Origin of the sequence: Saccharicrinis aurantiacus (genome assembly GCF_001660705.2) — a bacterium.
Lineage (GTDB): Bacteria > Bacteroidota > Bacteroidia > Bacteroidales > Marinilabiliaceae > Saccharicrinis > Saccharicrinis aurantiacus.
On record NZ_LYBV02000003.1, the window covers coordinates 1 to 55,359 of the forward strand.

Here is a 55,359-nt window from a genome sequence, read left to right on the forward strand (position 1 = left end):
GAAGTGGTGAGTGGTAAAATAAAAAGGCTATCATAGCTTTAAATGATAGCCTTAATGGTTTTATTTATTGATGTATTTTTTGATTTTTTTATCACCAATCCAAACGATCTCATTTGTTTCCAAATCAGATAGCTCTAGATTTGTCTGGTAAAAATTAACGCGTTCTTTTTTGTAAGTATCTACAATTGAATTGATATCGCCATTAAGCATAAAATCAGCTCCTAACTCTTTACCCCATTTTTTTGCTGTTGCTGATGAAGCAAATTCTTGTTGTGCAGCGCGTTCGCTTCTTAATTGCTCTCTTTTGTCGGCAGCTTGCACCAAACGAACTCTACCACTGTTAATAAATGATCGTTCAACATCTTTAATGAATGTTGCAGAGTTGATGTGCTCGTGTGACTTGTTTGAAACTAGCCCAACCACAACAACGGGTTTGGCTCCATCATTTGCCTTAGCAAAGTTATCTATCCAACCACCGGATAAAATTTGATCAACCATAGCTTCAGCCACCATTTTTGAGTCAGCATCATTCCATCGTCCACTTAAATCAATAGTTTCATCTGGTGATACGCGTTCTACTTTATGTGAGCATGAGCTCGCAACTAAAGCAATGAATAAGAGAAATGATAATAATTTAGTGTTCATACTTTATTGTTTTATTTTTTTGATTAATGGGATTTAAATGTAGCCCCAAGTTATTTGTTCAAAAAAGGTTAAAAATATAATCGGTTGAAGTTACGAATTTATTATAGTAATATAATGCTGCATTTGTTCTGTAATAAAAAGTGGGTCTTTTTGCGTTTCTTTGATATTTAATAAAAGATCGTGTGTGTCAGCCTCAAAACTTGAGCAGCCTACTTTAAATTTAGCATTAGATAGTTTAACAACGCTTTCTATTTGATAGGAGTGTTCTTCGTATAAATTCACCAATACATCATGCGATTTATTAAGAACGGTTTTTACCTCAACTAACTTTGGGATGTAAAAATAGCTAAAGTTATCATTTGTAAGATAGTGGTGTTTTGTATCACTAATTAGATTAGAAGCGTTTTTTTTGTTCGAATATCCAATTACTTCACAGTTTAAGTTTCGCTCTGCAAAAAATGCCTTCATTTTTTGAATGGCTTTAATGCCTTCCTCATTTGATATATTACCTACTATTAGTGCATTTTGTGCTTTATGAATATTGCAGACTTCAATTTGTCGATTTAACTTTTTCTGCTGTTTTTTAATTAGGTACTTAGATATACCAACTCTTGTTTTTGTTATAATATTCATTGGTATTATTTATTTAGTAAGGCTATAAATTCAGATTCGTTTATTATTTGGATACCTAGTTTTTCTGCTTTACTGAGTTTACTAGGGCCTGTTTTTTCGCCAGCAACAAGATAAGTAGTTTTAGAAGATACACCACTCAAGTTTTTGCCTCCATTTTCTTCAATTATTTTCTTTACTTCATCGCGGCTGTAATTGGTAAAGGTTCCACTTACCACAAATGATTGGTTGGTAAAATTCCCTTCTAAAATTTCTACCTTTTCAGATTCTAATTGAATACCATTTTCTTTAAGTCGATTAATTATGTCCGTATTTTCCTCATCAGAAAAGAAATTTGTGATGCTTTCTGCAACTTTTGGTCCAATATCATCTGTTTCGATTAATTCTTCTTTAGTTGCCTTAGATAGAAGCTCAATATTGTTGAACTTTTGCGTTAGCGTTTTTGCAACTGTTGCTCCAACATGCTTTATGCCTATACCAAACAAAACGGAAGAGAAGGGAATGGTTTTGGATTTTTCAATGCCATCCAATAGTTTTTGGGTTGACTTCTCTTTAAAGGAGTAAACTTTCTTTCCGTCTTTTGATACAGATTTAGATAGTCCAATTAATTTCTCATAATTCAGATCGTAAATATCTGCAATGTTTTTAACAAGCCCTTCTTCAAATAGTAGATCTACAACTTGCTCACCAAGAGAATCGATGTTTAGTGCTTTTCGGCTTACAAAATGCTCAATCTTTCCTTTTTGTTGTGGTTTACATCCTTTATCGTTGGGGCAAAAGTGAGATGCTTCGCCTTCGGGTCTGATCAATTGAGTTCCGCATTCAGGGCATTGAGTAATGTATTCCACTTTTACTGCCGAGTTGTCTCTATCCTTAATTTCAACTCGTGTAATTTTTGGAATAATTTCGCCTCCTTTTTCAACCCAAACATTATCGTTTTGATGTAAATCTAATTCGTTAATAATATCGGCATTGTGTAACGATGCTCTTTGCACTGTTGTTCCGGCAAGTTGAATGGGAGAAAGGTTGGCTACAGGCGTAATTCTTCCAGTTCGGCCTACTTGGTAACTTACTGAAAGTAATTTTGCTTTTGCTTCTTCAGCTTGGAACTTGTAAGATATTGCCCATCGTGGTGATTTTGCAGTATAACCCAATTCATTTTGTATATTGATATCGTTTACCTTAATAACTATGCCATCAATTTCAAAGGGCAAACTGTGTCGTTTCTCATCCCAATCGGATATAAATGTATTTATTTCATCAAGAGAATTACACTTTTTGTAATCAGTAGGTATCTTAAAGCCCCACGATCGTGCTATTTCTAAATTTTCTGTGTGTAGGGTTGATGGAAGATTGTCTCCTAGTATATAGTATAAGTAGCAATCTAGTCCTCGCTTGGCTACCTCACTACTCTTTTTCATTTTTAAGGAACCTGAAGCTGCATTTCTGGGATTAGCGAATGGAAGCTCTTCATTTTTAATACGCTCTTGGTTTATTTTTTCGAATTGTGAATGTGGCAAAACAATTTCACCCCTTATCTCAAATTTATCTGGATAATTACCACTTAATTGTAGGGGGATGCTTTTTATGGTTTTAACATTTTCGGTAACATCATCGCCTTTTTCGCCATCGCCTCTAGTTACAGCATGTTTTAGCAAACCGTTTTCGTAATTGAGGCTAATCGATGTTCCGTCGTATTTTAATTCACAAACGTATTCAACATCACCAATGCTCTTATGGACCCTGTCGTGAAAATCAGATATTTCATTTTCATTATAAGTATTCCCCAATGATAGCATCGGATATTGGTGCGTAATTTGGGTGAAGTCGTTTGAAATATCGCTGCCTACTCTTTGAGTAGGGCTATTGGGGTCGTTAAATTGTGGATTCTGCTTTTCGAGTTCAATCAGTTTGTTCATAAGTTGATCAAAGTCGAAGTCGCTTATTTCGGGTGTGTTGTTTACGTAATAATTGTGGTTGTGCTTATTTAATTCAGCCCTTAAGGCTACTATTTGATTTTGTATGTCGCTCATATTCTATTTGCAAATTCTGTAATGCAGTAAAAATACAATTTTGATTGGAGAGCTTAATATAAAAGACAAAAAAAAGCATGTTCTACACATAGGTAAAACATGCTTTATTGCATTATCCTTAAATAAAGATTATTTTGTCACATCAACTATCCATCCGGGTGAAATACCTGTCGCATATTCTTCAATAATATTTCCCTCTGTATCATAGGTTTTTAGAAGACCATTTGTTGTGGTGCTTTGTGATATCATAACATATATTAAATTAGAAGTGATATTGTAGTACACGCCATTTATGCCACTAATATTATCAACAAAAGGAGTTTCGTCAAATGTTTTGCTGTTAGTGTTAAAAGAATAAATACCACCACTATAGCCATTGGCACCATAGCTTCCTCCAACAACATAAAGTTTTGATTTGTCGGTATTGAAAGCTAATACAGAGCTGTAGAGGCCGCTTATTCCTTCAAACTTGTAATTGGCTTCAAGTTCGTTTGTGGAGGTGTTGATATAACCTAAACCTGGTTCTTTTATTAACTCAATAACTCCATCAGTGTAACTTGATACAAGAGATACGTATAAGTTATTGCTATTATCTTTAATAAAATAGGTAGAGACAGCTGGTAAATCTTCGATGTAGGTAATTTTTTCTGTGTTTAAATTTACCATTGCGATTTTGTTGGTGTAATTTAAAGTGCAATAAAGAGTGTTATCTACTATTGCTAGTCCTTCTGGACCATCTGGTAACATTATTTTTTTTTCAACGGTATTTGTGTTGATGTTATACTTTGCAATGTAACTTTTTTCTCTGTTCTCAGGAGCCCAGATATCACCGCCCCAACATGAGATGTATAAATAATCTCCGTTACCTACGCAAAAACGTGGCTTAATGATATCTTCAGCAACACCATTTTGAGTTTGTGTTAAATCATCAGCACTTACATGGAATATTTCATCTTTAGCATTTCCCATAAAGTAAATGTTTCCTTTATATTCATAGGCATATTGTGGTTTTCCAGACATGCTCACGCCATTGGCACTCTCATAAGCTCCGTTTTGTACTGTGTTGTTTTCTAAATCAATGTATGATAATGAACCAACTGTAGCACTATAGCTACCGTAATTTAAAACGTAATGTCCTGTTATTTTTAAAGATGGTTTGTTGTCATCATCATTGGAGCAAGAAGCGAATAAAAAAGGTAGTGCTAAAAGTAGTAATCGTAATTTGTTCATGGTTTATGTATTAAAATGTATAATTAATTCCTATTCTATAATTTATTTCGGGCATCGCATAGTTATACTGATTTTGATATTCTTCACTCAGTAGATTGTTTATGTTAGCCGAAATGGTGAGTTTGTTTTTATTAATATTCATGTTATAGGCACATGATAGATTGATGAGTTTGAATGCATCTAATTTTCCTCCTACCTGATTGTATTTTCGTTCGCCTACATATGAGCCATCAATACCGACATCCCATTTTTTATACTGATGCTGCATGTATAGGTTGCCATTGTATATAGGAACATACTCAATTTGTTCATTTAGTTTGTCTGTTTCTAGTTCTGATTTTTTTCTCTCTGCAGAGTTGTATGAGAAGTTACCACCAAGAGTGGTTTTATGTTGGCCATAATTGCGAGTAAGCGAACCACTAAACTCAACTCCATTGCTAATTACGTGGGCAATATTTTCGGCATACCAACCATTGGTACCTTGAATCCACATTAACCAATTGTCAACATCCATATAGAATGCATTTATTTTTGCATTGGCTACCCACTTATCATCAAGAGCATATAAGTAATTAAAACCTAGTTCGTAGCTAGTGGCATCTTCCGGACTAATGTTTTTATTTCCTGTATACCCATCCTGACCCCAAAACCTATCATTCAGAGTGGGGATTCTATATGCTCTTTGTAAACTTCCTAAAACAGATATTATACTCTGAGAATTGTACCAAAGGCGGGCATCAAACCCTAATGAAGGAGTGAATGGTGCACTAAACTCAGTAACAACTTGCTGCCTTAGGTTTAAGGTAGTTTTTAACCAAGGGCTTGGCTTATAAAGCAGGGATGCAAATACTGAAAACCTGTTCTCATCTATATTATCATCATAAGCATATACATCAGGTTTAATATAAACATTGCGCATTCCGGCTTTAACGCTTATTTTATTGTACTCTTTAGATGCACCTGTTTCGGCAATAATTCGTTGAGTTGCTATTTTTTGAGCTTTATTATTGTAGTCAATGGCATTATCAAAAACGTATCCAGCCCCTATGTAATAGTTTATGCCATTTGTTATGTTGTCAAATTGCACCCATGTTCGTATGTTTTCATCCTCAAGGTATCTGGTGTTCGGGTTTTGATTTTCATTCATGTTAGGTTGACCTTCGTGTCTGTTTTTAGCCAACCAAATTACGGACGAAATGCTCTTGTCTTTATTCCACCTATAGTTAAGTTGTTGTATGAAATTGAGGTTTTCTATGCGTGCATTTTTTTGTGTGTCTCTTGTAAATTCTTGTTTTTCAAAGTCGTAGCTTGATGTATTGGTAAATGGGAAGTTATTCTCTTTTTCGTAATAAGCTAACCTTGATATTGATTCGAATTTGCCATTGCTTGCAAATACTTTAGCACCGGCCATGTATTCACCAAAACTGCCTGCGCTTAATTTTACCTCAGAGTTAACTCCTGCGTTATATTTGTTTTCTAAGCCTAGGTTTACGTTTCCTCCTATTGAGCCAGATCCTTTTGTAGCTGTTGAACTACCATAGGTTAACTCTACTTGATCAAATAAAAATACAGGAGCATTACTTGAATTATAACTTCCTAGGGTTTGAGAATTTATTTCTAATCCTCTAAGTTTAACAGAGGTGTGATTGTCTGAAGTACCCCTTACTCGAATGGAAGAAAGTCCGCCAGCATCAGATTTAACGTATATGGGCTGGTATCTTGATATTAAGTCACTTAAATTACCTGCCTCTGTTGTTTGTTTTTGCATTGGCGTAAATGTTTCCTTTTTACCACCAACCTCATATAGGTTTATTTTTTTACTTACTACATCTACATTATCTATATATACGGTATCTAGGCCTGCTAAAAAGAGCGACTCTTCTTCAGAAAATGTGTCCTGTCCGAATAATTGAAATGAATAAAGTCCAATAATAACTAAGCAAATGCCTAATTTTATATACATCTGAAAAAATCATAAACGCAAGGGGAGAAATAGAAAAGACCTTCAATTAAGAATATCCTTAACAGCCTAGCTCCCGAAGCTTTTGTTAAACAATATTTGGTAGGTCTTCTGGCTCGTTTCTTATTATTGCTACCTTCCCATTAATTGTATTAACAGTGGTGTGAGATGCAATAATTGTTTAGAAACTTACAGCTGCGGGTACAGCTCCGGAATTTCACTAAAGTGATCACCGGATTCCCTTTTAATCCATAAAATTTATGGAACCAAAATTTTGCGCAAATATAATTGATGTTTTTATTCCGTGCTAATGTTTAGGTATAAAAGATGAAAATATCTTCTATATAAATATTCTCTTCTCGATGGGCTATTAATTTAAACTTAATTGGTGATGTTTAATAATTTCATAGATATTACACATTAATTAATAGGTAATCTTATATTTGCACTTTGAAAATTATATTGTTAGTACGTTTTAAAAAATCAGAATAATCAGAATGAAGAATTTTTTTCCAAGCATATTATTGGTTTTTTGTGTAATATCTGTTTCATGCAGTATCAACAACTCCAACTATGGTAAAGAAACCTCTATTGTAGGAACCTTTGTAATGAACCAAGGTAGTGGTAGTGCAAACGGAAGTGTTACGCATTATCATGCAGATACTTTAACCAACGAGCTTTTTAACGAAATAAATGATAGACCATTAACAGGAGAAATGTTGGCGGCCTCTTTCGGATCGGAAAAAGGGTATTTTTTAATGTCGGAGGGGAATAGTTCTGTTATCGAAAAAGTGAACCTTGATGATTTTAAATCAGAAATGACATCAGCGTCAGTGGCTAATGCCACAGATGTGGTTTGTGTTTCTGATACCTTTGTTTATGCTACAATAGCAGGAGCAGATGAAATGACTTCAGGAGAACTTTTAAAAATAGATGCGACAACTCTTTCAATTAAAGAAACCATTAAAGTTGGAATTAATCCTACAAAAATAGCTTACGATAAAGGTAAGTTAGTTTATGTTGCTAATACAAGTGATCTTGAAAATGGTATTATGATTGTTGATTTAGTGAGAAATCAGACTATCGATACTGTTAAGATTGAAACATTAGTTAATCCTGTTGATATGGTTATTGATGTACATAGTAACTTGTGGGTATTGTGCGAAGGTGAAGGTGAAAGTCCAAAATCAAACGCGGGTTTAGTGCGTATTAGTTATACAGCTAATGATGAAGGTGAGCGTGATGTGACAAACTTACCTTTTGACGGTGGTTATTATGGTAAAGGTAGACGAGGAATATCAACTTCTTTAGGAGGAGGAACTGTTTATTATATAAATAAAGGTGCTTATTCGTTTAACGTTAATGATTTTGATAAGTTAGATGCCGATAATGATTATGGATTAAACTTTAAAAAAGTGTTTGGACAAGATTATGCAGATGTAGTTTTCGATGCAGTAGATGTTAGCTCAAGAAATGGAATGTTTTATAGTACTTTATCAGAAGAATCAAAGGTGATTGTATTTGATAGCTTTGGTATTATGGAAGAAGAGATTGAAGTGGGTACTAAGCCAAGAAATTGTTTGTTCAGATAGAATCTTCTCAAAACGATTTTGAAAATATAAAAAATCCCAATGAAGTTAACTTCACTGGGATTTTTGTTTTATGATCGTTGATCAATAATATTTTGTAATGGTTTAATAATTTCTTCAGAAATACCAAGCTTCCCATTTATTAAGCTAGTGGTTGTCACAATACCTTTTAAGCAAATTTTATTATCGCTGAGGCGATATATGTCTTGATGAAAGATATACTTAACTCCTTTAAGTTCAACCCTTGTTTTTACAACAAACTTGTCGTTACTTTTTAGTGGAGTTTTATAGGCTAAATCGATACGAGCAACAACAGCTACTATACCATCATCAAACAATTTGGAAAAGTTAAGCCCAATGGAGTCTAAAAACTCATGGCGTGTATGCTCTAAGTAATTTTGATATACTGAGTTATTTACAATGCCTTGTAGGTCGCACTCGTAATCCCTTACCTTAAATTCAAGTTCGAAGTCGTATTGCATAATTTGATTTATAGAGCTTTTAAACTTAAATCTAAACTTTTAATATGGTGTGTTAATGCACCAACCGAGATATAATCAACTCCGCACTCCGCATAAGCTCTAATAGTTTCAAAAGTAATACCACCCGATGACTCAGTCTCAAGTCTTCCGTTTATTAGTTCTACTGCTTTTTTAGTATTGGCAGGAGTGAAGTTATCAAGCATAACTCTCTGCACTCCCTCAATGGCGAGTACTTGATTTAATTCATCAAAATCTCGCACTTCAACTTCAATCTTGAGATTCTTATTTTTCTCTATTAAGTATTGCTTAACTTTTGCTACAGCTTTTTCAATGCCGCCAGCAAAATCAATATGGTTGTCCTTAAGCATCACCATATCGTATAGTCCTATTCTATGGTTTACACCACCGCCAATTTTTACAGCAAGTTTTTCAATTTCTCTTAGGCCAGGAGTCGTTTTTCTAGTATCAAGTATTCTTGTGTGCAAGCCTTCTAGTTCAGTTACATATTTGCGCGTGTTGGTAGCAATACCACTCATGCGCTGCATCATATTAAGAACAAGTCTTTCTGCTTTTAGTAAATCAAGCACTTTACCCTCAACTGTTAAAACAACATCTCCAGGTTTTATAACTGCACCGTCTTTAATAAATGTTTCAATTTTAATGTTAGGATCAAATCTTCTGAAAATGTGTTCGCCAATTTTTACACCTGCTAAAACTCCATCTTCTTTGGCTAAAAGTTGCATCTTACCAATTGCGGTATCCGGAATGCATGATTGAGATGAGTGATCACCATCTCCAATATCTTCTTTAATTGCGTTGTCAACAATTGTATTTAAAACTGACTCATTAATCATCTTCTTGTTCTATTCTTAATTGATGTATAAAGGTTTTATCTTCAGTTGTTTTTGTTAGAAAATAAAATCTAAAAATATTATTTTGTGTTTTGTATTTCCCAATAGCAAATGAAGAGCTTTGTCTGTTGCTTTGGTGTATTATTTTAAAGCTTTGGGCTGGGTTGTTTTTAAAAAAGCTGCTCATTACTAGTTGAGCTTGTTCTTTGCTGAAAACACCTGATTTCTCAGGCAGAACTAATTCTATTTTAGAATTGAAGTATTCTGATAACTCAGGCGAGTTTGCACTCTGTGTTGCCTTGGTAATTTCCGCAGGAAATTGAGCAGAACTCTCTATAGTAATTCCCATTAAAAGAAGAATTACAAGCAATGGTGTGTGTATTCTAAAATTTAGGTTTGTCATATTTTTATGTTTTGGTCAAACAAAAATAACCGATCCAAATATTAATCCACTATATCTTTACTTATTTTTGTTTATTTGTGATGCATTTTTTACTTAAATGGTATAATATTAGTTATGTATTTAGTATAATATGGCAATGCGTATATTATTTTAATACGTTTTACGTAACATTAGTTTTTTTGTTAGAATGAAAGTAGTTTTGGTTGTAATTGGTAAAACCGATGAGCAATATCTTGAAAAAGGGATTTCTAAATTTATAGATAGACTTAAGCATTATGTGCCTTTTGAAATGAAGGTAATTCCTGATATTAAGAATACAAAGAATATGAAAGCTCTTCAGCAAAAGCAAAAAGAAGGGGAGCTTATATTGGCTCAATTACAATCGGGCGATGAGTTGATATTATTAGATGAAGGAGGTAAGAGCTTTTCTTCTCGTGGTTTTTCTAATTTTATGGAGCAAAAAATGCTAAGAGGATTAAAGAGACTGGTGTTTGTAATCGGTGGACCTTATGGTTTCTCCGATGAAGTTTATAAAAAAAGCAATGGAAAAGTATCTTTATCAGCAATGACATTCTCGCACCAAATGGTACGCCTTATTTTTGTTGAGCAAATTTATCGTGCTTTTACAATATTAAAGAATCAACCATATCATCACGATTAATTTCTATTGAAAACTAGTTTATGAGTCTATCTTCAATGATTGATAAAATAAAATCCATTCATGTTCTGTTTGTAGTATCTGTATTATTGTCAATAATATTTGCCTCAATATACAAGCATAATACTGATGGTGCTTTTAATCTGCGTAGCTTTAGAACTACCTTGATAGAAAAAAAACATGAAGCTCAGGAATATTCCACTGGTGTGCTTAAAGCATTAGATAAGGAAACTCCATGGAAACTTGTAGAAAAATCTTTAAACGATAAACCCGAGGGGTATGATTTTTTAATTTACGAGAACGATTCGTTAGTGGCATGGAGTGATCAAATGCTCTCTTATAAAAACGAAGGTATTCAGCAGTTCGACCAGCAAGTAGTTAAGCTTGAAAATGAGTGGGCATGGGTTCATGTATACAAGCATCATAAGCAAAAAGTAATATCCATTATAAGTTTAAGAAAAGAGTATCCTTATAATAATGCATTTTTACATGATGCCTATACAATTGCTAGTCCGTTTAATGATGATTGTAAGTTAATTACCAAGCAAATTGAAGGTCAGCTTCAGGTTACTGACGAAGATGGTACTTTCTTATTTTCAATTGAGAATTGCCAAAAAGAGAATGTAATTTATGCTTATATAAGCATAATGTTTTTTATAATTTGCCTGTTAATTTACTTTAGCGTTATTATTAATGAACTGAAAAAAGCCAAATCGAATAAAGTTAAGTGGATTATTTTTTATGGCAGTACATTATTTATATTTATACTTTACGCAGCACATAGTTATTTAAATTGGCCAGGTATTCTATTTGAAACGGCCTTATTCTCACCAATACATTTTGGCGTAAATAGGTTTTTATCCAATCTTGGTAGTCTGTTATTTTTTGCAATTCTAGTGTATATGCATGCACTATTGTTTTATAGGTATATAGATTTAGGTAGCTCTTCTTTCGGAGGCGAAATACTTTGGCGCAAATACCTGATGTTAGTTTTCAATATTGTGATAGGGGTTGCAATTTGGTTTGTAGCTAATCATATTATAATTGAAATGTTCGATCATTCTCCGGTAGCAACGCTTGTATTTAAGGTTACCGATATTCAAGTATACGGAGTGGTTCGAATCTTTATAACTGCCCTTCTTTGGTTGTCTTCGGTTCTTGTGTTAGAAAAAATGTTGAGGAGTTTTTACTTGCATTTTACTAAGCGACTACAATTAATTGTATTGTGTGTTGTAGTAGCCATTTCTTTATTGTTTTGTCATAATCTTCTGCATTATATTATTCAGGTTGGTGTTATACTGTTGTATATGCTGTTATTATGGATCAAACAAAATCCGAACAGACACGCTTATACTTCTTTTATTTGGTTTATATTTTTCTTTGCAGCTTATGCAGTAGTTGTATTTTTAATTCATTATGTAGATAAAGAAAATGAGGAAAGGCGTTTACTGATTGATAATCTTTCTTTTCGATTAATATTAGAAGAGGATCCTCTATCAGAGCTACTACTAAAAGAAAAAGAACAACTTATAAATAAGGATACCTTTTTATTGCAGGAGCTTACAAAACCTAATATGGATGTAAGGCAAATTCAGCGACATTTATCAAAAGTCTATTTTGATGGGTATTTGTCGAGGTATGATTTACAATTGATTCCATGTTGGCCTGGGGGCGAGGTTAGATTAACACAAACCGATAGCCTATATGATTGCTATAGTTATTTTAAAGGAATTTTAAAAAATCATGGTACCAAAGTTTTAGGTAGTAATAACTATTACTTTATGAGTTCGCCGGTTGATGTAATTACCTACTTTGGGGTGTTTACCTTTTACGCAAATTCAGATCAAGAAGTAACTTTATTTTTAGAGTTGGTTGCAAAGCCGTTTTTTGAAGGGGCTGGATATCCAGAGTTGTTGCTTACGGAACGTGAGCGAAAGTTAAAGGAGCCTTTTACGCATTATTCATATGGTAAATACGTAAATCAGGAATTGGTAAAACAAACCGGAGATTTTTCGTACTCAAAAGAAGTTTTTTCAAAGGGTTCAGAACTTGAAAACTATGGAACCTTTAGGTATAAAGGTTTTGATCATATGGTGTATCATCCTGAAGATGATGTAACTATTATTTTGTCTTTGCCAGTGATTGACTTTAATATGTTGTTGGTTGCCTTTTCTAGTTTCTTTATTTTTTATTTTGTATTTGGTTCAATACTCGTATCCATCATCAAAGTAAAAAAAGGGCAATTATTTAGGAATTTCTCTATTCATGAGCGGATACAGGTATCCATCATAAGTTTAATGTTTTTATTACTTATAGCTATTGCAGGGGGGTCTGTTTGGCAAAGTTTAAATAGGTTTGAGGAGAAAAATCATCAAATATTATCAGAAAAAACCAAGTCTATTTTGATGGAGCTTGAACATAAAATAGGCTCAAAAGTAGACATCACAGAAGAGGATGAAGCTTATTTAACTTCTTTACTTACTAAATTCTCAAATGTATTTTATACAGATATAAATATGTATAGTCTGGGAGGACGGTTAATGGCCACTTCTCGACCAGAGTTGTACGAAAAAGGATTACAGAGTCACTTAATGAATAGCGCTGGCTTTTTGGCAATGAGAAATAATCTCGAAAACGAATTTATCCAATATGAGAAGATTGGTGACCTAGAGTTTTTGTCGGCATACGTTCCTTTCTTTAATAATAAAAATGAAATAATGGCTTACATCAATATGCCTTATTTTATTGGTACATCAGAAATTAGAGAAGAAGTATCTTCTTTGGTAATGGGGATTTTGAATTTTTATTTGATCTTTTTAATTATCGTTTTTGCATTAACAGTTGTCATATCTCGACGAATTACCTATCCACTTTTAGTGGTACAAGATAAAATGAGTCGTTTGCAATTGGGTGTAAGAAACGAGAAAATAGAATATAAATGGAACGATGAGATAGGTAAGCTTGTTACTGAGTATAACCGAATGGTTGATGAGTTGGCAAGTAGCGCTGAGAATTTGGCAAAATCGCAACGAGAATTAGCTTGGCGCGAAATGGCACAGCAGATAGCGCATGAAATTAAAAATCCGCTTACGCCGATGAAGTTGAGTATTCAATATTTGGAGTTGGCAAGGCAGGATGATGCGGATGATTTTGATATGAAATTGAAGCGTGTATCATCAACTTTAATTGATCAAATAGATAAGTTGTCATCCATTGCTTCAGAGTTCTCTAATTTTGCTAAAATGCCCGCTGCACAGCGCGAGCAAATCAATATAATTGAATCGTTGTTACAATGTGTTCATTTGTTCGATAAAGAAGAGAAGGTAGTGTTTAGGGTGATAAATAGGGTAGGAGGAGAGTATCTGGTTTATGCTGACCCTAAACAGCTCATAAGTGTATTTAACAATCTTATTAAAAATGCAATGCAAGCCATCCCTGACAAACAAGATGGATTAATTGAAGTGCATATTGAAGATGTTGACGATAATATTGTTATTAGAGTAAAAGATAACGGAAGAGGTATTCCGGATGAGATTAAGGATAAGTTGTTTATGCCAAACTTTACTACCAAATCATCAGGTATGGGCTTAGGTTTAGCAATTGTAAAGAATATGGTAAATATTAATAAAGGTGAGATTTGGTTTGAGACGGAATTAAACGTAGGTTCTACTTTCTCAGTTAAGTTTCCTAAGAATGACCTTTTAAGTTAGACAATTGAAATTTAATTAAGATATATCCTCAACTGAAATTATTTGGTTCAATATTGAATAAACAGTTAAACCCGAAACGGTTTTAATACCTAACTTTCGCGTAATGTTTTTTCTATGAGAAATAACCGTGTGTGTGCTAATGTATAGATTGGTTGCTATTTCTTTGTTGGTTTTTCCTAATGCAATTTCGCGCAATACATCCTTTTCTCTATCGCTTAATTCTTCAGAAGCAGTTTCCTGTTCGTTATGAATGTCAATGCTCTTAATAATTTCTCCTAACTTATTAAGAAGCGTGGATTTTGAATCGAAAATTGAAATTTGAGTATTGCTACTATCTAAATTTAATGGCGAATTAAAAACAGAAACTACTTCAATCTCATCATTAGAATCTTTTAATAATTGCTCCATATTTAAAATAGAGCTTATCGAGGTGTTAATTATAAAAATGTTCGGAGCAGTGTCTCCAATTGTTTCTATAATATCATCCGTTGATGCGGTTTCCTTAATATCAATTCCACCCTTTAATTCGTTTAAAACGCTAATCAGTCCTTTTCTAACAAGGTACGAAGGCTCACATATAAGTACTTTGATCATAATTACAAGAGATTAAAAGTTTTTAATTTCCTGTTCCATTTGTCTCACTTTTGGGATGAGGATTTTCTCTTCAATTTTAGAGTGAATTTGAAGATCAGTTTCTAGTCTGAATATCTCATACAGAAGAGAATTGTACTTGCAATTATCAGTAGGAGGTGCTAAATACTTGATGAGAATATTCTTTAAATCGAATAACTTTTCTTCGATATCACTATGCTCATCCAAATAAATATCAATGCCATATTCTTCAAAGTTTTGGATAAAATCATCCGTCTTTTTTCCTTGATTGATGCATTCTGATAAAGCACTAATATAGGGGAATACAGTTTTTTCTTCGAGACCAATATGTACGCTTAACTCACGCATATAGTCGGTGAAGAAGTTTTTAATAAGCTCGTAGTTGGCACTGGAATCTTTTATTTCATCCACTAAGGATACAATCTTTTCATTAATCTCAGGTATCTTGTGATCAAGATAACATTGATGTGTTCTGCGCAAGAAACCGATAAACCACTCTGCCTTAAAAACTAAAAATTTCTCTTTCGGAAAATAGTCTGCATCATGAAATACATTGGCTAGTTGTAGAAAAAAATCAGTGTTCACATTATTTTCAATGCAAACCTCATCAATCGATTTTTCTCTAAACCCCAAAGGAATACCAATTCGTTGAATAACAGCAAGCAGTTGAAAATCCATATGGATTAAATCTGCCATTTTCATTTCTGCAGTAATAAGCATAATTATAAATTTTGCCTAAAAATACTGTCTATTTTTATTTTGTCCAAATAAAGAGAAGCTTTTGCGTGAAGATTATTTTAATTGAGATGTGTTCATATAAGATTCTAGAGATTTATTCAATCAATATCTTATAAGGCATCTGGTAATTATTCATTGTAAAACATTACCAGATGCCATGTATTTAATTATCTAGTTTGTTTTTTTTATATAAACATAAAAGGCCGAAAATTTGATAGCATCTTCTCCTATGAAATTAGCCTCTAGGCGTTGACGGCCTTCGCACAGATATGCTTTAAAGCTTACATTGTTTGCATTCATATCAACGTTTTCTTCCATGTGAATTCCTTCAATATCTAATATGGCTTTATTTATGTTTAGCTTTACCCCTGCAGGGCGTGTTTCGTACCAGGGTAATTTTGTGCCCAATACCGGAACGGTATCTGTAAAAGCTAAATCAGATTCTTTAGGCCATCTGCGTAATTCAATTTCGTATTCACCTTCTTGCTGTATATCAACCATCCAATATCCTGTACCTAATGCAGGTTTCTTTCCTTCGTATGGGTTTCTGATATATGTTTGACTCCAAGTTACAGGAGAAAATGTATGTAAATCGTGGGCTGTTAATGTATAATCTGTTTGATGAGGAGCTCCAATTTTATAGGCTTCAAAGCGTCCAAATTCTCGAGAAGTATATGACCACCATTGTTCGTATGCTGCACGCATTTCTTTCACCTTTGAGGGATACTTTTTAGCAATGTCAGTTTTCTGAGCAGGATCTTTACTTAAATCGTATAGTTTCTTTCCGTTAATCAAACGCCAGTTATCATCCATTACTGCACATTGACGCCATTTTTCGGGTTGCTGAATACGATTGTTATCTACCACACAATAACGATGTGACCAATCTTTTATTTCTTGGCGCATCAGTGGAGCTAAGTCTCGTCCATCACGCCCTGTGTTTGGGTGGTTGTTTAATCCGCATAAGCTAACAAGGGTTGGTAATATGTCAAAATTCATGGCCAATTGGTTTACATCGTACCCACCTTTTATTTTTCCATCTTCCCATCTGATAAAGAAAGGAACTCTGTGTCCGCCCTCGTATGGTGAGCCCTTATAACCATTCATACCAGCATTATATATATACTTGCTTTTACCATCCTTAATTGTATGATATGCTGCACCATTATCTGTTGTGAAAATCAGGATTGTATTGTCTTTTATTCCTAGTTTATCAAGCTTTTTCTCTAATAAGCCTATGTTATCATCAATGTTTGTAATCATCCCATAATAAGCTTTTTGAGTTTCGTTTAAAAGTTTCTCTTTTTTATACTTGTTGAAGTATTCTTCAGGAACATTATAAGGGCCATGAGGTGCATTTGGCGAGATGTAAACAAAGAATGGTTCATCTTTTTTATTCTCAATAAATTCAATGGCTTCAGAAAAGAACACATCAGTACAATAGCCTTCGTATTTCTGAGGGGTTCCGTTATGCCAATAGGTATCGTCAAAGTAGTCGTTGTTCCAATAGTCAGGAGTTTGCCCAACACCACCAGCACCATGTGCTACCGTTTCATCAAACCCTCTATCTTCGGGTCTGTAAGGATATTCATCACCCAAGTGCCATTTTCCAAACATGGCAGTATTATATCCATTCTGTTTAAACACTTGGGGCATAATGGTGAATTTTTCGCGCATTAAACTGCATCCACCAATGGTATGCCATACCCCAGCTCTGTTACCTTCGGCACCAGTCATTAAACCAGAACGACTGGGTGCACACGTGGTTCCTGCATGGAAGTTGGTTAAGCGAACGCCCTCGTTGTGGAGTTTATCCATGTTTGGCGTTTTAATAATTTTATTACCTAATGCTGCCACATCGCCATAGCCTTGGTCGTCGGTGATTATTAAAATTACATTAGGTTTTTTATTCTCAGCAGCGTGAGAAAAGCTGACTATTGCAAACAATAATAAGACTAGTAAAAAAGTAATATGTTTCATTTGAAGTATAGTTTTAAATCGATTTTATTTTTAGTTATTTTTCACTTTGCTCTACCCAAAAAAGTTTGTCAACACTTACACCCATATCAGGGTATACAACGCTTGAGATGTACCATTGACCATCTTCGCCTTGGAATATTTCTGGTGCATGTGCTTTTAATATGGTTATTTCCTTTTCGTTATCAGTTCCAAAGTTGTTGATATTATCTGAAGCATAAACATGAGCATTATGGGTGTAGGCACCCATTAAACTTACACGATCCCATTGTCCTTTTTGCCAAGAACATACAAAAAGATAAAAGGTATTGTTATAAAAGATTACTGAAGGAGATTCTGGATCAAAATCATTGGTAGTTAAAATGGTTTTTGCCTCACTCCACTGTATTAAGTCTTTAGAACTTCGCATGCGTACGCACTTTTCTGAACAATAAGTTATATAATAAATACCTTTGTATAGAATTAGGTTAGGATCACGAGCACCTAATTCTTCTTCGAATAAAGTACCTCGTGGTGTCCAGTTAAACAGATCAGGAGAAGTGGCTAAGCGTATGGGGCTATGGCCATAAACCATATAATAAAGCTCTTCTTTTTTTACAATGTAAGGGGCATGATTAGCGTTGATCTCACCTGGTCGTTCTTTGGGAGGAAGTATTTTGGCCTTATCAGCATAGTGATCTATCTCAACAGATTTTTTAAAGTCTGTTACTTTAGAAACTGCATGAAAGGAAGCATATTCTCCTTGGTGAATATTGCCTAACTTAGGGTCGGTATATGGATGGGTAATTCCAAATATGTGCCACAAGCCATCGTTATGTTTTACAAAACAATGATCATTAGGAATCCATCTTTCATACCATTCGCCTTCTTTTAATTCTTTGGTATCGGGACCAAAAAAGTAGTCGCCCTTCGGTTGATAAATTTTAATATAATTATTGGCTTGTTTAGGTACCAAAATTCTATTTGTTTGCGCAGGGACTAGCTGTGTGCACAGTACAAGCCCCATAGTAAACAATATTTTATATCGAACAGTTCTCATTTAAATTGATTTTATAAGCTATATATCAATATTATTTTTTAGAGTGGTCAAATTGATAACGATACTGTGCTTTTATTTTACTTTCCGAGGCAATGGGCCAATTATCGGTTCTGAAACAAGCTACGGGTAAACTATTTCGGTCGTAAAGGTTGCTCTGTGGCATATCAGACCAAGCGTAGCGAACCGCTACCGGATTCTTGATTTTATCAGAAGATATCTCTACTTGATTTTTGTTGATAATTTTAGCGTCGGCCCAAACGAACTTCTGATCGGAGCTAGCAATTGCAAAACCTTTGATAGTATTCGAATTAAAAGCATATAAACCTTTATCTACATTTTTAAAGGTGATGATGATTTTATTATTTTTAATTTCCATAGATTGATAACGAGGGCTTTTACCTACAATATCATATCCGTAAGTTTCATCTAAAGCCAAGCGCGCTAAGCGCTTACCCATTTCTTGTTTGTTGCGGTAGTGGATGTCGTTGCTTTCACCTACATCCATAGATACTACTTCACCAGTGTTCGGTAATGAAAGGGTTTTAGACATTCCCTCACGCAGTTCAGCCCATGAACTATTTTTTGGCTCTATATCGGGTTCTTTCATGCTCGCAATTTGAATCCAATAAAAAGGAAAATTACCCAGCTGCCATCGTTCACGCCACGTGTTAATCAGTATTGGAAATAAATCGCTGTATTGGTCGCCTCGGCCAAGGTTACTTTCACCCTGACACCATATTGAACCTTTCATTCCATAACCCACAACAGGGTGAATTACTCCGTTGTAACCATTGGCTGGTCTATTTTGTGCTGTGCGAATGTCGCGAGGTGGAAATATTTTCTTACCCGGTTTTCCCGCCTCTTCCCAGGCTTTGTATTTTTTCTTGGAATCGACGATCATTTGGTCGGAGAATTGAGAAATTCTCCAATCCCAATCTTCCAAAAACTCCTTATGCTCATAGTTTTCTTCAATGGCATCACGAGGAATCCATGTTTCTAGAGAAGATGCTCCCCACGAAGCATTAATTAAGCCAACAGGGACATCTAGTATTTGGTGTAATTGTTTACCAAAGAAATACCCTGCTGCCGAGAACTTAGGTAATGATTCAGGTGTACATGCATACCATGAAGAATCTCTAATTTCGGTTTGTAGTTCAGGGCTTCCTACCAAAGGAATAGAGAATAATCTGATTTCAGGAAAGTCTGCTGCAAGTAGTTCTAGGTCGGAATGGTTTGAGTTTTCAACGCTCCACTGCATATTTGACTGACCTGTACAAATCCAGACTTCACCAACCAGAATATCCTCAAAAGTGATTTTGTTCTTTTTGCCCTCGATGGTCATGATAAAAGGGCCGCTAGCTTTCATCGGATCAAGCTTAATCTTCCATTTGCCATTTTTGTCAGTTGTTGCAGTATGCACTTGGCCGGCAATTGTTACTTTGACGGTTTCTTTTTTATCGGCAGTACCCCAAATTGAGTTTTGCTGATTGCGTTGCAGTACCATTTTGTTGCCAAATATATTGGCTACTTTTACTTCTGCCTGAGCACCAATGCTAATTAATAAAAATAGTACGATGTGTAAAAAAGAGTTCTTCATTTTTTAAGTGTGTATATTCGATTTAAAATTTAACCTTATCTAAAAATATAACGGTCTATAGAAATAGTTTAGACCCTTCTATTCTGCATTTTCCATATAAATAAGCTCCTTTTGATACTCGCTTTCAAAGAAGGGCTGGTATTTATATTGAATGCCTGGAGTTTTGCTATTGCGGTTTTTATACTCTAAGTTGAAGTACTTAAGATCTTTTACGTGTGCTATATAATTTTCTAATACCTCCTCAATTCTATATGTTAAAGCAGTTTCATCCCAGCGATACCAATCTTTGAATTTGCCAGAGCCACTTTGTTCTATTTTTGTTTCAATTGAATTGGCTTTTCTGGCATGTTCCAAAGCTGCATATGCAGCCAATTGACTTTTATGATATTCTTTATTGAGGTAGTAATTCAAGGATTCCGTAAAATCACCAGCCATTGAGGTTAAGTGAAACATTTTCTCAGTAGGTAATGCCATGTCAACATTATAAAAGTTTAATTTTCCACCAGTCAATGTGCTTTGAGCATTAAAAGTATGCTGTACTGACACTGCCCATTTAGATTCGGCAGAAAGGTAAACTTCCTTATAAGCTTCAAGAATAAAGTTCATCTTCGAATGAAAATCTTTAAGTTTTAGAAACTCCTTTCGGCCATTGCCCGGAAATTCCTTCTTCACAAACTTGTCGTTGAATTCTTTCTGGTAGGCCATGTTTAATAGTTGCTCCACGTAAAAGAAGAACCACTCATCACCTGGTTTACGCTCAGGATCTCCTAAATCGAATTGATTCGAAAAGAAGTCTTTATAGCTTTGAATAATGGCAGGCGAACTGGTGTCAAACTTATTGTTAACATACCAATCGAAATAATAATCTCCGGATGCGTATTCCTTATAGCTATCGAAATTATTCATGTAATTTACCATTTGCTGCACGCCAAATATTTTCTCTTTAAAATTACCCACATTCAGCACAATCATATCAGTAAAGCCATGGCTGATTGCTTTATCCATTTCACGATGCAGAACATTGGGGTGAATTGTGTTAATACGTAAATGTGTTTTACGGTTGTGATAGGAAACGTGCTGATAAATACCCTTTCCTAAGTTTTTGTTTTTTATAGATTCCCACGTGCCCTTAGGGAATGCTCCGTATCCTTGGTCGGAATAGAGAATCATTGTTTGTGTAGGGTAGTTTAATAAACCCTTGCGATACATTCCTCCTAATTCACCCCATAAATAGCCACATACTAAAGGTGTTTCGTTACCAGTTATTTCTTTAATTAAATTGTATTGGGTTTGTATTACTTCATTAACCACTTTTGCTTTATCAGCTAATGGACTATCATGCGAAACTGTTGGGTCGTCATTCCAAAAAGGACCATCGAGATATCCTCTGAAATTAAGGGTCCAAATTACATTTTTACCTTTTTGTCTTTCAATGGCATCTCGCCAGAATTTCACAAAATGTTCTTTGTGAGTAGACCATGAGTAAGGAATATTCTTTGGCCAATATAATGGTACACTTCCAACTGGTTCTGCATGATGCTGTGCTATATATAAGCCCATATCAGAGGCCAGTTTAAGGTGAGATTCATCGGCTAAAACTAATGTTGAAGGAATAACTCCTGTCATTTTAAGGCGCAGCATAGTTTCAAAAAAATGCTCCATAAATTCCAGGTTAAAACCATATTCTTGTTTTTCCATCTGAAACCCAACAATTAAATCTTCATCGTTAACAAAAAATACTCGATGTTTAAATGTGTATGGTTGAGAAGTAATAGTGCCTGCCTTAACTGCTATAGAGGCTACGGGTTCAGGAACGATATCTGTGAAATAAACAAATGGATCGATGCCTAAATAATCTTCAGAAAAAGTATATATACCATGAAGTAAGCCCAATTCATCAGAACCAGTAAAGGTAACTTTACCATTGTCGATTTCAATTTTAAATTTGTCAAACACATTCCAATCCTTATCGATATTTAAAATAATATCAATTGTAGTTCTTTGGGATTCTGTAGTTCCAAATCTTCTTTGAAAATCTTGTTGTAATGCTTTTTGTGCAAAGGTAACAGCTACAGATTCGGTATTATTATGGATGCGAATATTGTTATATAACTTAACATTTTTTGCATCTACCAAAATGGTGATTAATAATAGGATGCCTAAGAGTGCTCTTTTCATAATTATATAATTAAAATTATTCAGCAACCACTAAAAACTGACCAATTTGAAATTCCTTTCCAGGAGCTAGTTTTACTAACTTAATGGTAGTAGTATGTGAGCCAGCTTTTATTTCGTTTAAGAATATGTATTTAGATTGAGGTTTTCCACTTCGTGACTTTATATCAACTAATCTAGGCGTATCACCATCGGTTGTTACTTCTACCTGAATATCACCCTTGGCTTCTAATTGAGCAGTAAGACCTAGCATAAAACCATCCCATTTAAAGGTGAAGCTCTCACCAATGATTGTGGTTTTCATTGCTTTGTCAAATAGCGTTCTTTTTCCTCCATTTTTGTCTGTTAAATCATCATTGATATCGATATCGTTACTTAAATCAACCTTTTCCCAGTTAGAGGAAAACTTGGCTTTGCTGACAGAAACCATTGAAGCGCCCGAGAATATGTTTTTTTGCGATGGTGCTGGTATTACATTTTTTCCAGGCGTACCATAGTTTTCTATTTTCTTTAACGAACGTACTAAAACATCTCGATAGATATCATGTCCGGCTTCAAGAGGGTGGGTTCCATCTTTGGTGAAAATAATTTTACCATTTGCAGGGCCATCTCCTTTTTTAAAAACGAGTTTATCTTCATTGAGTAGTTTTACTACTTCCACACCAAAATCGATAGATGTAATACCGTAATGGTTCGCCACCGGTTCCATATTTTTACCCGCATTGGTCTGATTTCCTTTTTGAATATCGGCAATCATACCTTTAGATATGGTATATACTATGCATATTTCGGTATTCGGATTTTCTTTCCATATTTGGGGAATAAGGCCTTCTAATGCTCGTCCTTTATATGCTCCGCCATTGTTTACGCGGTACTCAATAAAAACCATATCTGGTTTATGTATTAGCAAGTGGTTATTAATTCTACATGCGCCATACTCAGGGCCAGTTCCTCCAATAGCAGCATTTATTTGGGTGATGTTGGCTTTAGGATATTCATTTTTTAACCACTTTAAAGATTTGCTACGCCACAATCCGCCATTGGTAATACTTCCACCAATGTATCCAACTTTAACATCTTCGCCAGCTTTTAGCTTTTGAAAGAAATTAGGTAAGCCATTTCTAATTCTTAGCTCTTCGGTTTTTGTAGGATCAAAATTATGAGGAGTGGTTGTTTTAGATACTTGAGCGTGTATTGAATTTATACTAAAAAGTGCTAGGATAAATGTTGCTATAATGGTATTCTTCATAGGTGTATTTTTACCGAATTAAAATATTTTACTTAACTATTTGAATTAACTTTTTTATTGCATCAATTGCACGCTTTAGCATTTGTAGTTGGTGCGAGTGATATGTTTCAAAACTGTTCTTCTGTCCATAATTATTTCTAATACTTAATAATTAACTTTTCAGTAGTTTGTTCTCCGCTTTCTAGCAGTATATTGACCATATATGTTCCAGGTTTTAAATCTTTAATTTTCAAGAAATTACTACTGAGTTCACTCTTAGTGTAAAATTTCAGTTTATTACCAGACAAATCGATAATTTGAACTGATTTAATGTTTATCGTATTTTTAAAAGATAATGAACCAGAAGATGGATTGGGATAAAATGAGCACTCTTCCTGATTTACTTTTGTGACTGATACGTCGGATTTTGTTTCGACTACAATAGGCTTTTGCAGTCTGATAGCAGGTAAATCGAAATACACATCTTTAATTTCAACATTGCTTGGTACAACGTTTTGACCTGCTTTAATTAACACATCACCCGTACCTTCATCGTTCCCTCCCAAATGAATTTTAGCAGAGTTTTCATCTCCTCCTAAGAATTTGTTAAGGGATACTGTACCATCTTTTTTAATTCCAATCTGAATGTTTTCACCTTCGTTAGCACTAAAGTAGTTACTTACTTTGGTTGATTCATTAAAGGTGTTTCCTGCTACATAAATATTTCTAGGGCCATAGGCATGTACATCTCGTTTACAATCTTTGTTAATATGCCCTTCTTTGGCACATGAAGTATCTGCTCTGCGCTCATTACTTCCATACACATTGTAGGTCCATGTGGGATAAGTATTACTAGGCTGTTGTTGAGTAACACGTTTATGCCCTTCGGTACCATTTATATGGATATACATGTACTTTTGCTCCACAGTGTTATCCATGTAAAAGGTATTGTCGTATATTTCCATATTATGGGTGAATTGCTCCATATGGATAGGCTGACAACCACCTCCTGCATCATCAGTCATACCATAAAAGGTATTATTTTGAATAAGTACATCTTTACTCTGTACCATGGCAATATGAAACTGTTTACTCTTATCAAAAATACAATTGGTAATTTCGGTACCACTCAAACTTGTACTTTCAGTATATCTTCTTCCTGTTCCATCGCCACTATCTTCGCGGTCGTTTCCATTATCTGATGATATACCTGTTTCGTAACCTTCATGAAAGATACATTCATCAATGATCACTTTATCTACCGATACAATTACTTCTCCTCCTCGTTTGATGGTATTGCGATTAAAGATTTGCAAACACATTAAATCAATGTTGCTAAATTCACACCTAATCAGCTTTAAACCATCAGTGGGATAGGCGTTAATTCCAGCAATACCCATCCATTTAGAATTGGTAAATAGCACATCTTCAAAATAGTGCCCTTTACTTTTATTAAATCTGAAAATTGGATTTCCCCAGCTCTTCTGGTTATGGCCTCCATCTAAGGTGAGTTTGCTTATATGTGCGTTGTTGCCTTTAGCATCAATAAGAGAGTTCTTCACAGCAGCCAGTTTAATAATTGTTTCATCCATTCCACTCCCTTCTAAAATAAGGTCATCATTTTCGAGGCTTATGGTTGAGGTAAAGTTATAAGTGCCAGCTGGAAAAATAATTTTTGTAGTTACACCATCCTTCATCCAGTTAATAATTTGGCTAATATTATTTACATCAGCTGTTTGTATTTGTGCTTTTGTGCTAAAACAGACCGCAAAAGCAATAAATATGAACCATGCATTTTTTGTTTTCATAGATGTTATTTTTAGATTGGTGTAATTGTAGTTTTTAGAATTAACGAGGTGTTAATTGATCACTACTTCTTTGATTGTAGAGTCAGAACCGCTTGTTTCTACTATAATTGGTTTTTTAATACGTACAGCCGGTAAATCAAAGCATACATCTTTAACACTAACATTGGAAGGAAGTATATTTTGACCAGCTTTGATGAGTACATTACCAGTGCCTTCATCGTTTCCTCCCAAATGTATTTTGCGAGTGTTGGCATTACCTCCCTTAAAATCATTGAGTGATATGGTACCGTCTTTTTTAGTTCCAATTTGGATATTTTCACCTTCGTTAACGCTGAAATAATTTTTAATTTTGCTTGATGCATTAAAGGTATTCCCAGCAATATAGATATTACGAGCACCGTATGCATGCACATCACGTTTGCAGTCTTTGTTTATGTGACCTTCTTTGGCACATTTAGTTGAAGCACGTCTTTTGTTACCTCCATGCACATTGTATGTCCATGTTGGGTAAGTACTACTTGCACGTTCTTGTGTAACACGTTTATGCCCCTCGGTACCATTTATATGAATATACATATAAGGTTGTGATACTGAATTAGACATGGAAAATGTGTTGTCGTATATCTCAATGTTATGGGTGAATTGCTCCATATGAATAGGTTGGCAACCGCCTCCAGCATCATCCGTCATCCCTTCAAATACATTGTTTCGTATAATTACATCTTTGGTTTGTACCATTCCAATTTGGAATTGGGTGCTTTTTTCGAATCGGCAGTTTTTTATTTCAGTTCCACTGAGGCTTGTGCTTTCAGTATACCTTCTGCCAGTACCATCTCCGCTATCTTCACGGTCGTTACCATTGTCAGATGCAATTGCATTATGGTAGCCCTCATGAAAGGTGCAGCCATCAATAACGATTTTATCTACCTTAACAATTACTTGTCCGTTTCTATTGTTGGTATTTCTGTTGAAAATATGAATAGCATGCAAACTAATATTTTTAAAATGGCAATTTTTAAGCATTAAACCGTGAGTAGGGTAACCCGAAATAGGGCAGATAGCATTCCATTTAGAATTAATAAAATGAACGTTGGTAAATTGATGACCTCTGCTTTTATTAAATCGGAATATTGGATTACCCCAAGTTTTTTGATTGTTAGCTCCATCTAATGTTAGATTACTTATTTGCGCATTATTTCCCTTGGCATCAATAAGTGAATTTTTTATAGATGTTAATTTCAAGATGGTTTTATCTGCTCCGCTTCCTTTAAGAACAAGGTTGTTATTTTCGAGACTTATGGTAGATTTAAAGTTATAAGTTCCTGCCGGAAATATGATTTTAGTTGTTTTGCCATCCTTCATCCAATTAACTATTTGGTTTGTATTTTTAGGGTTGGCCGTTTTGGTTTCTGCCTCTGCTTGCGTAAATTGAGTAAAGGCAATGAGTAGTATTAGCAATAATCTTGTGTAAAACATATTCATTTTTTTAATTTTCGTCGCCAACAAAGTCATTAATACTTGGCAACCATGTGCGGTTATATTTTTTTACAGTTCTATAGTTGAAATATTCAGCTTTTGAGTTTTTATCTAACTTTTTGGCGAGTTTGTTCATGTCTTTGGGTGCAGTGCTTGGCCATTTACCTGATTCTAGTCGTTTCACCATTGTTTCAATGGCTGCTAACCATTCTCCCGTAGTAAAAGTGCAATGCCCCCATCGTTTTACATAGGCAGTTCTTAGTAATTCAGAATAACCTTTTTCGGCAACTAAATCTTCGTAGCCTTTTACCATGGCAGGATACACCAAGCCATCGCCACTTGTACTCATGCGTAGAAATGGAATTTTTGGCTCGCCAATATGCGTGCGCCCAGGTTTACTCCACCATTGTTTTGCAGAAGCATCGGCTTTAATACGGGGTGAGGTATTTATCGTATTAAGATCATCTTTAAGTTTAACCCCTGCATTTTTATATAATTGCTTAACTGCGTTTTTGTAAAGCTCGTCACCATTATCGAAAAACGCTGCGTAATCAACTCCTGTGTTAGATTTTATTTGGCCTGGTGCCGCCAATTCAATCATGTTTGTACCAAAAGTACCTCGACTTGGAAGTAAGCCAAGCAGACTATAATACATGCTTAATTGTAACTCTTCCGTATTGTTAGGGTCGGGGTTTTGAACTGGAGCATTGCCTTTTCCACCCCAAGCAGGCCACTGACCTATCGTTATGGCCAAAGCAATTCTTGCTCGCCCTTCAGGTGTTTGTTGGGCTTCCTCAACCACTTTCTTCCAAGCTAAGGTTATCCGTTCTGTTTCTTTTCCTCTTAGTGGAATATCAACAATTGGAAGTTCGGGAGCTAACAGAGCCTTTAAAACAAACATCGCATCTAAATGGGTATTCGCCATCCAAGGGCTTGTAGCACCGCATAAAGCAATAGCTCCATCTATCCTGTCGGGATGAATTTCGGCCATGGCAATAGTTACCGTTCCTCCGCCTGAGCAGCCTAACTGAATTGTATAGGCTGGTTTACCAAAGCTAACTTCAAAAATATCTAGCACCGAAATTAAGTCATGTATTTCATGGGCAGGATCATAAGCTTTCATTCGACCAGGACGGCGTTTAGTTCCGGATAAGGCATAGCCCATTTTTAATAGCTTAAGGTTACGCGGAGAATTAGCCGATTTGTAATAATCTAAATCATTCAGTAATGTTCCGTTCCAATTTTCGGGTACACGAATACGGTATAATGTACCACGTATAGGAATTGAATCTTCCAATTCTATAAATGTTCCTTCTGCACAGGTTTCAAAATCTGTTGATAAATCGGGCATATGCCAATTTTGTTCTTTTTCTTGCCCCAATAATACAAGGGGAGTAAAAAAAAGAAGAAGTATGTAGATAATTATTTTCATTCAGATAACTTATTTATGCTGTTTGTACAAAGGTTTTAGTAATTGATTAAAAACATGGAGAATAACAGGTTTTAATGTAGGGTGCTAAAGTTGGGGCTTTTTGTTTTTTGCAGTCAAACCGCGAATTATATCTTTTGAGATAACTATTCGTTTACTATTCAATTTGAAATTTGACCTTAATTCCACATAAATATTATACATCAACTTTATCAGGATAATGAAATTTTTAAACTAGTGTTAACTTAAGCTCCCTCTTAAAGTGTTAATTCTCTTACCCAAACATTCCTATAACTAACCGGTTTTCCATGGTTTTGAAGTATGATAGAGCCTTTGTCATGTTTTTTGATTTGATATTCAGGAATTCCTACAAATACACATGGCCCACGTAATTTCACAGCATGTTGCACCAATACGCCATTATGCAAAACCGTAAATACCGGAGGAACCAAATAATTGCCATCTTCCTTAAAATGAGGTGCCTTAAAAATGATATCATAGGTTTGCCATTCACCCGGGCCTTTGCAAGCATTAACTAAGGGTGCATATTGCTTGTAAATGCTGGCAGCCTGGCCGTTTTTGTAGGTGCGATTATTGTAACTATCTAATATTTGAACCTCGTATTGGCCATCACAAAATATAACGCCGCTATTTCCTCTCTTCTGACTATCACCATTTACTTTTGCAGGAGTTCGCCACTCTATATGCAGTTGAACTGAACCAAATTTACGTTTGGTTTTTATTAGAGCAGGCCCTTTAATACCTTTCCCTCTTTTTACAACTGTTACCGCTCCCTTTTTCACAGGCCATTGTGGGAGACTGTCATTTTCATTAACCCACTCATCCAGGTTAGTTCCATCAAACAAAATAATGGCATCCGAAGGCGCATCACCGTATTTATCTCCTGGAGTAATGACTTTTACCTCTGGTTCCCAAACTTCAGTCATTTCGTGTTCCATCTCCATTAGTTTGGGAATCTCTTGTGCTTTGCTTGATAGCACAAAAAAGAAGAACAGTGCTTGTAATATTATAATTTTATTCAGCATATTATCAGATTAAAGTTTCCAAGGTTCTCTGTATTTACGATCGGTTAAGGCCAATGCTTCGGCACTTGGGTTAATGAGCTCTTCTTTTGTAGGATTCCAATGCAAGGTTTCTCCAGTCATATAAGCTATCTCACCCAATAAACCTGCGGTAATTGCACGATTTCCTGCTTCTACAGGAGCTACAGGTTCTTTTCTTGACCTTACACACTCAATAAAATTCCCAGCATGCCCTTTTGATTCATATAAATGAATACCATTTTCAGGGATAAGCTCCTTTAAAAAATTAGGATTACTGGCCTTTAACCCTTCTTTGCGATTGGCATGAATCCAACCATTTTCACCATACCAACAAATACCATGTTTATGAGGTGTTTTTGATTCACTGCACATTCGTACTGGAATGCCATTGGCCATTTTCATTTGAATATCGAAAGAATAGGCAACGTCGTAAATCGTATTATCCCGGAAAGTTGCTTCTCCTGAAATCTCAACAGGACCCGCATTGTTATGCTCCATCGACCATAGGGCAATATCCAGATGATGACCTACCCAATCGGTTAACTGTCCGCCAGAATAGTTTCTTAACCAACGCCAGTGACCATGCAATATGCCACGGTATTCTTGAAATTTGGCTGGTCCCACCCAGAAATTATAGTCTACCTCAGCTGGAGGCTGTTGAATTTCTGGTATGCCAATCTCCTCTTTCATATCAGGAATACCAACTTCTATGTGTTTAATTTTTCCAAGCACACCATTAGCAACCAATTCGCAAGCATGTCTAAAGTGTTTCATACTTCGTTGCTGGCTACCTGTTTGAAAAATAATATTATTGTCTCGTACCGCCTTAACAACTTGTTTACCTTCTTCTATTTTTCTAACCAAAGGTTTTTCTCCATAAATATCAATTTTATTTTCTGCGAAACTTTTATATAGAAGTGCGTGCCAATGATCAGGAACAGCAATGCATACCGCATCAATTGATTCCTTGGCTAATAACTCTCTATAATCAGTATATGCTCTGGCATCTTTATTTTTAGTATACTCCCACATAGCTTCTTGAGAGCGTTTTAGCTTACCCTTATCCAAATCGCATAAAGCTACAAACTGAACACCTTTCTGCTTGAGTAGCGCTTTTATGTTGCCGTTACCTTTTCCATTAAGACCAATTCCCGCCATCACAATCCTATCACTTGGAGCGGTATGTCCATTTTTTCCACGTGCACATGCAGGAATTATTGTTGGAACTGCTATTGCTCCAGCTGCAACAATTCCTGTGTTTTTTAAAAACTTTCTTCTGTCAATTTTATTCATTACTGTAGATATGTTTTAAATAGATCTGACTATTTTTATTCTGTGATAATTAGTGACTTCCTAAATAAACCTGACTCTTTATAGTTTTCTTATACTTGCGTAATAAAGCGTCTACTTTATTTTTATATTCAGGATTGTTGATGAAATTTCCACTTTCTTCTTCAGTAATATTATTGTTTATATTGAAGAGGCCGATGGGTTGAACATCTAAATAATCCTTTGTTTTTTTATTGACTTGCATGATGAGTTTCCAACCTTTATCGTTGATGATATATTCTTTGTCGGCTCCACCCTGAATCATTAGGAAATCATGTGTTTTTGCCCCTTTCTCGTTTTTAAGTACCGGCATTAAATTATGAGAATCTTGCGCTACTGTTTTTTCAATATTCTGCTGGGTTATAGCTGCTAACGTAGCCATTATATCCATTCCTATTATTGGCTTGTCGCACGATTGTTTCTTTTTTATTTCTTTAGGCCACGAAACAATAAAAGGTACGCGATGACCACCTTCGTATGGCAAGTTTTTTGCTCCGCGATAGATATCGCTAGGTTGATGCCCTGCCTTATAAGAATCAGGAACGATATCTGGCCCTAAGCCACCATTGTCGGAAGTAAAAACAATAACCGTATTATTAAGAATGCCTTGCTTTTTTAATTCCCTAATCAGCAAACCAACCTGTTCATCTAATTCCTTTACCATATCGAGGTGCTTTGATGGGGTTGATCCTTTAATTTTCACACCATTAATTTCAGCAGGAGGAGCATGAGGAGTATGTACAGCCTGCGAGCAGTAATACATAAAAAATGGTTTTTCCTGCTTTGCATGCTTAGCTATATACTCAACCCCTTTTTTAGCGAGTAATGGCCCCATTTCACTAGGATCCCAATTAGAATCGCCCCAACCTGGTTTATTGAAATGATCCACACCTAATTTTGTATAATAATCTTGGTCAATTACTTTTATTTCTGAGTTTTCTCTAAGCTTCAACCACTCGTGGTTTTCGTAAATGGCATAAGGCACATTCTGAATTCCTGCAGGAAGCGAAAGACTGTAATCAAAACCCAACTGCTTTGGGCCAATCTTAATTTTTGTAATATCCACAGGTACACGAGGGTTCCTTTTTTCTTGTCGGTTTGAAATAAACAAATGCTCTGGATTATCCTTTTGTGGGAAACCCGTGCCAATATGCCATTTACCTATAAAAGCGGTGTTATAGTTGGCTTGTTTCATTAGTCTACCTAAGGTAAGTTGGTTTTCTCGAATAACAGGTTTTGAATAGCCACCCCAAACGCCCCAGCCTGCAGTACTTCTGTAGCAACTATTTCCGGTCATTATAGCATAACGCGATGTTGCACATAAGGCAGCAGGTGAGTGGGCATTTGTAAATACCATCCCTTGGTTTGCTAACAGATCGATATTTGGAGTTTCTAATATTATAGTATCGCTATGCATTTTTCGATAGTGCGATATATCTCCCGTACCCAAATCATCTGCTAAAATAACAATGACATTAGGTTGTTTGTTTTTTTGAGCAAAACTTCCAAAAGCTATTGAAAATAGTGCGATGATAATTGATAGTGTTTTCATATAATTTCATTTACTGTAATAATTCAACGGTTTTATATTGATAGGATAGCAAGGAGATATCAAGTCTAAAAGAGGGTGATAAATAATCTACCTAAAGCATTGTTTATAAACCGTTGATTACTTCTATTTTAATATTTCGTTCATCTCTAAAAAGAAAAATAGTGCCCAATCCTGATCATTGGCAAATTCGTCGTAGAACTCAGCTTCCACACCATTTACCTTTTCAGGATAGAGGTAGGCACATGCTCCTGTGCCATTATTACGGATGTTACATAAGTTATTCTCGAGGCATATTTTACCTCTGCGCAGATAGTCTTCATTTCCTGTGGCTACATAGTACTGGATGTAAGCTCTTCCGGTAAGTGCTGACCAATAATGTGGCATTGTATCGCCCCACGATTGGCGTTTGCCAAACCAAAAACCATCCCAATGGCGGATGCCTACTTCGTTTAAATGATAATCGGGTTGCTGCCCATTGAAAGCTTCAAGTAGTGCAAGATGTTTTTCCCCTTCCTTTAAATAATGCTTGTCTTTTGTGATATGATATAACTCGAGGTAAAAGTTCACGGCTGGCGACACAATTGATTGTTCGTAATTCACCTCATGACGTGGGTAGTTTATTCCATTTTTGTCGTATTCTTTTGCCACCATTTTAAAGTCATATAACAGGGTGTCAGCTTCTGCAGTAAAGCCAGCTTCGCGCAAGTAATCAACACTTTTTTTGATTGGTACACAAATGGCGTAAAAATCGTACCCAAATTCTGCATACCATTTTCGCATGGTATAATAACAATCTTTTATGTAAAGCGGATTTTTGGTTTGTTGATACAACTCGGCGTAAAATGCTGCTACCCAAGGATAATTATAACCTCTGTGTCTTTTATTCTGTTCTACAGTAGAGTAAACCTTATAATCAGGTGTTTGTAGTTTGTATCGAACAAACTGATAATATTCTTCGAGTGATTTTTGATACTTCTTGCTTTTTTGCGGGTTCATCTGTAACCAACTGGCAATAGCAACGCCCATACCTAAACGTTCCGCTCCCTCATCGTGGTCAACCTTAAAAGGGATATTCTGATAAATTTCGTTCGTTTCGTTATCATAAACCATGTATGCACCAAATCTTCTATCAGATTTATCCTTCATTTGCTGTTTATCAATGATAAAGTCAACGCGCTTTTGTAATAGTTCATCAGTAGGTAGAGAAAAATACAAGTTGATAACCGTTTTCTTCTCACCGTAATTCAGGGTAACAATTTTATTTCCAATTTTTTTTGCTTTGTAATCTGCCGTAATAAGATTGCCTGTTTGTTTTAGTTTTAGAGGCTTTCCATCCACACTGCAACTTACATTCTCTAATTTAGTTGCTGATTTGAAACGTAATTTTGCAGTTTCTCTTAGTGGGATAAAATACTTGTCAGCTTCGGCAATGACTGTTCCACTTTGCAAAGCTTTTAAGTAAAAGTCTTCATAACCTTCGTGCCAAAACACTTTCCAAGTTAATCCGTAAGAATCTGCAGCTTTAATGATTGTTGGTTCTACCTTTAATGTGATACCACCGCGAAGGTTTGACCCTGCTACTTTACGAGGCATAGTTGCAGTGTTTACCAATTCATAATGGCGAATACTACCTTCGGTAACAACAAGCCCAAGGTGTGGAGCCTCAGTTCCCATGCGGATGGCATTAACATATGATGAGTTATATCCTCCGGCCCAAACGTGCGCATTACAACGTTCAGTCATACATTTTTCAGCACCACCTTCATACCAGTCTTTCAATGGGGTATAAATACCCATATCAAGTACTTTTAAATCAAACTTACTGGTATTATTTATTTCAAATTTTTCGATTAACTCTCCTTCACTTGTAAATGAACGAGAAATATTCATTGTAAAATCAGGAAAATTGTAAGTGTAAATGGTTTTACCTTTATCAAAAGAAACCTCCGAGATCGAATTCCATTTATAGACCTTTTGTTTCCCTTCCTTCTCGATTTTTACAAATCCAAGTCCCCAAGCAAATTCTGGTGTAAACCAGCCTAGCTCACTACCGTCACAATTAAATATCCAATTCATTTTATGCTTATCGTTTTTGTGCATAATTTTCTGGATACCGCCTGTATTCATGTCGGTATGTATAATGAAATTGTTGGTCTGTGCAGTTGAAGTAACACTACAAACTGCTATTGTTAGCAGCAAAATAAAATTGTGTATCGGATTTTTCATGTGTAGTATTAAATTTTAGATTTTATATTGGTGTAAATATCAATCTTTGGATTTCCCTTGCCTCGGGCTTTAGTTATCTCATCTTTCCAAGCATTTCTTAATTCATCGGCAATAGCCTGATAGGATGTATTATTAATAAGATTATCACATTCGCTAGGATCATTTTTTAGGTTGTACAATTCTTCGTAGACAGGTGATTCACCTTGGATCGGACCTTCAATAAAGCTGCGATAAACGGCAAACTGACTTGGGTGAACCTCATACAACATCTCTCTTAAATGTATACCATATTGCTTGGCGAGTTTGATTTTAGCTTGAGCTGAAATATTATTGTTTTTATAGTATCGAATATATTTCCATTCTTTGGTTTGTACCGATTCGCATCTTGGATTACCAAAAGTGGTTGACCATAAATTCTCTGTAAATAGATACTTGCGAACTGAAGTGTTTTTGTTTTCGATAAACCCCGAAATATCTTTGCCTTGCATGGCTTCTGATTTATCAAGACCACCTAAGGATAGTATGGTTGGAGCGATATCTATAGTTTGTACTAGGGCGTCACTTTTGTACCCTTTTTTTAGTTTTGGATGGTAGATAAACATAGGCACATGTGTGGTTTTTTCGTAGCACAAAGCTTTACCTCCAAGCCCATGTTCGCCCATAAATAAACCATGGTCGGAGGTGAAGATGATGATGGTGTTTTTATCAATTTTTAGCTCTTTTAGCTTTTTTCGGAGTTTGCCAACGAGTCTATCAACCCCTGTAATACATTGCATCTGACGAATGTATCTTTCTCGAAAATCTTCAGGTGTATTAACGTAATCATAGCCTGTTTGGCGGTCGTTGGCATGATGGATATCTGCAGGTAGTTTAGGGTTTTTTATATCCGCTTTAGCGATGTAATTATCGGGTAGGGGAATCTCCATATCTCGGTATAAGCTTCGGTATATTTCATCATCAGTAGGCTTTTGTCGCATAGCTCCGGTAGAAGCACCATGCGGAATATTGAAATTTAAATTTAGTAAGAAGGGTTTATCTTGCGGGCGGTTATCTAAAAAGCTAATTGCTCCTTTTAATCGTCTTGCATTAGGATCTAAAAATTGATCTACGCCTTCCTCTAATATTTCTACTTGCGTATCAGCAATGGCATCTTTGTATATTTCTCTTTTTTCTTTTGGATAAAAATATACGCCCCCATGACTGGCATACCAATAATCGAAACTTTTTTCGGCGATACCACTCTCATAACCTAATTTGCCTATTGGGGTATGGTTTTTTCCTATGTAAGCGGTATAATATCCAGCCTTTCGCATTAGTACTGGGTACGAATTTTCCCATGCTTCCTCAGAAATGCTAGTAGCTGAATTAAAGTTCACACTATGTTTTCTTTCGAATTGGCCTAGCAACATACAAACTCTACTAGGTGTACATATAGGGCTGCTAACATGAGCATTTGTAAATAGTACACTTTGGTTTACTAACTTATCTAAGTTAGGGGTTTGAATAATGCTATTACCTGTACATCCCATCATTCCATAGGATTGATCGTCTGTTAGGATAAAAATAATATTAGGGCGATCTTGGGCTTTACCTATTAGGGTAAATAAAATAATTGATGTTATTACTAATACTTGTTTCATATAAATGTTATTTATGTACAATTATTATTGTATTGGTTTTGCAAATCCTCAGGTTTACTTATTGTAATATCTAGTTACTGAGCCTTTCCACCTGTAATTGTGGGATTGGAGAGCTGTGCCTTACGTATATTTTTTTCAGCTGTTAGGCGCTTGTTTAGCGCTTTTTTACGGCCACTTTCTTTGTTTTTTTGCGAGGCATTATCTCTAATATTTTCAGAATCTCCCATTATGTTGCCATTATGATAGCGTTCTATTAGGTCTTTACCCTCAGGAGTATGTGCATAAATTGGGAGCTCGGCATTTGCGCTTACCAAGTAATTTTGAAGCATTTTATCCAATTCTTTTACTTTCTCAGGCAAGTCTGAATATTTGTCGTTCTGTTCCTCAGGATCGTCATTAAGGTTGAATAACGCATAACGCCCTTTGGCATCATTATAGAATAAGGTTAATTTCCATCCATCATATATTACACTTGAGTGTGGAGATGTATTTTTTGAATAGTGCGGAAAGTGAAAATATATGGGACGCTTAGCAAGTTTACTTGTTTGTGTAATTTCTCCTACAAGGCTTACTCCATCAATAATGTAATCGGAATTTATGGGCGCATTGGCGACCTCTAAAAAGGTAGGATACAAATCCATTGAAATGGTTCGTGTTTGGTTTAGTGCTCCACCTTTTATTTTATCGGGCCAATGCATAATAAGTGGCACACGGTATCCTCCTTCGTAAGAAAACGTTTTGCCACCCATTAGCGGGTAGTTCGATGTTGCACCACATCCGCCATTGTCGCTTGAAAAAACAATTAAGGTGTTATTTAACAACTTTAAGTGTTTAAGATAAGCCACAATTTTACCTACACTTTCATCCAGGGCTTCCACCATTGAAGCATACTTTGGATTATTCTGGTCGGTTTTAAGTTTTTTATCATATTTGCCTATCAATTCTTTTTTGCCTACAAACGGTCCGTGTGTTAAATAACTGTGGTAACTCAAAAAGAAAGGTTTACTTTTGTTATCCTCAATAAAAGAACAAGCTGCTTCTACATAGCAATCCTCGCGCCAATCGCCTGGTTTTGCATTGGGCAGATTAACCAAGTCTGTAGTATTCGTGATATAGTGATCTTCAAAAAGAACATCTATTTTATTATAATACCCCGCTGCCCAATCGTATCCCCTTTGCTCAGGTCTGTAGCCATCTAAAATTCCAATGTGCCATTTACCAATAAACCCTGTAGTATATCCCGCATTTTTAAGTTGTTCTGCAATTAGTATTGCTTCACTGCCAAGGGTATGTCTGTGTTTAGCTTCTAATGTTTGGTTGTTTAAACCAATTTCTTTGCTTACGTCATAAAGGCTATCATTGGGAGCACTTTTTGATTTATATATATTGGTATATTTATTTCTGGCAGGTGACCTTCCGCTGAGTAAAGCTCCTCTTGAAGGTGCACATACCGGAGCTGCAGCATACGCTCGGGTAAAGCGCATTCCGTTTTTTGCCAACAGATCCAGGTTAGGGGTTTCGTAATATTCGCTGCCGGTGCAACTGAGATCTTTCCAACCTAAGTCATCCGCATAAATCATTATTATATTTGGTTGCGTTTGAGACTGAAGCATTGTTGTAAATAGGAATAGACTAATAGTTATAAGGTATTTGTATCTGTTCATTTTTTCATTTTTTGAAATGACACTTTCTAAACTAGAATTAATTGCATACTTCATAGAAATTCGTTTTTCGGTTTCATCGATAGAGATTAAATAAATTACCCGTGCAAATTCGGGTACGATCCAACTTAGAATACATCCGCAGGCTTGGAGATATTCAAGTCATATTATATTTATAGTTTCTGAGAATAATTCTTTAGATTACTCTGGAATTTATATTAATATCAATAATAAAGATTGCTGTATGTCACTTCATGTTTTTTGAGTATACAAAGCTCATAAAAACAGTATTGCGTTAAAAAAAGATCATTAATGTACCTCATTTAATTATTTGTGTACCACTTTTACTCGTTTTGCCCACTCGTACCAACGGTCAATCATTTCTATATGTTTTTCGGGATATTTGGACGCTAAATTATTTAACTCTGTGGGATCTTCTTTTAGGTTAAAGAGCTCCCACTCTTGTCCATCCTTTTGGCGTGACCAGGCTATTTTCCAATCGCCTTTTCGGTAAGCTTTGTTTCTGCCATGTTCCATGAACCATTCGTCACGTAATAATTTTTTTCCATTTAACACGGACATTATACTGATACCTTCAGTAGCTTGTATCTTATTCCCCTTATATGAATTAGGGTAATTGGTTTCAGTGACATCTAATATGGTTGGCATAACATCAATAATGCTAGCCACTTCATTAGCTAGGGCATTTTTGTCTTTAATTTGCATTGGCCAATGCATAATGAAAGGGCTAATAACGCCACCTTCGTGACCCGATTTTTTGAATCTACGATAGGGAGTATTGCTAAGGTTTGCCCATGCTGGTCCGTAACTCATATAACTGGTTGCAGGGCCTGGCAATACATTTATATCATTACCTGGATATACTCTCTTGCCATCTATAGTTACAGAAACTTCACGGCTCGACACCCACTGTTCAACGCCTTCTAAGGTTTCTGCACATCCTCCATTATCAGAAAGAAACATGATCAATGTATTGTCAAACTCGCCTTCTTTTTTAAGTTTTGAGATGATGCGACCAATGCCTTGATCCATATTATCAACCATGGCTGCATAGGTCATCATGCGCTGTAATTCCCACTTTTTATTTTCTGTAGCGCTCCATGCTTTCGCACGAGGATTTCGAGGACTTAGTTTTACGTTTTCGGGAACAATACCTAGGTTTTTCATGCGCTCAAGTCTTTCTTCCCTTAAAACATCCCATCCCTTATTAAACACGCCTTCATATTTTTCGATGTCTTTTGGCAAAGCATGCAATGGCCAGTGTGGAGCAGTATAGGCTACATAAAAGAAGAAAGGTGATTGCTTGTTATTCTGAAAATGGTTATCAATAAATGAAACCGTAGAATCTGAAATAGCATCGGTATAATAGAAGCTGTCTTCTGGCTTTAGCTTAACGGCTTCGTTGTTGTAGTTTAATGAATATGGATCGAAATAACTTCCTACACCTTTTATGGTACCAAAAAATTTATCAAAACCGCGTTGGATAGGCCAATTGTGTTTGTCTTCGCCGTTATCAGAATCAGCTACATGCCATTTCCCAGTCATGTAAGTAGCATAACCGTTGGTTTTCATAATCTCGGCAATGGTAACAGCATTTATGCTAAGGTCGCCATGACCATGACCAACCATTCCGCCAACACCTGCCTGATGTGGGTATAATCCAGTTAAAAGTGCTGCTCGTGTTGGGCAGCATCTTGCATTGTTATAAAATTGAGTAAAACGAATACCACCCTCTGCGAGCTCATCCAAGTTGGGTGTATTTATTTCGCCACCATAACATCCAATATCGGAATAGCCCATATCATCGGCCATTATCAGAATGATATTAGGGCGTTTTTGAGCTACAATTTGAATCCCCAATGTTAGAAAGAATAGCAGAATTGTGGTATGTTTTTTATTCATTTTGAATTGCTAATTAGTTGTAATCTTATTTAGAAATATCTTTATCTATATCAGCATCAAATTGATTCATTTGCTTAATGAGTTCTTCTGCTTTCTCTGGATGCTGACTGATTACATTCTTCGATTCTGAGATGTCGTTTTTTAGATTGAAAAGCTTAGGTTTTAAATCTTCTTCTGATAGTTTTCTCCATGATGTTTTTCTGTACCCATTGATTACGTATTTCCAATCACCCATTCGTATTCCGTCAACTTTTGTAGAGTTTGAACCGTAAAAATACATCTCCTGGCGAGGTGATTTTTTCGATTTGCCTTCAATAAACTTAGAAATGTTATAACCATCGTATGTTCTATCTTTTGGCAATGGTATTTTGGCATAATGTGCAAATGTTGGGAGTAAGTCGAGTGAGGAAACAATCTCATCACTAACAATACCTGACTTTATTTTGCTTGGTGCCCATACAACGGCAGGTACCCTCTGTCCGCCTTCGTAAGTATCAAACTTACGGCCCTTTAAAGGTTTTGCTGAACCATGACTATTGGGGCCATTATCAGAAGTAAATACCACTATTGTATTTTCATCTAAACCTAATTTTTTAAGCGTATTAAGCACTTCGCCAACACTCCAATCAATTTCTTGCACGGCATCATAGAAGGGAGAGGTGCCGCTTGAATCCTTAAACTTTTCGCCTGCATATATGGGTACATGTGGAAAAGAATGTGCAAAATATAAGAAGAAGGGTTGATCTTTATTCTCGGTAATAAATGAGATGGCTTCGTTTGTGTAGCGTTCAGTTAAGGTACCTTGATTACAAGGGTATTCAATAATTTCGTTACCTCTCATAAGTGGAGGTTTATTTTTTAAGTGTGCTTTTTGTTCTGCGCTTTGTTTTATATCAACAAGGGCTCTATCTGCCTCCATCGCTTCGAGGTTATAGTTTTCGGTAAAAACAATATCTGGAGAGATATCAATATTTGCTGCCACTGACATATTGTTACTATATGGAATGCCAAAATATGAATCGAACCCTTGATTGAGGGGGAGATACTTTTTTTTGTGACCCAAATGCCATTTGCCGACTAATGCAGTGGCATAATCTTTTTCTTTTAATAGTTCAGCTATGGTTATTTCATCTGGCGAAAGCCCTTTTTCATTTTTACGAGGGAATAAGACACCCGGAACACCAACTCGTTTAGGCATTCTGCCAGTAAGCAATGCTGCTCGTGATGGAGAACAAACAGATGAGGCTACGTAAAAGCTAGTTAGTTTAAGCCCCTCTTTAGCCATATTATCAATGTTAGGAGTTTTAACCTTATTAGAGCCAAAACAACCGAGGTCTTCGTAGCCCTGGTCATCGGTAAAAATAATGATGAAGTTTTGGGTTTGCGCAGAAAGCGACTGAAGTAAAAAGGCGAGTAGTATTATAGAAAAGCTTTTATATAGATTCATGAGATGTTATTTTATGGAGTAGCGCGAAGCTACTCCACAGATGAATTATTTTAATGTGATTTTGTAAACAATAGCAGCATCTCCTTCGGCAGGTTTCTTGCTTGGAGAAGTAACTTTTATACCCTTATTTGTTGTAGACCATTTGATACGTTCTTTGCTGCCTAACACTTTTATCGATTTCACTTTCATGTTCTTTGCTTTACCAGCGAAGGTTTCAAGTGTTAGTTCTTGTTTAGATCCGGGCCATCCTAACTGAATTGCATAAACTGTTTTGCCATTTTGGGTATAACGAACATCTTGTGCATTCAACTTGTCTAAGCCAGCTTTAATTGAACCGTATGCATTCCAATTGTCGTTGGGGTTAGAAACTAACTTAGTAGGGCCTTGACCAAACTCTACAAACGGACGAGTATTATAGATTGCCTCGCCATATAATTGCAGCCAATTGCCAATACCCTCCATACTAGCTACTTGCTCTTCGGGAATAATACCCTCCGCCATTGGCGCAGCAGCTAAAATCATTACTCCATTCTTGCTAACCACTTCGGCCAGAATTCTAATTGCTTTTTGAGGATTTAGAGCTGTTCTTTTATCTTTATTGTATCCCCACGAACTACCTAATTGAAAATCAGTAATCCAAACAAATGGGGTGATATCTTCCATAGTAGCACGTTCAACATTAACGGCTGCAATATCAGTAGGGAAGAAGTCTCCCTTGGTATTTACCACCACTTCTTTATTGAGTTCTTGCGCTTTATTAAAGTAGTTTGCTAAAAATTGTTTGCGGTAGTCTTCTCTCACGTACCCTTGCGCAAAATCCATCCAAATATAATCCGGACAATATTCGTCAATTACCTCGTTAAGTTTGCCTAGCCATATATCACATTCCTTTTCATAGGGCATATTTCCATAAAGGATATCATAGTCGCCTCCTTCAGGAAACTCTAATTGGTTATAAGCAACAAGGTGTTGCGTTGCTGGGCGCAATACTGAGTTTTCTTTTTTAGGGAAAAACATCATATGAAAACCATGATGAAAAGTGGTCATAAACTTTAAATCTCGTTTTTTCACTTCCAAAGCCATCTCTTTCACCACATCAATTTTAGGTCCCATCTTTTTTGAGTTCCATGGATTTACTTCACTTTCCCAAAGCGAAAAGCCATCATGATGTTCAGCAATGGTTCCAATAAATTTAGCACCCATATACTCAAATTTATCAACCCACTCTTTTGCATTAAACTGTTCGCCTTTCCATTCAGGGATAAAATCGTGGTATTGTTTATCTCTTCCATAAGTTTTGGTATGGTAATCGTAAATACCTTTGCCCCAATTCTTTTTTCTGTCGTGTTCATACATAAAACGGCCATACCATTCGTTCCCATTTGCAGGTACATTATATACTCCCCAATGGAAATATACACCTAGTTTAGCATCAGAAAACCACTCAGGCGTGACCTTGTGATTTTTAAGGTTATCCCATTCTGGTTTGTATTGCTCTTGAGCACTAATTGCTGAAGTAGCAACTAGAGCTGTGATTAGTAGTAAAAGTATTTTTTGTTTCATCTTATATATTTATTAATTGTCTCTTTCTCCTTTGGCTTTTAAGTGCTTTTCTTCAAATCCTTTAAAGTAATAAGGATAATCGTCCCAGGGCGATTTTCCTTGCATGCGCGGATCATTGGTTTCTTTTAGATAAGCAAATAGTTCTTTTTTAAGTGCTTTGCATAGCTTTTTGTGTTTTGAGTTGTTAGCAAGGTTGTGTAGTTGATATGGATCATTTTTTACATTGTACAATTCAATTTTTGGATGTTTACCAAACGATAAATCGAAGTAATATTTTAACTCTTCATTATTTTTATTTTCGATGAGGTGCTCACGTGTTGCACCTGCATCAATATCGCCATAAAATCCCTGATGGGGAGATGTAAAATCGGCATCACCAGCTGGCCATCTATCTGCTTCAAAGTTTACAATGTAAAGCCAATCTCCTTTTCTGATTGTACGTATAGGGTAGGGCATACCATCGGGTCTGCAATATGTATGGCGTTCTAATGAAGTGAAAACTCTATCCCGTGAGGGGTCAATTTGGCCACTTTGTTCAGCTAGTAAAATATCAAGGAAACTTTTACCAGTAGTCTCTTTTGGAGCATCTAAGCCAACTGCCTCTAGTAAGGTTGGAGCAAAGTCAATGAAGCTAATAAAGTCGTCTACGGTATTGCCTCCTTTTATTTTATTACCCCAACAAATTGCTAAAGGCATATGTGTTCCGTAATCGTAGCAGCTTGCTTTAGCTCGAGGAAATGGCATGCCATTATCGGCAGTTACAATAATAATAGTATTCTCAAGTTCATTGGCATCTTCAAGGTCTTTAATCATACGGCCCAAATGTGAATCGAACCATTCAACCTCATAATAATAGTCGGCAATATCACTTCTTACTAAATCATTATCTGGTAAAAAGCCAGGCACTTTAATTTTAGAAATATCCTTGCCCGATCGTGCTCCAATACCAGGGTTGTATGCTCTATGTGCCTCGTGTGATCCATACCAAAAGAAAAACGGTTTGCTTTTATCTCGTTGTTTAAGAAAAGATGAAAAATTTCCTGCATAGTCTTTATTAGAAATAAATTGAGGGGCTTTCTTTCGCACCTTGTTGTATTCGGGAGCAAGAGGTTCTGTTTGATAGGGCTCCTTTTTATTGGCAGGCATATATCCCTTACCTGTATAACCTGCCGAATATCCATTCGCTTTTAGTAATGTAGTAAAGGTTGTGTGTTTTTTAGGAAGTCCGCCAAATAGCAAGCCGCCTTCTTCTAGTTCCCAAATGTTTTTGCCCGTTAAAATAGACGCTCTTGAAGGAGCACATGAAGATACTGTGCAATAGGCATTATTAAATAATACGCCCTTTTGTGCTACCCTATCAAAGTTTGGGGTACTAATTTCAGCAGTACCATTAATAGAAGTGTGTGGAAAACTAATATCATCGGCAATACAGAATAAGATATTTGGTCTTTTATTTTGCTGTGCTTCTAAGTTATATGCTGACGCAAATAGCAGAGTCAGCAGTAAAAGGATGACATTGTTAGCTAATGCTATTTGTAATTGTTGTTTCATAATTGTTTTATTTAGGATCAACAACATGCAGTCCTGCTGCTGCTTTAGTTGGCAAGTCAATTGGTCTGATAAAAGGATTACGACAAGGAGGCATTTCATTGCGATGCGAGATGTATGCTCCAAATATTTTTTGCATTACCTCAGGGTTCTCTCTGCTTACGTTAGTAGTTTCAGATAGGTCATTTTCCAAATCGAAGAGGAAATGTTTGTTATCTTCTATATATAATTTCCATTTACCCATTCGCACCGCGCCCATTCTATTGGCATACCAAAACAGATAGTCATGCGGATCTTGATTGGCACCACCCTTAATGTATGGCATTAGGTTAACACCGTCTAAATGTGTGTAATTAGGTAAGCGAACATTTGCAGCAGCGCATAACGTAGGATATAAATCTAAAGTACTCACTGTTTTTTTATAGGTGCTATTTTGTTTGAGTTGCGCAGGCCAACTAACAATGTAAGGTATGCGAATGCCTGCTTCTCTGAATATTCCTTTATAGCCAGATAATCCGCCTCGTTGTCCCATAATGTGATACGGAGAATCATCGGGCCACCAACTTGGAACTTCAAAATGAATGGGATTCATAGGGCCATTGTCACTTAAAAATACAATAATTGTATTGTCTCTTAAATCTTCTTTTTCAAGATAATCTAATATGCGTCCCACATTATCATCAATTGCCAAAACCATAGCGGCGTATAGTTTCATGGATTCTGATTGGATATTTTCTACTCGTTTTCTATCTACCTTTTTAGCTTGTAAAGGCGTGTGAGGGGCATTAAATGCTAAATAGAAGAAGAATGGATTCTCCTTGTTTTCTTCAATAAACTCAATACACTGTCGACCGCATCTATCTGTTATATACTCTTCGCCCTCGCGATCAGGACCCCATTGAACCATAGTCCAACCTTCTTTGGGTTTCGGATATTGATCCACCCCACCATATCCACCTTTGGCATCAGGAAAATAATTACATCCTGCAGAGGTAAGTGAGTAAGTTTTATCAAAAGTTGTATTTGGATATCCAGGCAAGTTATATTTCCCTGCTATGGCGGTTACGTATCCTGCTTCTGAAAAAGCTTGATTGATATAGCGGTGCTTTTCAGGCACAATAGCCTTCCTTTTTTTTTGGCCAGGTAGATTAAAAGTGTCATGGTTCCACTGAATGCCAAATCGCGTTTGATAGCAACCAGTTAATAAACCAAGCCGACTAGGAGAGCAAACCGATGAAGATACATATCCATCCGTAAACCGAATTCCTTCATTAGCTAATCTATCAATGTTAGGTGTTTCGAATAATTTTCCTCCATAACAACTAGGATCGGCATATCCTAAATCATCAGCATTAATAATAATGATATTCGGTCTAGAATCATTGACGGCATTCTTCTTTTTCGCCTCAATGAGTTGAACTGAAATAATGATTAGGATTAATAATAGATACGTTTTTTTCATGATTATTTTATTTAATACTTAAGTCGGTTTTTATTTGAAATTAACACCTATTTGTATGCCGAGCTGTTTTATGTTTTTCTCGTTTAAATCTGTAGGGTTATAGTTTAGCTGTAACTCTAATGGTAAAATATAAGCTAAGGACGACCAACCAAAGAATGGGTTCATTCCATTGCCTTCACCAGTTTCTGCATTAAAAAATTCACGAGTGGTTTTATTGCCAAGTACCATATTATATGTTTTTAAGGCAATATCTTTAGCTAAATCCTTATAGCCATAATCCATTAAGCCATGGCATATCATGTAATTGGTAGGTATCCATGTGTTGCCTTTCCAGTTGCATCCTTTTTGACCTTGGTAATTTTGTCGGTAATCAGGTTCGTTCATTGCATATGAAGGAATAGGGTAAGCAGACCAAAATTCTTTTGGGTTAAGAAGATGTTCATCAACCATTCGTTTTACTTGCTCTTTAGAGGCAACGCCAGACCAAATTGGTGTAAATCCAGAAACAGATTTTACAAAGGTTGTTTTTCCATTTTCTTCATTTCTATCGTAATAAAATCCGGTTTTCTCATCCCAAAGATGTTCGTTAATTAATGCTTTTAACTGTTTTGCATGCTCTTTGTATTTCGCAATGTCTTTCTTTTTACCTATTTCTTTAGCTATAACGGCCATAGCTTCTAACTCACGAACTAAATAACAATTTAAATCAACGCCTTCGCTTTTTCCGAGGCATCGTGTATTTTGGTTGTCCATTCCACTGTGATCTGAGGCGCCTGACCAATTTTTCATTTGTTTGCCCGACCAATATGCTAAGCCATTTTTATCGGTATCATATTCAAACCAGTGTTCTAAATACTTTTTAGTTTGCTCGTAGTAATTAGCAGCCCAAGTCCAATCTTTAGTTTGTCGAGATCCTAATACTATTATCTGTGCGATAAAAGGTTTGAAGTGGTGCGTTAACCCAAACGGTTTTGGCCCGAAACATCTTTTAATAAAACCATCTGGATGTTGAATGGCAAAAAAGCCTTCAAGGTTATCGAAATTATATTGAGAAATGCCATAATAGGACATGTAGATGTTTTCGAAATATAAATCCCAATCGTAAAATTGTTCGTATTTGTATCCCGTAAGGAGTTTTTTGTTGGTTATTGTAGTATCTAATAAAATGCCATATCGTGTAATATCTTCGTTTAATTCTCTAAGTCTGGTTTTTAAAACAATTGAGTTGGCATCATATTCTACATGTGCAGGGGCTGCGTATTTCGGGCTTTGAGCGTAAACATCTGCATATTGTAATAAGAATAAACAGATTAGTAATATGTTGTATTTTGATAGATTCATGATATCGATTTTTGTAAATGTGAATGTTTACAATAAAAGTATTTTGGTATCTCTAAAAAGTACCTTAATGAGTTTTTAGAATTGTATTAAATATGCCTTAAAATACCCCTTAATAAGTTTTGTAAGTTTCTTTTATTTAGTGCTATGCAATTTTGTTAAAAAATATTTACTCGGGTGTAAATTTAAAGGTGAATAAACAGGGGTAAATACGAATAAAGACAATTGTTAGGCCTTATCGTATCTGAATTATTGATCTTTTTTATATGTTTGAGAAATGGAGTTAATAGCATTACCAATTATTTAATGTATTATAATATAACCTGTGATTTGAGAACTATCTATTATCAAAAAACCATCGTATTTTTATTGATCCTCTTTATTGTAGGATGTACTCAGACACTATTTGCATCTGATTTTAGCAAGCAATCATTCGCCATTGCAGAACTTAGTACAAAGGAGGAAATTACATCTTCTCTTAAATTGCCCAAGGGGGTAGGGTGTTTTGGTATGTCAATTAAACTGATTGCTAATAAGAATGGTGAATCACCATTCTTAAAATTAACTGAAGGTGAATTACGCTTTCGCGATTTCCTTACGGATTTAAAAGCTTACATAGAGTCTACCAAATTTGTTTTTCCATTGTTTATAGATTATGAGGGAGATGAGGGTGATTTAATCAGAGAATTTGAAACAGCTGGTTTATTAACCAGTTTGTATCATCATCCTTCTGGAGAAAAGTGGCCAGATATTGATGATGTTATAAATGTAGGAAAGCAATTAGTTGTTTTTAACCAATCAACAAATAAACAATTAAGTAAGTATGTAAATGCTTACACTAATAATGTAGTAGATTTTGCCTATAAAAAGCAAAATAACGTTAGTGATAATCGGGTTCAGTTTATTGGAGATACTAGTAACGAATTGTTATCCTTAAGGCGATTTTCGAAAGAGGGCATAAAAGAAGAAGAGCTCCCAGCAGATTGGGTTCGTATTAGTTTAAATTCGTATTGCATAGATTATTTACTAGAGAGTTGGCAAATTTCAGGGAAGCAACCAAATTTTATATTCTATTCAGATAAGAAATATAATATTACATTTCATTACCTGTGTAAAACACTTAATGATTTAAATAGTGTTTCTGGTTCTGTTAAAAGTAATGGCAATTTATTAAAAGGTATCAGTTGGGCGCATCATAAATTGGCGTTGAGTAATGGTCATTTTAGGTTTCAATACGATAATGAATCGTTCTTTATACTTGAACCACACAAGCAAGGATATCGCTTCGAACCTAGTTCTGTTGTTATTGATAATAATCAACAGTTTGCTTCGCCTTTTAATTTCGAAGCTTCCGCTTTAAATTTAAGTGATGGTTTAAGGGCGAATTATAAATTTAATAATTCAATCATTAATTTAGTTAATGGTAAGTCACGCCCTCAGAATTGTAATTTTGTGGTGGATAACGAAAGAGGCGATGTGCTAAAAGTATCCGACCAAAATTACCTTACCCTAGATAAGGTTTCTGCTTATAATATTGTAAATAGTAGCTTCACCATCTCTGTTTATTTTAAATTTATTGAAGAGAATAACTATTGCTATTGTATTTTAGGTAGCAACGAAGAAGGTTTTAGAAAGGGCTTACATGCAGTATTAAAACCTGGTAAAGTTTTATTTGGGTTTTATACTAACGACAGTAGTGCGCCTGTTAAACTCGAACCATTAAAATGGTATCACTTAACCATTCGTTACGATATTATTAAAGAGGAACAAAGTATATTTATTGATGGAAATAAAGTAGCTTCTTCACTTCATCACCCTTCGTTTACCGGAAGTTCTGAGTTATTATTAGGGCATGGTATTAAGCAAGATAATTATTTAAATGGGTATATAGATGACTTGTCTATATGGGATAGAGCTTTAAGTGATGATGAAATTAAATGGTTAAACCTACATGCTGTTGAAGTACCAGAAAAGCCATGGTATACTGGGTTTGCTTTGCTTGCAATAGGTTTACTTTTTGTAATGTTGGTATTTATTGTATGGATATTTAAAAAGAAACAATCTAAGTCTCAATTAAAACCTGAAGTTATTAAGGTAAGTGACGAAAATAAAAATGCCATTTATTTATTCGGAAAGTTTACGGTTTTAAACCAAAGTGGAGTGGATTATTCATCTCACTTCTCGCCAAAAATAAAAGAGCTCTTTTTATTATTACTAATCTCAAGTATAAAAAATGAAAGAGGGATATTAACTAGTGAACTTACCAAGTTATTGTGGCCTGGTTTTGAGGTGAATAAAGCTGCCAATAATAGAGGTGTTACATTTAATGCCCTAAAAAAGATACTTGCAGAAATAGATGGTTTAGATACTGTTTATGAAGATAAGTTTTGGCGATTGAATATAGCAAGTGAAATATACTGTGATTACCGAAGTCTGATTAAGGAAATTAATGAAAACTCAAAAGAATACCAGTACAAGTGTTCAATTATTAGGCGAGGTGAATTTGTAAGTGATATAGAAAAAGATTGGTTATTGGATATTAAAAGTAATTTGAACTTCGATAATGTTGATTTACTGTTGAGATATTCTAAGGTACTTTATGCCCAGAAAAATTATCCACTTTTATTAGAAGTAAGTGAGTATGTTTTAAAATTAGATGACCTAAATATTCAGGGCATCTATTACCAATTAAAGTGTCTTACTGAATTGGATAATGTAAATAAAGCGCTTTTTGTTTTCGATAAGTACACGCATAAATATCAAACCATCCATCAAAGTGAATTTAAGCACTCGTTTAAAGCATTTATGAAACTTAAAGTAGATGTTCTTTGGCAACTAAATTAATGCTTGCAGCTCTATAGTTTTTGTAGATGAGTGTTATGATTTCTAAAAATACCATGCTAAATAGGGTATTCTGTCTCTGTATATCTTAGTAAAAAATGATAATATTGACTATTCAAACAAATTAAATATCCATGATGAAAAAATTAAATCTGATAACCATTATCTTATGTTTTAGCTTAACGCTTAGTGCAGGTATAAAACACGAGAAATTTAAGAATAAACAAGCGATTAATATTGATAAATGGGAAGTGCTTGATATCACTTTTAAAGCAAAAGCATCAAAACAAAATCCTTTTACTGAGCAATTTGATGCAGTCTTTACCTCACCATCGGGCAATAAAATAAATGTTCCAGGTTTTTATAATGGTAAAAATGAATGGGTACTGCGATTCTCAGCCAAAGAAAAAGGGATCTGGACTTATAAAACTACATCAGCAATAGCTGCTTTAAATAACAAAGTAGGAACCGTTGAGGTGAGTAGCACAGCTTATAATAATGTAAAAGGGGCAATAGAAATACCAAAGCACGATTCTCGTCATTTCTATTACGAAGATGGTACTCCTTATTCGTTAATGGCTTTTGAGTGTGATTGGTTGTATGCACTCGACTATAAAAATAGCGATGGTTTACCCCGTACCACGCAATTATTAAATACCATTAAAGAAAATGGTTTTAACCAAGTGGTGATGAATGTATACACTTTCGATATTAACCTGGCGCATAATGGAGAGTGGACTAGAGACGAAAAGTTAAAGAATCATCCAGAGCATGATTTTGGTGGCGATTTAGAGATATTTCCATTTTTAGGTAATAATGAAGAACCAGATTACTCAATGCTAAATGTAGAGTTCTTTAAAAAACTAGACAGAACCATCAGCTTAATGCATGATAAAGAAATCGTATCGCACCTAATGATTTACGTATGGAATAAGTTAGTGAATTGGCCCGATATGTATTCTGAAGCAGATGATATGTATTATGACTACGTGGCAAAGCGTTACGGAGCTTTCCCAAATATTATGTGGGATGTATCTAAGGAAGCTTTATTTTATGGCAGGGCCGATGATGATTATATTTTAGAGCGCTTACGCCGACTAAGAAATCAAAATCCTTTTGATAGAACAATAACAGTGCACGATTATGGTTTTTGCAAGCGCCATAGCGATGAGGTAGACTATATATCGCGTCAAACTTGGAATTTAGCCTTGTATCAGGATATGATTTCTGATTATAGAAAGTTCAAAAACAAACCCATCTTTAATATTGAGCATGGCGGATATGAGAAATCACCATATTATGTTTTTCCAGGTAGTTATACTGATGCGGCATATTGTTTAAAAAGAAATTACCAGTGTATTTTCGCAGGCGCATATTCAACATACTATTGGCAAGCCGCTGCATGGAATGTAATAATATGGAACCCTTTTGAACAACCTGAAGATTTCTATCAACCCAAGTTCGAATATTTCAAGCACCTAACTGATTTTTTCACAAAGTATCCTATTACTGATTACGAGCCATCTCCACACCGAAATCAATCGGGTTATGCCATGAAAAAGAATGGCGAAGAGCAGTACTTGTTTTATGTGCCAAAAGAAACTTATCAATTTAGAGCCCAATTCATGTTCGATTCGGAAAAGGAAATTAAACCAGTCACTTCTAAATGGTTTAATACCTTAACTGGCGAATATAGTAAAGAAGTTACTGCAACTAAAAAACAAGATTTTGTATCTCCATGGGAAGGAGAGGCTGATGCTATTTTGGTAATGATGAAGTGAAATGCTTTTCAAGTACACCTATAGGAATTAGAGTGAGTAATTAAATGGGATAAAATATTAATAGGGTTTTATTATTTATTCTATTAAAATGTTAAACTGTACATTGTGCTATTATTAAGCATGGTGTGCAGTTTTTTTTATGCTTATATTCTACAAAAAGAGAATCAATAATTAATTTTTTAATAAAAAAGTGCATTTGGTTAAAATATCAGGTTGAGTTAATCGTCTTAAAGGTATAAGCGAATAAAATGAGTAGTAAAAATAACTATATAGAAAGTACATATAATGGGCAAAAAAACAAGCTGCTCAACTTTATAAAAAAAGCGCTGCCATTAGATCAGGCAGAGGATGTGCTTCAAGATATTTTTATTCAGCTATTCAACGGTTTTGAGCAAATAGAAACGTTAGATAATATTTCTTCGTGGCTATACCGAACGGCAAACAACAGAATAATTGATTTAAAACGAAAAAAGAAACCAGAACTATTAAGCGATAAATCCGCGGATCGCAAAGCTGATGGTGAAGATGAAAAGTTATTTATCGAAGATATTCTGCCAGCATCTACAGGTAATCCTGATGATGAGCTTTTTAGAAAAGCCATTTGGGATGAAATTTTAGAGGCCCTAGAAGAATTGCCTGAAGAGCAACGTGAGGTATTTGTTTTGCACGAGTTTGAAGACTATTCGTTTAAACAGATAAGTGATCAAACAGGCGAGAAGGTAAATACATTAATATCGCGTAAGCGATATGCCATAGTGTATTTACGTGAGCGACTGAATGAGATTTACGAATTATTAAAAGATTAAAAAGATGAAAAAAGGGAAATTTATAGCAGGCAAAATCATATTGATGTTATTAGGAGTTGGCTTAGTTACTTTAGCTGTACTATTATTATGGAATTGGCTTATGCCAGCAATATTCGGATTAACAATTATAACTTATTGGCAGGCCCTTGGTTTATTGGCGCTATCAAAAATATTATTCTCAGGTTTCGGTCGCGGTCATTCTTGTTCAAACAAAAAGAAGAAGAATTGGCGTGGTAGATTCGGAAATAGATGCAGCAGTATACCTAAGGAGAAGCGTGCTGAGTACATGCAAAAAATGAAGGATAAGGGTTTTGGATCGCATAAAGAGTAAGCTATGAATAAGTTTAAGCAAAGATTAGTCAGAAACAAGTTAGAACAGGAGCTAAGGATAAAAAATGGAAAAATCGTGATTAACGAAATTTCTTGTGATGGTTGCGGAAGTTGTGTAGAAGTTTGTCCTCACTCAGCTTTAGCTCTAAAGAACCTTAGTAAAAATGAGGTAAATAGCCTTCCGTTTAAAGGCCGATTAAAAGTAAGGATAAAAGGTAATAGCAAAGCATATGTTCAAAATTACGATCAATGTACTACATGTGGTTTGTGTATGAAACAATGCCATGAGTTTGCCATTCATAAGGTAGAACAAAAAAACAGCGAAACTCGAATGGTTATTTAATTGATTATCATGAAAGAGGTACTTCCATAGTGGCTAGTGTATCATTAATACTTAGCAAGCTGATTCTATAGGAGTCAGCTTGTGTCATAAATTTAAATACATCTAATAAATATATAAATGAAGTTTATTCCATATTTAATTCCAATAGGCTTTTTAAGCTTATTGATAGTATCAGTAATATATCTAGCTCGAAAATGGTCTTGGATCATGGGAGCTGATAGCACAACATGGTTTTATGTGTTTTTTGCTGTTGTGCCTGTCCTTTTTATGGTAGGATTAATAAAAAACATTAATGCTGTAGATTATACGGGGCATGCTTTTTATAAAATAGCCTCGGTAGCCATGGGCTTGTACCTATTTATCACCATGGCGTTTTTAGCCGTCGACCTCGTGGCTTTGTTCATTAAGTTAAAACCCATGCAATTTGGAATACTATCGTTTACTTTATTTTCAGTATTGGCTTTGGGTAGTTATTTTAATGCACAATATCTTCGCACAAGTAATTATAAGGTTCCGCTTAAAGGGCTCAGCCAAACTATAAATTCGGTACATCTAACAGATATACATATAGGTCACTTCCGCAATAATGGCTTTTTAAATAAACTAGTGAAGCAAACCAATGCGCAAAATCCAGATGTGATTTTTATTACAGGCGATTATCTCGATAGCAAGTATGCTTTAAACTCATCTCATTTTGAACCTTTGCAAAACTTAAAAGCACCCGTTTATTTTGTAGATGGTAATCACGATCATGCCACGGATAACGATAGTATTTTAGCAATGATGCGCAGTGCAGGAGTAAATGTTTTGCAAAACGAAATTGCCCAATTCAAAGACTTACAAATTATAGGTCTTGAGCATATGGTTGCAGATAGAGAAACTTTTGATGTACATGCTTCGCCAGGTAAACCTACCATCCGCGAAACCTTAAATCGTTTACCCATTAAAAGCGATAAACCATCCGTAATATTGCATCATGCACCCAATGGTATTAAGCATGCCGAAGCTCATGGCGTTGATTTATATCTGGCCGGACATACACATGGTGGGCAGATATTTCCGTTTAACTATGTGTCAAACTTAATGTTTGAGTATAATAGTGGGATGAATATTTACAAATCACTTAAAGTTTTTGTGTCAGAAGGAATCGGAACTTTTGGGCCTCCATTCAGATTGGGTACAAAAAGTGAGCTGGTAAATTTGCAGTTGATACCAACAGAATAAACTTACTCTCTGTAATGTAAACTTTTTATAATGTATAATATTGGCATCTCAGCAATAGAGTAGGGGTGCCATCTTTTTACATTGGGCGTTCCCCTCCCAATAATACTCTATTGTCAGCACAAATCCCTTTTCTCGGGTCATACTTTCCGCTATATCTTTGCTTCGCCATAACGGGCTCACAAAGGATGCCGCTCCAATCATTAACGCATCTCTTCGCACACGGCTAGTAAAAGCCATAAAGTATATTACAAGGAGTCAGCTTTAGAAAAAACACAAATAAAAGCCATATCAAACACATATCAAACTCACGTTATCATGAGTTTGATATGAGTTAAATATGAAATTATCTAAGTAAGACACAACCTAGTTTTTATTTAGTTTAGAATACCATTCTCTATACTATGTAAGCGTCATTTTTTCTGAGGTTCAAAAAAAGAGAAAAAAACTTTTTCGAGTTAAAACACTGATAAACTATTCTTTATTTATTGTCTTCGTATTCTTGCCTAAAAAAACTTTGAAGTAGTATTTGGAATTATGAAAAAAAGTCCTCACTTTTGCACCCGCTTTGAACGCAAGGCAGGATTACAACGGACATTTTGAGGAATAAAAAATGGATTAAAAACCCTTTATATAAGCGGTTTTTAAGTGTCAAAAAAGATTTAAAATTCTTTCCAGAAATATTTGGAATTAAGAAATTAAATCAGTTATCTTTGCAGCCGCTTTTAATGAAGAGCTCAGAGTAACAAAAACGACATCTTGAAGGTGATTGAAACTATTTAATGATAGCCAATTACAACAGAAAACAAGAAGCAAAAAACTTCAAATTTTCTTTCAAAAACATTTGGAGTTTAGAAATTAAAGTTGTTATCTTTGCAGCCGCTAAAATAAAGCGATCACAATAAAGATTGTGAGATTAAAAAGATTGAAAAAGCCTTCGGGTTTTAAGATATAAAGACTAGCTAAAGTGCTAGAAGTTCTTTGAAAATATTGGAATGCATAAAAGGAAAAAAA

39 protein-coding genes and 1 riboswitch are annotated in these 55,359 nt (G+C 35.4%); of the genes, 9 read left to right on the forward strand and 30 right to left on the reverse strand.

The window, feature by feature from the left end:
- Positions 1–60: 60 nt before the first annotated feature.
- The 5 genes from A8B35_RS02275 to A8B35_RS02295 all read right to left on the reverse strand — a co-directional run bounded on the left by A8B35_RS02275 (position 61) and on the right by A8B35_RS02295 (position 6,501).
- Positions 61–645, reverse strand: coding sequence for a penicillin-binding protein activator LpoB (locus tag A8B35_RS02275; RefSeq protein WP_075601826.1), 585 nt, complete (start codon positions 643–645; stop codon positions 61–63).
- 90 nt (positions 646–735) lie between these two features.
- Positions 736–1,278: a DUF6913 domain-containing protein gene (locus A8B35_RS02280; protein WP_075601827.1), complete on the reverse strand. Its 543-nt coding sequence runs from the start codon at positions 1,276–1,278 to the stop codon at positions 736–738.
- Between the two features lie 5 nt (positions 1,279–1,283).
- Complete coding sequence (gene ligA / locus A8B35_RS02285; protein ID WP_075601828.1) at positions 1,284–3,308, reverse strand: NAD-dependent DNA ligase LigA; 2,025 nt, start codon at positions 3,306–3,308, stop codon at positions 1,284–1,286.
- Positions 3,309–3,437: 129 nt separating this feature from the next.
- Positions 3,438–4,538: an NHL repeat-containing protein gene (locus A8B35_RS02290; RefSeq protein WP_075601829.1), complete on the reverse strand. Its 1,101-nt coding sequence runs from the start codon at positions 4,536–4,538 to the stop codon at positions 3,438–3,440.
- Between the two features lie 10 nt (positions 4,539–4,548).
- Positions 4,549–6,501: a TonB-dependent receptor gene (locus A8B35_RS02295; RefSeq protein ID WP_075601830.1), complete on the reverse strand. Its 1,953-nt coding sequence runs from the start codon at positions 6,499–6,501 to the stop codon at positions 4,549–4,551.
- A gap of 81 nt (positions 6,502–6,582) precedes the next feature.
- Positions 6,583–6,784: riboswitch (cobalamin riboswitch) on the reverse strand.
- Between the two features lie 211 nt (positions 6,785–6,995).
- Here A8B35_RS02295 and A8B35_RS02300 point away from each other — a divergent pair.
- Positions 6,996–8,090, forward strand: coding sequence for a YncE family protein (locus A8B35_RS02300; RefSeq protein ID WP_075601831.1), 1,095 nt, complete (start codon positions 6,996–6,998; stop codon positions 8,088–8,090).
- Between the two features lie 68 nt (positions 8,091–8,158).
- Here the strand turns inward: A8B35_RS02300 and A8B35_RS02305 are convergent, their stop codons facing one another.
- Genes A8B35_RS02305 through A8B35_RS02315 form a run of 3 tightly spaced genes read right to left on the reverse strand, consistent with a single transcriptional unit; the run spans position 8,159 to position 9,823 of the window.
- A complete protein-coding gene (locus A8B35_RS02305) occupies positions 8,159–8,569 on the reverse strand; it encodes an acyl-CoA thioesterase (RefSeq protein WP_075601832.1) in 411 nt (136 codons plus the stop codon).
- A gap of 8 nt (positions 8,570–8,577) precedes the next feature.
- Positions 8,578–9,423 carry a carboxylating nicotinate-nucleotide diphosphorylase gene (nadC, locus tag A8B35_RS02310; RefSeq protein ID WP_222844085.1) on the reverse strand — a complete coding sequence of 282 codons (846 nt, stop codon included), beginning with the start codon at positions 9,421–9,423 and terminating at the stop codon, positions 8,578–8,580.
- Entirely contained in the window at positions 9,416–9,823 is a 408-nt protein-coding gene (locus A8B35_RS02315; RefSeq protein ID WP_075601833.1) for a DUF4783 domain-containing protein, read from the reverse strand. Before A8B35_RS02315 ends, nadC begins: the two co-directional genes overlap by 8 nt.
- Before the next feature lie 187 nt (positions 9,824–10,010).
- Between A8B35_RS02315 and rlmH the strand changes: the two genes are divergently transcribed.
- Both rlmH and A8B35_RS02325 read left to right on the forward strand, forming a co-directional pair.
- Positions 10,011–10,484: a 23S rRNA (pseudouridine(1915)-N(3))-methyltransferase RlmH gene (rlmH, locus tag A8B35_RS02320; protein ID WP_075601834.1), complete on the forward strand. Its 474-nt coding sequence runs from the start codon at positions 10,011–10,013 to the stop codon at positions 10,482–10,484.
- A 20-nt stretch (positions 10,485–10,504) separates the two neighbouring features.
- Positions 10,505–14,191 carry a sensor histidine kinase gene (locus A8B35_RS02325; RefSeq protein WP_083634272.1) on the forward strand — a complete coding sequence of 1,229 codons (3,687 nt, stop codon included), beginning with the start codon at positions 10,505–10,507 and terminating at the stop codon, positions 14,189–14,191.
- Positions 14,192–14,206: 15 nt separating this feature from the next.
- Here the strand turns inward: A8B35_RS02325 and A8B35_RS02330 are convergent, their stop codons facing one another.
- The 22 genes from A8B35_RS02330 to A8B35_RS02435 form a co-directional block, all read right to left on the reverse strand.
- Positions 14,207–14,785, reverse strand: coding sequence for a response regulator transcription factor (locus tag A8B35_RS02330; protein ID WP_075601836.1), 579 nt, complete (start codon positions 14,783–14,785; stop codon positions 14,207–14,209).
- A 12-nt stretch (positions 14,786–14,797) separates the two neighbouring features.
- Positions 14,798–15,523, reverse strand: a complete 726-nt coding sequence (locus tag A8B35_RS02335) for a hemerythrin domain-containing protein (RefSeq protein WP_075601837.1) — start codon at positions 15,521–15,523, stop codon at positions 14,798–14,800.
- A 189-nt stretch (positions 15,524–15,712) separates the two neighbouring features.
- Positions 15,713–17,521, reverse strand: a complete 1,809-nt coding sequence (locus tag A8B35_RS02340; protein ID WP_075601838.1) for an arylsulfatase — start codon at positions 17,519–17,521, stop codon at positions 15,713–15,715.
- Between the two features lie 34 nt (positions 17,522–17,555).
- Positions 17,556–18,557 carry a family 43 glycosylhydrolase gene (locus A8B35_RS02345; RefSeq protein WP_083634273.1) on the reverse strand — a complete coding sequence of 334 codons (1,002 nt, stop codon included), beginning with the start codon at positions 18,555–18,557 and terminating at the stop codon, positions 17,556–17,558.
- Between the two features lie 31 nt (positions 18,558–18,588).
- A complete protein-coding gene (locus A8B35_RS02350; RefSeq protein ID WP_075601840.1) occupies positions 18,589–20,154 on the reverse strand; it encodes a sialate O-acetylesterase in 1,566 nt (521 codons plus the stop codon).
- Positions 20,155–20,232: 78 nt separating this feature from the next.
- Positions 20,233–22,332, reverse strand: a complete 2,100-nt coding sequence (locus A8B35_RS02355; protein WP_075601841.1) for a glycosyl hydrolase 115 family protein — start codon at positions 22,330–22,332, stop codon at positions 20,233–20,235.
- A 16-nt stretch (positions 22,333–22,348) separates the two neighbouring features.
- Positions 22,349–23,578, reverse strand: a complete 1,230-nt coding sequence (locus tag A8B35_RS02360) for an SGNH/GDSL hydrolase family protein (RefSeq protein WP_075601842.1) — start codon at positions 23,576–23,578, stop codon at positions 22,349–22,351.
- A gap of 137 nt (positions 23,579–23,715) precedes the next feature.
- Complete coding sequence (locus A8B35_RS02365; RefSeq protein ID WP_075601843.1) at positions 23,716–25,365, reverse strand: T9SS type A sorting domain-containing protein; 1,650 nt, start codon at positions 25,363–25,365, stop codon at positions 23,716–23,718.
- A 51-nt stretch (positions 25,366–25,416) separates the two neighbouring features.
- Complete coding sequence (locus A8B35_RS02370) at positions 25,417–26,841, reverse strand: right-handed parallel beta-helix repeat-containing protein (RefSeq protein WP_075601844.1); 1,425 nt, start codon at positions 26,839–26,841, stop codon at positions 25,417–25,419.
- Between the two features lie 10 nt (positions 26,842–26,851).
- Positions 26,852–28,273: an alpha/beta fold hydrolase gene (locus A8B35_RS02375; RefSeq protein ID WP_075601845.1), complete on the reverse strand. Its 1,422-nt coding sequence runs from the start codon at positions 28,271–28,273 to the stop codon at positions 26,852–26,854.
- Positions 28,274–28,527: 254 nt separating this feature from the next.
- Positions 28,528–29,316, reverse strand: coding sequence for a 3-keto-disaccharide hydrolase (locus A8B35_RS02380; protein ID WP_075601846.1), 789 nt, complete (start codon positions 29,314–29,316; stop codon positions 28,528–28,530).
- A 9-nt stretch (positions 29,317–29,325) separates the two neighbouring features.
- Positions 29,326–30,627, reverse strand: coding sequence for a Gfo/Idh/MocA family protein (locus tag A8B35_RS02385; RefSeq protein WP_075601847.1), 1,302 nt, complete (start codon positions 30,625–30,627; stop codon positions 29,326–29,328).
- A gap of 49 nt (positions 30,628–30,676) precedes the next feature.
- Positions 30,677–32,215, reverse strand: a complete 1,539-nt coding sequence (locus tag A8B35_RS02390; RefSeq protein WP_075601848.1) for a sulfatase family protein — start codon at positions 32,213–32,215, stop codon at positions 30,677–30,679.
- 123 nt (positions 32,216–32,338) lie between these two features.
- On the reverse strand, positions 32,339–34,441 hold the full coding sequence (locus tag A8B35_RS02395) for a glycoside hydrolase family 88 protein (protein ID WP_075601849.1): 2,103 nt from the start codon (positions 34,439–34,441) through the stop codon (positions 32,339–32,341).
- A gap of 8 nt (positions 34,442–34,449) precedes the next feature.
- Positions 34,450–36,081 carry a sulfatase-like hydrolase/transferase gene (locus A8B35_RS02400; protein ID WP_075601850.1) on the reverse strand — a complete coding sequence of 544 codons (1,632 nt, stop codon included), beginning with the start codon at positions 36,079–36,081 and terminating at the stop codon, positions 34,450–34,452.
- A gap of 74 nt (positions 36,082–36,155) precedes the next feature.
- Positions 36,156–37,745, reverse strand: coding sequence for a sulfatase (locus A8B35_RS02405; RefSeq protein ID WP_171973139.1), 1,590 nt, complete (start codon positions 37,743–37,745; stop codon positions 36,156–36,158).
- Positions 37,746–38,069: 324 nt separating this feature from the next.
- Positions 38,070–39,665, reverse strand: coding sequence for an arylsulfatase (locus A8B35_RS02410; RefSeq protein WP_075601852.1), 1,596 nt, complete (start codon positions 39,663–39,665; stop codon positions 38,070–38,072).
- Positions 39,666–39,690: 25 nt separating this feature from the next.
- Positions 39,691–41,112, reverse strand: coding sequence for a sulfatase family protein (locus A8B35_RS02415; RefSeq protein ID WP_075601853.1), 1,422 nt, complete (start codon positions 41,110–41,112; stop codon positions 39,691–39,693).
- Between the two features lie 45 nt (positions 41,113–41,157).
- Entirely contained in the window at positions 41,158–42,675 is a 1,518-nt protein-coding gene (locus A8B35_RS02420; protein WP_075601854.1) for an alpha-L-fucosidase, read from the reverse strand.
- Positions 42,676–42,687: 12 nt separating this feature from the next.
- Positions 42,688–44,226 (reverse strand): sulfatase family protein, encoded by a 1,539-nt coding sequence (locus A8B35_RS02425; RefSeq protein WP_171973140.1) that lies wholly within the window; start codon positions 44,224–44,226, stop codon positions 42,688–42,690.
- A 7-nt stretch (positions 44,227–44,233) separates the two neighbouring features.
- Positions 44,234–45,685 (reverse strand): sulfatase-like hydrolase/transferase, encoded by a 1,452-nt coding sequence (locus tag A8B35_RS02430; RefSeq protein ID WP_075601855.1) that lies wholly within the window; start codon positions 45,683–45,685, stop codon positions 44,234–44,236.
- A gap of 30 nt (positions 45,686–45,715) precedes the next feature.
- The gene (locus tag A8B35_RS02435) at positions 45,716–47,026 is read right to left on the reverse strand and encodes an amylo-alpha-1,6-glucosidase (protein WP_075601856.1); all 1,311 of its coding nucleotides are present in this window, start codon (positions 47,024–47,026) and stop codon (positions 45,716–45,718) included.
- Between the two features lie 327 nt (positions 47,027–47,353).
- Between A8B35_RS02435 and A8B35_RS02440 the strand changes: the two genes are divergently transcribed.
- The 6 genes from A8B35_RS02440 (at position 47,354) to A8B35_RS02465 (ending at position 54,348) form a co-directional block, all read left to right on the forward strand.
- Entirely contained in the window at positions 47,354–49,867 is a 2,514-nt protein-coding gene (locus tag A8B35_RS02440) for a LamG domain-containing protein (RefSeq protein WP_171973141.1), read from the forward strand.
- Between the two features lie 131 nt (positions 49,868–49,998).
- Positions 49,999–51,645, forward strand: a complete 1,647-nt coding sequence (locus A8B35_RS02445) for a DUF5060 domain-containing protein (protein WP_139314788.1) — start codon at positions 49,999–50,001, stop codon at positions 51,643–51,645.
- A gap of 248 nt (positions 51,646–51,893) precedes the next feature.
- Entirely contained in the window at positions 51,894–52,451 is a 558-nt protein-coding gene (locus tag A8B35_RS02450; RefSeq protein ID WP_075601859.1) for an RNA polymerase sigma factor, read from the forward strand.
- Between the two features lie 4 nt (positions 52,452–52,455).
- Complete coding sequence (locus A8B35_RS02455; protein WP_075601860.1) at positions 52,456–52,782, forward strand: hypothetical protein; 327 nt, start codon at positions 52,456–52,458, stop codon at positions 52,780–52,782.
- Between the two features lie 3 nt (positions 52,783–52,785).
- Positions 52,786–53,124 carry a 4Fe-4S dicluster domain-containing protein gene (locus tag A8B35_RS02460; protein WP_083634276.1) on the forward strand — a complete coding sequence of 113 codons (339 nt, stop codon included), beginning with the start codon at positions 52,786–52,788 and terminating at the stop codon, positions 53,122–53,124.
- Positions 53,125–53,241: 117 nt separating this feature from the next.
- Positions 53,242–54,348, forward strand: coding sequence for a metallophosphoesterase (locus A8B35_RS02465; RefSeq protein WP_075601861.1), 1,107 nt, complete (start codon positions 53,242–53,244; stop codon positions 54,346–54,348).
- Positions 54,349–55,359 lie beyond the last annotated feature (1,011 nt).

Excerpts from the sequence above, each read along its gene's own strand:
- A8B35_RS02330 (WP_075601836.1), bottom strand. The coding sequence starts at position 14,785 with ATGATCAAAGTACTTATATGTGAGCCTTCGTACCTTGTTAGAAAAGGA.
- A8B35_RS02435 (WP_075601856.1), bottom strand. The coding sequence starts at position 47,026 with ATGAATCTATCAAAATACAACATATTACTAATCTGTTTATTCTTATTA.
- A8B35_RS02360 (WP_075601842.1), bottom strand. The coding sequence starts at position 23,578 with ATGAAGAATACCATTATAGCAACATTTATCCTAGCACTTTTTAGTATA.
- A8B35_RS02315 (WP_075601833.1), bottom strand. The coding sequence starts at position 9,823 with ATGACAAACCTAAATTTTAGAATACACACACCATTGCTTGTAATTCTT.
- A8B35_RS02445 (WP_139314788.1), top strand. The coding sequence starts at position 49,999 with ATGATGAAAAAATTAAATCTGATAACCATTATCTTATGTTTTAGCTTA.
- A8B35_RS02370 (WP_075601844.1), bottom strand. The coding sequence starts at position 26,841 with ATGTTTTACACAAGATTATTGCTAATACTACTCATTGCCTTTACTCAA.
- A8B35_RS02300 (WP_075601831.1), top strand. The coding sequence starts at position 6,996 with ATGAAGAATTTTTTTCCAAGCATATTATTGGTTTTTTGTGTAATATCT.
- A8B35_RS02405 (WP_171973139.1), bottom strand. The coding sequence starts at position 37,745 with ATGAACAGATACAAATACCTTATAACTATTAGTCTATTCCTATTTACA.
- nadC (WP_222844085.1), bottom strand. The coding sequence starts at position 9,423 with ATGATTAATGAGTCAGTTTTAAATACAATTGTTGACAACGCAATTAAA.
- A8B35_RS02290 (WP_075601829.1), bottom strand. The coding sequence starts at position 4,538 with ATGAACAAATTACGATTACTACTTTTAGCACTACCTTTTTTATTCGCT.
- rlmH (WP_075601834.1), top strand. The coding sequence starts at position 10,011 with ATGAAAGTAGTTTTGGTTGTAATTGGTAAAACCGATGAGCAATATCTT.
- A8B35_RS02380 (WP_075601846.1), bottom strand. The coding sequence starts at position 29,316 with ATGCTGAATAAAATTATAATATTACAAGCACTGTTCTTCTTTTTTGTG.
- A8B35_RS02390 (WP_075601848.1), bottom strand. The coding sequence starts at position 32,215 with ATGAAAACACTATCAATTATCATCGCACTATTTTCAATAGCTTTTGGA.
- ligA (WP_075601828.1), bottom strand. The coding sequence starts at position 3,308 with ATGAGCGACATACAAAATCAAATAGTAGCCTTAAGGGCTGAATTAAAT.
- A8B35_RS02305 (WP_075601832.1), bottom strand. The coding sequence starts at position 8,569 with ATGCAATACGACTTCGAACTTGAATTTAAGGTAAGGGATTACGAGTGC.
- A8B35_RS02365 (WP_075601843.1), bottom strand. The coding sequence starts at position 25,365 with ATGAAAACAAAAAATGCATGGTTCATATTTATTGCTTTTGCGGTCTGT.
- A8B35_RS02460 (WP_083634276.1), top strand. The coding sequence starts at position 52,786 with ATGAATAAGTTTAAGCAAAGATTAGTCAGAAACAAGTTAGAACAGGAG.
- A8B35_RS02350 (WP_075601840.1), bottom strand. The coding sequence starts at position 20,154 with ATGAAGAACTCTTTTTTACACATCGTACTATTTTTATTAATTAGCATT.
- A8B35_RS02375 (WP_075601845.1), bottom strand. The coding sequence starts at position 28,273 with ATGAAAATAATTATCTACATACTTCTTCTTTTTTTTACTCCCCTTGTA.
- A8B35_RS02415 (WP_075601853.1), bottom strand. The coding sequence starts at position 41,112 with ATGAATCTATATAAAAGCTTTTCTATAATACTACTCGCCTTTTTACTT.
- A8B35_RS02340 (WP_075601838.1), bottom strand. The coding sequence starts at position 17,521 with ATGAAACATATTACTTTTTTACTAGTCTTATTATTGTTTGCAATAGTC.
- A8B35_RS02395 (WP_075601849.1), bottom strand. The coding sequence starts at position 34,441 with ATGAAAAATCCGATACACAATTTTATTTTGCTGCTAACAATAGCAGTT.
- A8B35_RS02420 (WP_075601854.1), bottom strand. The coding sequence starts at position 42,675 with ATGAAACAAAAAATACTTTTACTACTAATCACAGCTCTAGTTGCTACT.
- A8B35_RS02450 (WP_075601859.1), top strand. The coding sequence starts at position 51,894 with ATGAGTAGTAAAAATAACTATATAGAAAGTACATATAATGGGCAAAAA.
- A8B35_RS02335 (WP_075601837.1), bottom strand. The coding sequence starts at position 15,523 with ATGCTTATTACTGCAGAAATGAAAATGGCAGATTTAATCCATATGGAT.
- A8B35_RS02275 (WP_075601826.1), bottom strand. The coding sequence starts at position 645 with ATGAACACTAAATTATTATCATTTCTCTTATTCATTGCTTTAGTTGCG.
- A8B35_RS02280 (WP_075601827.1), bottom strand. The coding sequence starts at position 1,278 with ATGAATATTATAACAAAAACAAGAGTTGGTATATCTAAGTACCTAATT.
- A8B35_RS02355 (WP_075601841.1), bottom strand. The coding sequence starts at position 22,332 with ATGAAAAGAGCACTCTTAGGCATCCTATTATTAATCACCATTTTGGTA.
- A8B35_RS02410 (WP_075601852.1), bottom strand. The coding sequence starts at position 39,665 with ATGAATAAAAAACATACCACAATTCTGCTATTCTTTCTAACATTGGGG.
- A8B35_RS02400 (WP_075601850.1), bottom strand. The coding sequence starts at position 36,081 with ATGAAACAAGTATTAGTAATAACATCAATTATTTTATTTACCCTAATA.
- A8B35_RS02325 (WP_083634272.1), top strand. The coding sequence starts at position 10,505 with ATGAGTCTATCTTCAATGATTGATAAAATAAAATCCATTCATGTTCTG.
- A8B35_RS02430 (WP_075601855.1), bottom strand. The coding sequence starts at position 45,685 with ATGAAAAAAACGTATCTATTATTAATCCTAATCATTATTTCAGTTCAA.
- A8B35_RS02345 (WP_083634273.1), bottom strand. The coding sequence starts at position 18,557 with ATGAGAACTGTTCGATATAAAATATTGTTTACTATGGGGCTTGTACTG.
- A8B35_RS02425 (WP_171973140.1), bottom strand. The coding sequence starts at position 44,226 with ATGAAACAACAATTACAAATAGCATTAGCTAACAATGTCATCCTTTTA.
- A8B35_RS02295 (WP_075601830.1), bottom strand. The coding sequence starts at position 6,501 with ATGTATATAAAATTAGGCATTTGCTTAGTTATTATTGGACTTTATTCA.
- A8B35_RS02455 (WP_075601860.1), top strand. The coding sequence starts at position 52,456 with ATGAAAAAAGGGAAATTTATAGCAGGCAAAATCATATTGATGTTATTA.
- A8B35_RS02465 (WP_075601861.1), top strand. The coding sequence starts at position 53,242 with ATGAAGTTTATTCCATATTTAATTCCAATAGGCTTTTTAAGCTTATTG.
- A8B35_RS02385 (WP_075601847.1), bottom strand. The coding sequence starts at position 30,627 with ATGAATAAAATTGACAGAAGAAAGTTTTTAAAAAACACAGGAATTGTT.